64 protein-coding genes and 2 tRNA genes (2 of these 66 cut by a window edge) are annotated in these 54,544 nt (G+C 65.0%); 20 read left to right on the forward strand and 46 right to left on the reverse strand.

Annotation, left to right across the window (positions count from 1 at the left end):
- Positions 1–240 carry the beginning of an alpha/beta fold hydrolase gene (locus SCLO_RS10450; protein WP_066517347.1) on the reverse strand. It extends 597 nt beyond the left edge of the window, so 240 of the gene's 837 nt are visible here — the first part of the coding sequence; its start codon is at positions 238–240; its stop codon lies beyond the left edge, outside the window.
- A gap of 172 nt (positions 241–412) precedes the next feature.
- Between SCLO_RS10450 and SCLO_RS10455 the strand changes: the two genes are divergently transcribed.
- From SCLO_RS10455 to SCLO_RS10470, 4 genes are all read left to right on the forward strand, one after another.
- Positions 413–1,561, forward strand: coding sequence for a serine hydrolase (locus tag SCLO_RS10455; protein WP_066517349.1), 1,149 nt, complete (start codon positions 413–415; stop codon positions 1,559–1,561).
- Positions 1,562–1,716: 155 nt separating this feature from the next.
- Positions 1,717–3,246: a cysteine--tRNA ligase gene (gene cysS, locus SCLO_RS10460; protein WP_066517351.1), complete on the forward strand. Its 1,530-nt coding sequence runs from the start codon at positions 1,717–1,719 to the stop codon at positions 3,244–3,246.
- A 129-nt stretch (positions 3,247–3,375) separates the two neighbouring features.
- Positions 3,376–3,732 carry a Rap1a/Tai family immunity protein gene (locus tag SCLO_RS10465; RefSeq protein WP_066517398.1) on the forward strand — a complete coding sequence of 119 codons (357 nt, stop codon included), beginning with the start codon at positions 3,376–3,378 and terminating at the stop codon, positions 3,730–3,732.
- 122 nt (positions 3,733–3,854) lie between these two features.
- Positions 3,855–5,225, forward strand: coding sequence for a class II 3-deoxy-7-phosphoheptulonate synthase (locus tag SCLO_RS10470; protein WP_066517353.1), 1,371 nt, complete (start codon positions 3,855–3,857; stop codon positions 5,223–5,225).
- 60 nt (positions 5,226–5,285) lie between these two features.
- On the opposite strand, the gene SCLO_RS10475 is transcribed toward SCLO_RS10470, so the two are convergent.
- From SCLO_RS10475 to SCLO_RS10485, 3 genes are all read right to left on the reverse strand, one after another.
- The gene (locus SCLO_RS10475; RefSeq protein WP_066517355.1) at positions 5,286–5,522 is read right to left on the reverse strand and encodes a hypothetical protein; all 237 of its coding nucleotides are present in this window, start codon (positions 5,520–5,522) and stop codon (positions 5,286–5,288) included.
- Entirely contained in the window at positions 5,512–5,727 is a 216-nt protein-coding gene (locus SCLO_RS10480) for a hypothetical protein (protein WP_066517359.1), read from the reverse strand. Before SCLO_RS10480 ends, SCLO_RS10475 begins: the two co-directional genes overlap by 11 nt.
- A 64-nt stretch (positions 5,728–5,791) precedes the next feature.
- Positions 5,792–6,685 carry an N-formylglutamate amidohydrolase gene (locus SCLO_RS10485; protein ID WP_066517362.1) on the reverse strand — a complete coding sequence of 298 codons (894 nt, stop codon included), beginning with the start codon at positions 6,683–6,685 and terminating at the stop codon, positions 5,792–5,794.
- 137 nt (positions 6,686–6,822) lie between these two features.
- Between SCLO_RS10485 and cpdR the strand changes: the two genes are divergently transcribed.
- A complete protein-coding gene (cpdR, locus tag SCLO_RS10490; protein WP_066517364.1) occupies positions 6,823–7,203 on the forward strand; it encodes a cell cycle two-component system response regulator CpdR in 381 nt (126 codons plus the stop codon).
- Positions 7,204–7,209: 6 nt separating this feature from the next.
- Here the strand turns inward: cpdR and SCLO_RS10495 are convergent, their stop codons facing one another.
- Complete coding sequence (locus SCLO_RS10495) at positions 7,210–8,589, reverse strand: dicarboxylate/amino acid:cation symporter (RefSeq protein ID WP_083949081.1); 1,380 nt, start codon at positions 8,587–8,589, stop codon at positions 7,210–7,212.
- 84 nt (positions 8,590–8,673) lie between these two features.
- Between SCLO_RS10495 and SCLO_RS10500 the strand changes: the two genes are divergently transcribed.
- The 4 genes from SCLO_RS10500 (at position 8,674) to SCLO_RS10515 (ending at position 13,339) form a co-directional block, all read left to right on the forward strand.
- Positions 8,674–8,748: transfer RNA gene (locus tag SCLO_RS10500), tRNA-Val, on the forward strand.
- 210 nt (positions 8,749–8,958) lie between these two features.
- Complete coding sequence (locus tag SCLO_RS10505; RefSeq protein ID WP_066517365.1) at positions 8,959–11,076, forward strand: TonB-dependent receptor domain-containing protein; 2,118 nt, start codon at positions 8,959–8,961, stop codon at positions 11,074–11,076.
- Positions 11,077–11,194: 118 nt separating this feature from the next.
- Positions 11,195–12,310, forward strand: coding sequence for a DUF47 family protein (locus tag SCLO_RS10510; protein WP_066517367.1), 1,116 nt, complete (start codon positions 11,195–11,197; stop codon positions 12,308–12,310).
- A 27-nt stretch (positions 12,311–12,337) separates the two neighbouring features.
- The gene (locus SCLO_RS10515; protein ID WP_066517368.1) at positions 12,338–13,339 is read left to right on the forward strand and encodes an inorganic phosphate transporter; all 1,002 of its coding nucleotides are present in this window, start codon (positions 12,338–12,340) and stop codon (positions 13,337–13,339) included.
- A 58-nt stretch (positions 13,340–13,397) separates the two neighbouring features.
- On the opposite strand, the gene SCLO_RS23345 is transcribed toward SCLO_RS10515, so the two are convergent.
- On the reverse strand, positions 13,398–13,568 hold the full coding sequence (locus SCLO_RS23345; RefSeq protein WP_169800556.1) for a hypothetical protein: 171 nt from the start codon (positions 13,566–13,568) through the stop codon (positions 13,398–13,400).
- 130 nt (positions 13,569–13,698) lie between these two features.
- Between SCLO_RS23345 and SCLO_RS10520 the strand changes: the two genes are divergently transcribed.
- Complete coding sequence (locus SCLO_RS10520; protein WP_066517370.1) at positions 13,699–15,111, forward strand: helix-turn-helix domain-containing protein; 1,413 nt, start codon at positions 13,699–13,701, stop codon at positions 15,109–15,111.
- Positions 15,112–15,376: 265 nt separating this feature from the next.
- On the opposite strand, the gene SCLO_RS10525 is transcribed toward SCLO_RS10520, so the two are convergent.
- The 4 genes from SCLO_RS10525 to hisS form a co-directional block, all read right to left on the reverse strand.
- Positions 15,377–16,144, reverse strand: coding sequence for a DUF4167 domain-containing protein (locus SCLO_RS10525; protein ID WP_066517372.1), 768 nt, complete (start codon positions 16,142–16,144; stop codon positions 15,377–15,379).
- A 286-nt stretch (positions 16,145–16,430) separates the two neighbouring features.
- A complete protein-coding gene (prmC, locus tag SCLO_RS10535; RefSeq protein WP_066517376.1) occupies positions 16,431–17,273 on the reverse strand; it encodes a peptide chain release factor N(5)-glutamine methyltransferase in 843 nt (280 codons plus the stop codon).
- Positions 17,274–17,276: 3 nt separating this feature from the next.
- A complete protein-coding gene (prfA, locus tag SCLO_RS10540) occupies positions 17,277–18,365 on the reverse strand; it encodes a peptide chain release factor 1 (RefSeq protein WP_066517378.1) in 1,089 nt (362 codons plus the stop codon).
- Entirely contained in the window at positions 18,365–19,627 is a 1,263-nt protein-coding gene (gene hisS, locus SCLO_RS10545; protein WP_066517381.1) for a histidine--tRNA ligase, read from the reverse strand. Before hisS ends, prfA begins: the two co-directional genes overlap by 1 nt.
- Before the next feature lie 153 nt (positions 19,628–19,780).
- Between hisS and SCLO_RS10550 the strand changes: the two genes are divergently transcribed.
- Together SCLO_RS10550 and ppa are read left to right on the forward strand one after the other, a co-directional pair.
- Positions 19,781–21,712, forward strand: a complete 1,932-nt coding sequence (locus SCLO_RS10550) for a M61 family metallopeptidase (RefSeq protein WP_066517404.1) — start codon at positions 19,781–19,783, stop codon at positions 21,710–21,712.
- Between the two features lie 37 nt (positions 21,713–21,749).
- Positions 21,750–22,289 carry an inorganic diphosphatase gene (gene ppa / locus SCLO_RS10555; RefSeq protein WP_066517383.1) on the forward strand — a complete coding sequence of 180 codons (540 nt, stop codon included), beginning with the start codon at positions 21,750–21,752 and terminating at the stop codon, positions 22,287–22,289.
- A 206-nt stretch (positions 22,290–22,495) separates the two neighbouring features.
- Here the strand turns inward: ppa and SCLO_RS10560 are convergent, their stop codons facing one another.
- Positions 22,496–23,536 carry an acyltransferase family protein gene (locus tag SCLO_RS10560; RefSeq protein ID WP_066517384.1) on the reverse strand — a complete coding sequence of 347 codons (1,041 nt, stop codon included), beginning with the start codon at positions 23,534–23,536 and terminating at the stop codon, positions 22,496–22,498.
- A gap of 138 nt (positions 23,537–23,674) precedes the next feature.
- On the opposite strand from SCLO_RS10560, the gene SCLO_RS10565 reads away from it, so the two are divergent.
- The 3 genes from SCLO_RS10565 to tnpC all read left to right on the forward strand — a co-directional run bounded on the left by SCLO_RS10565 (position 23,675) and on the right by tnpC (position 26,250).
- Positions 23,675–24,094, forward strand: a complete 420-nt coding sequence (locus tag SCLO_RS10565) for a transposase (RefSeq protein WP_082734689.1) — start codon at positions 23,675–23,677, stop codon at positions 24,092–24,094.
- Positions 24,091–24,462 (forward strand): IS66 family insertion sequence element accessory protein TnpB, encoded by a 372-nt coding sequence (gene tnpB / locus SCLO_RS10570; protein WP_062346440.1) that lies wholly within the window; start codon positions 24,091–24,093, stop codon positions 24,460–24,462. Before SCLO_RS10565 ends, tnpB begins: the two co-directional genes overlap by 4 nt.
- A 294-nt stretch (positions 24,463–24,756) precedes the next feature.
- The gene (gene tnpC, locus SCLO_RS10575; RefSeq protein WP_066522435.1) at positions 24,757–26,250 is read left to right on the forward strand and encodes an IS66 family transposase; all 1,494 of its coding nucleotides are present in this window, start codon (positions 24,757–24,759) and stop codon (positions 26,248–26,250) included.
- Between the two features lie 211 nt (positions 26,251–26,461).
- Here tnpC and SCLO_RS10580 read toward each other — a convergent pair whose 3' ends face one another.
- From SCLO_RS10580 to rpsL, 27 genes are all read right to left on the reverse strand, one after another.
- Positions 26,462–27,118 (reverse strand): adenylate kinase, encoded by a 657-nt coding sequence (locus tag SCLO_RS10580; RefSeq protein WP_066520497.1) that lies wholly within the window; start codon positions 27,116–27,118, stop codon positions 26,462–26,464.
- 42 nt (positions 27,119–27,160) lie between these two features.
- The gene (gene secY, locus SCLO_RS10585) at positions 27,161–28,525 is read right to left on the reverse strand and encodes a preprotein translocase subunit SecY (protein ID WP_066520407.1); all 1,365 of its coding nucleotides are present in this window, start codon (positions 28,523–28,525) and stop codon (positions 27,161–27,163) included.
- Between the two features lie 189 nt (positions 28,526–28,714).
- The gene (rplO, locus tag SCLO_RS10590; protein WP_066520410.1) at positions 28,715–29,239 is read right to left on the reverse strand and encodes a 50S ribosomal protein L15; all 525 of its coding nucleotides are present in this window, start codon (positions 29,237–29,239) and stop codon (positions 28,715–28,717) included.
- Between the two features lie 131 nt (positions 29,240–29,370).
- Positions 29,371–29,562, reverse strand: coding sequence for a 50S ribosomal protein L30 (gene rpmD, locus SCLO_RS10595; RefSeq protein WP_066520415.1), 192 nt, complete (start codon positions 29,560–29,562; stop codon positions 29,371–29,373).
- A gap of 5 nt (positions 29,563–29,567) precedes the next feature.
- On the reverse strand, positions 29,568–30,284 hold the full coding sequence (gene rpsE / locus SCLO_RS10600; RefSeq protein ID WP_083949167.1) for a 30S ribosomal protein S5: 717 nt from the start codon (positions 30,282–30,284) through the stop codon (positions 29,568–29,570).
- Between the two features lie 2 nt (positions 30,285–30,286).
- Positions 30,287–30,640, reverse strand: coding sequence for a 50S ribosomal protein L18 (rplR, locus tag SCLO_RS10605; protein WP_066520418.1), 354 nt, complete (start codon positions 30,638–30,640; stop codon positions 30,287–30,289).
- A gap of 1 nt (position 30,641) precedes the next feature.
- Positions 30,642–31,175, reverse strand: coding sequence for a 50S ribosomal protein L6 (gene rplF, locus SCLO_RS10610; protein ID WP_066520420.1), 534 nt, complete (start codon positions 31,173–31,175; stop codon positions 30,642–30,644).
- Positions 31,175–31,570, reverse strand: coding sequence for a 30S ribosomal protein S8 (gene rpsH, locus SCLO_RS10615; RefSeq protein ID WP_062061165.1), 396 nt, complete (start codon positions 31,568–31,570; stop codon positions 31,175–31,177). The genes rplF and rpsH overlap by 1 nt, the downstream gene beginning before the upstream one ends.
- Before the next feature lie 12 nt (positions 31,571–31,582).
- Positions 31,583–31,888 (reverse strand): 30S ribosomal protein S14, encoded by a 306-nt coding sequence (gene rpsN / locus SCLO_RS10620; protein ID WP_007686564.1) that lies wholly within the window; start codon positions 31,886–31,888, stop codon positions 31,583–31,585.
- 51 nt (positions 31,889–31,939) lie between these two features.
- Positions 31,940–32,515 (reverse strand): 50S ribosomal protein L5, encoded by a 576-nt coding sequence (rplE, locus tag SCLO_RS10625; RefSeq protein WP_066520424.1) that lies wholly within the window; start codon positions 32,513–32,515, stop codon positions 31,940–31,942.
- The gene (gene rplX / locus SCLO_RS10630; RefSeq protein WP_066520425.1) at positions 32,515–32,826 is read right to left on the reverse strand and encodes a 50S ribosomal protein L24; all 312 of its coding nucleotides are present in this window, start codon (positions 32,824–32,826) and stop codon (positions 32,515–32,517) included. The genes rplE and rplX overlap by 1 nt, the downstream gene beginning before the upstream one ends.
- Positions 32,826–33,194: a 50S ribosomal protein L14 gene (gene rplN, locus SCLO_RS10635; RefSeq protein WP_066520431.1), complete on the reverse strand. Its 369-nt coding sequence runs from the start codon at positions 33,192–33,194 to the stop codon at positions 32,826–32,828. Before rplN ends, rplX begins: the two co-directional genes overlap by 1 nt.
- A gap of 168 nt (positions 33,195–33,362) precedes the next feature.
- Positions 33,363–33,626, reverse strand: coding sequence for a 30S ribosomal protein S17 (gene rpsQ, locus SCLO_RS10640; protein WP_021244953.1), 264 nt, complete (start codon positions 33,624–33,626; stop codon positions 33,363–33,365).
- A gap of 15 nt (positions 33,627–33,641) precedes the next feature.
- Positions 33,642–33,845 (reverse strand): 50S ribosomal protein L29, encoded by a 204-nt coding sequence (gene rpmC, locus SCLO_RS10645; RefSeq protein WP_013847759.1) that lies wholly within the window; start codon positions 33,843–33,845, stop codon positions 33,642–33,644.
- A gap of 3 nt (positions 33,846–33,848) precedes the next feature.
- Positions 33,849–34,280, reverse strand: a complete 432-nt coding sequence (gene rplP, locus SCLO_RS10650) for a 50S ribosomal protein L16 (RefSeq protein WP_007686573.1) — start codon at positions 34,278–34,280, stop codon at positions 33,849–33,851.
- A 21-nt stretch (positions 34,281–34,301) separates the two neighbouring features.
- Positions 34,302–34,997, reverse strand: a complete 696-nt coding sequence (rpsC, locus tag SCLO_RS10655) for a 30S ribosomal protein S3 (protein ID WP_066520433.1) — start codon at positions 34,995–34,997, stop codon at positions 34,302–34,304.
- A 4-nt stretch (positions 34,998–35,001) separates the two neighbouring features.
- Positions 35,002–35,388, reverse strand: a complete 387-nt coding sequence (gene rplV, locus SCLO_RS10660) for a 50S ribosomal protein L22 (protein WP_066520436.1) — start codon at positions 35,386–35,388, stop codon at positions 35,002–35,004.
- Complete coding sequence (gene rpsS / locus SCLO_RS10665; RefSeq protein WP_021244948.1) at positions 35,388–35,663, reverse strand: 30S ribosomal protein S19; 276 nt, start codon at positions 35,661–35,663, stop codon at positions 35,388–35,390. The genes rplV and rpsS overlap by 1 nt, the downstream gene beginning before the upstream one ends.
- Before the next feature lie 5 nt (positions 35,664–35,668).
- Positions 35,669–36,505: a 50S ribosomal protein L2 gene (rplB, locus tag SCLO_RS10670; RefSeq protein WP_066520438.1), complete on the reverse strand. Its 837-nt coding sequence runs from the start codon at positions 36,503–36,505 to the stop codon at positions 35,669–35,671.
- 12 nt (positions 36,506–36,517) lie between these two features.
- On the reverse strand, positions 36,518–36,832 hold the full coding sequence (locus SCLO_RS10675; RefSeq protein WP_066520440.1) for a 50S ribosomal protein L23: 315 nt from the start codon (positions 36,830–36,832) through the stop codon (positions 36,518–36,520).
- On the reverse strand, positions 36,825–37,448 hold the full coding sequence (rplD, locus tag SCLO_RS10680) for a 50S ribosomal protein L4 (RefSeq protein WP_066520443.1): 624 nt from the start codon (positions 37,446–37,448) through the stop codon (positions 36,825–36,827). Before rplD ends, SCLO_RS10675 begins: the two co-directional genes overlap by 8 nt.
- Positions 37,449–37,450: 2 nt before the next feature.
- Positions 37,451–38,206 (reverse strand): 50S ribosomal protein L3, encoded by a 756-nt coding sequence (rplC, locus tag SCLO_RS10685; RefSeq protein ID WP_083949171.1) that lies wholly within the window; start codon positions 38,204–38,206, stop codon positions 37,451–37,453.
- Positions 38,207–38,482: 276 nt separating this feature from the next.
- Entirely contained in the window at positions 38,483–38,791 is a 309-nt protein-coding gene (gene rpsJ / locus SCLO_RS10690) for a 30S ribosomal protein S10 (protein ID WP_004208724.1), read from the reverse strand.
- Between the two features lie 199 nt (positions 38,792–38,990).
- Positions 38,991–40,181 (reverse strand): elongation factor Tu, encoded by a 1,191-nt coding sequence (tuf, locus tag SCLO_RS10695; RefSeq protein WP_066520453.1) that lies wholly within the window; start codon positions 40,179–40,181, stop codon positions 38,991–38,993.
- Between the two features lie 136 nt (positions 40,182–40,317).
- Positions 40,318–42,390, reverse strand: coding sequence for an elongation factor G (gene fusA / locus SCLO_RS10700; RefSeq protein ID WP_066520456.1), 2,073 nt, complete (start codon positions 42,388–42,390; stop codon positions 40,318–40,320).
- Positions 42,391–42,554: 164 nt separating this feature from the next.
- Positions 42,555–43,025, reverse strand: a complete 471-nt coding sequence (gene rpsG / locus SCLO_RS10705) for a 30S ribosomal protein S7 (RefSeq protein WP_021244941.1) — start codon at positions 43,023–43,025, stop codon at positions 42,555–42,557.
- A gap of 18 nt (positions 43,026–43,043) precedes the next feature.
- The gene (gene rpsL, locus SCLO_RS10710; protein ID WP_026002556.1) at positions 43,044–43,415 is read right to left on the reverse strand and encodes a 30S ribosomal protein S12; all 372 of its coding nucleotides are present in this window, start codon (positions 43,413–43,415) and stop codon (positions 43,044–43,046) included.
- A gap of 455 nt (positions 43,416–43,870) precedes the next feature.
- Here rpsL and SCLO_RS10715 point away from each other — a divergent pair, with 455 nt between their 5' ends.
- Entirely contained in the window at positions 43,871–45,064 is a 1,194-nt protein-coding gene (locus SCLO_RS10715; protein ID WP_066520506.1) for a M23 family metallopeptidase, read from the forward strand.
- Positions 45,003–45,431 (forward strand): bactofilin family protein, encoded by a 429-nt coding sequence (locus SCLO_RS10720; RefSeq protein WP_066520458.1) that lies wholly within the window; start codon positions 45,003–45,005, stop codon positions 45,429–45,431. The genes SCLO_RS10715 and SCLO_RS10720 overlap by 62 nt, the downstream gene beginning before the upstream one ends.
- A 3-nt stretch (positions 45,432–45,434) precedes the next feature.
- On the opposite strand, the gene SCLO_RS10725 is transcribed toward SCLO_RS10720, so the two are convergent.
- From SCLO_RS10725 to yajC, 7 genes are all read right to left on the reverse strand, one after another.
- Positions 45,435–46,943, reverse strand: coding sequence for a YifB family Mg chelatase-like AAA ATPase (locus SCLO_RS10725; protein WP_066520465.1), 1,509 nt, complete (start codon positions 46,941–46,943; stop codon positions 45,435–45,437).
- 30 nt (positions 46,944–46,973) lie between these two features.
- On the reverse strand, positions 46,974–47,648 hold the full coding sequence (locus SCLO_RS10730) for an RlmE family RNA methyltransferase (protein WP_066520467.1): 675 nt from the start codon (positions 47,646–47,648) through the stop codon (positions 46,974–46,976).
- A complete protein-coding gene (locus SCLO_RS10735) occupies positions 47,645–48,760 on the reverse strand; it encodes a Ppx/GppA phosphatase family protein (protein WP_066520470.1) in 1,116 nt (371 codons plus the stop codon). Before SCLO_RS10735 ends, SCLO_RS10730 begins: the two co-directional genes overlap by 4 nt.
- A gap of 92 nt (positions 48,761–48,852) precedes the next feature.
- Positions 48,853–49,161 (reverse strand): MTH938/NDUFAF3 family protein, encoded by a 309-nt coding sequence (locus SCLO_RS10740; protein WP_066520508.1) that lies wholly within the window; start codon positions 49,159–49,161, stop codon positions 48,853–48,855.
- Positions 49,162–49,247: 86 nt separating this feature from the next.
- Positions 49,248–50,225, reverse strand: coding sequence for a protein translocase subunit SecF (secF, locus tag SCLO_RS10745; RefSeq protein WP_066520472.1), 978 nt, complete (start codon positions 50,223–50,225; stop codon positions 49,248–49,250).
- A gap of 19 nt (positions 50,226–50,244) precedes the next feature.
- Positions 50,245–51,843 (reverse strand): protein translocase subunit SecD, encoded by a 1,599-nt coding sequence (gene secD, locus SCLO_RS10750; RefSeq protein ID WP_066520474.1) that lies wholly within the window; start codon positions 51,841–51,843, stop codon positions 50,245–50,247.
- Between the two features lie 7 nt (positions 51,844–51,850).
- Positions 51,851–52,186 (reverse strand): preprotein translocase subunit YajC, encoded by a 336-nt coding sequence (gene yajC / locus SCLO_RS10755; RefSeq protein WP_066520476.1) that lies wholly within the window; start codon positions 52,184–52,186, stop codon positions 51,851–51,853.
- Positions 52,187–52,370: 184 nt separating this feature from the next.
- On the opposite strand from yajC, the gene SCLO_RS10760 reads away from it, so the two are divergent.
- From SCLO_RS10760 to SCLO_RS10770, 3 genes are all read left to right on the forward strand, one after another.
- A tRNA-Pro gene (locus SCLO_RS10760) sits at positions 52,371–52,447 on the forward strand.
- Between the two features lie 146 nt (positions 52,448–52,593).
- Positions 52,594–53,133, forward strand: coding sequence for a glycoside hydrolase family 108 protein (locus SCLO_RS10765; protein WP_066520477.1), 540 nt, complete (start codon positions 52,594–52,596; stop codon positions 53,131–53,133).
- 35 nt (positions 53,134–53,168) lie between these two features.
- Complete coding sequence (locus tag SCLO_RS10770) at positions 53,169–53,468, forward strand: 3TM-type holin (RefSeq protein WP_066520478.1); 300 nt, start codon at positions 53,169–53,171, stop codon at positions 53,466–53,468.
- 169 nt (positions 53,469–53,637) lie between these two features.
- On the opposite strand, the gene SCLO_RS10775 is transcribed toward SCLO_RS10770, so the two are convergent.
- Positions 53,638–54,544, reverse strand: the 3' portion of a protein-coding gene (locus tag SCLO_RS10775; RefSeq protein ID WP_231923217.1) for a GNAT family N-acetyltransferase. The gene runs 278 nt beyond the window's last position; the window shows 907 of its 1,185 coding nt (coding positions 279–1,185); its start codon lies off the right edge, out of view — the gene reads right to left on this strand; it ends in the stop codon at positions 53,638–53,640.

The following is a 54,544-nucleotide window of genomic DNA, read 5'->3' on the forward strand; positions in this document are numbered from 1 at the left end:
CGCGAAGCCCCGCACATGGACCAGGTGCCAGCGATAGCCCGGCAGCGCGCTCACGACACCGTTCCAGATGCCCGGACCGCTCGCCAGGCCGGGAATCAACAGCACGTCGCGTCCGCTGCCCCGCACCTCGACGGCGATGCGGCGCGACGCGAATGCGGCCACCTGAGCCGCGCCGCCCCATGCCCCCCATCCGGCGAGCATCGCGCCCCCGCCTAATATCCATGTCCGTCTATCGATCATGCTGTTTTCCTCTATCGCCGCATGGGCCTGAACCGCAAATGAGCGCGACGCGACGACGGGTTCCCTTCGTTCAGGCTCATTACATCGCGAATGTGGAATCATTCGTCGCATGATTCTTGCCGCCCATGGGAAGGTAGGTGCCTAAATAATGTGCTGGAGAGCGGGGACGTTGATGAATTTCAAGGATAAAGGGCCTGACAGGCGCCCTGAAGGCGGCATCATTTCCGCCAAGCTGATTTTGTTGATTACGGCATTATCCGCCTGCGTGAGCGCGCCGCAGCCGCCGCCTGCGCAAGCCCGCGCCAGCAAGCCGCAGCCCACCACCGCGACCTTTCCGATCCGGCCGGTCGCCAATCCGCCTCGGCCCTATCAGGACATCGACCAGCGCCAGACGCCGCCGCCTGCCCTCGTCAGCGTCATCCGCAATCTGGGACAGAGCTTCAACGGCCATGTCGGGATCGCCGTGCGCCGGATCGGCGCGGACTGGACCGTCGCGCATAACGGCAACCAGCTTTTCCCGCAGCAGAGCGTGTCGAAGCTCTGGGTGTCGATGGCTTTCCTCGACGCGGTCGACCGGGGCAAGATTCGCTTGTCGGATACGACGACCATCACCCGGAAGGACCTGACCCTCTTCCATCAGCCGAGCGCCGCGCTGGTCGGCAACAACGGCTGGACCACGACCTATTCCAACCTCATGAACCGCGCGATGACGCAGAGCGACAATACCTGCAACGACGCGCTGCTGCGCGCGGTCGGCGGTCCTGACGCCGTGCGCGGCTTCCTTGCCCGACGCTTCATCGGCAATATCCGTTTCGGTCCCGGAGAGCGGCTGCTGCAATCGACCACGGCGGGCCTCGACTGGCGGCAGGATTATTCGATCGGCCGCAATTTCTACGCCGCGCGCGCGAAGCTGCCCATGACGGTCCGCAAGAAAGCGCTGGACAATTATCTCGCCAATCCCCCGGACGGCGCGGCCCCGGCCTCCATCGTGCAGGCACTGGCGAAACTCAAGGAAGGGGACATGCTCTCCCCCACCTCCACCCGCATGCTGCTATCCGTCATGGGGGAGGCCAGGACCGGTCCGCAGCGGGTCAAGGGCGGCGTTCCGCCGGGCTGGCACTATCTGCACAAGACCGGCACGGGGCAGGATCTGCCGCCACGCTCGACCGGCTATAACGACATCGGCATCATGACCGCGCCGGACGGCACCAGCTATGCCGTGGCGGTGATGATCGGCAGCACCACCGAGCCGATCCCGGTCCGTTGGCAATTGATGCAGGCCGTGGCGAAGGCCGTCGCGGCCAACCACCAGAAACGCTGACCCGGCGGAGGCGGTCGCCTCCCCGGACCGGCGGTTTCACCCGATGCAGCCCTTTACCTCAGCCGCAGCGCTGAGCCCGCCCGCGATCACCCAAACCGCAGCCTCCTCCACATCTCCGTTGACGCCCGCCGCGCATCGCCGCATGGCTTTTCGCCATGTCCCAAGACCAGCACATCGTCGCGCCGCTGCGCCTGTTCAACAGTCTCACCCGCTCGATCGAGCCCTTCGCGCCCATCGAACCGGGTCATGCGCGCGTCTACAGCTGCGGTCCCACGGTCTATAATTATGCCCATCTCGGCAATCTGCGCGCTTATGTCTTTACCGACACGCTGCGCCGCACCTTGTTGTGGAAGGGCCTTTCCGTCACCCATATCGTCAACATCACCGATGTCGGCCACCTCACCAGCGATGCCGACGCGGGCGACGACAAGATGGAGGCCGCCGCCCGCGCGCAGGCGAAGAGCATCTGGGACATAGCGGCGCACTATACCGACGCCTTCAAGTCCAATATCGCCGCGCTCAACATCATCGAGCCGACCGAATGGACGGTCGCCACCGATTATGTTCCGCAGATGATCGCTTTTGCGGAGAAGATCGCGCCGCGCCATTGCTACGAACTGGAAACCGGCCTCTATTTCGACAGCGGCAGCGTGCCCGATTATGGCGCTTTGGCGGGCAGGCGGGATGATGATGCCCATAAAACGGAAATGGCCCGCATCGATCCGGTCGCGGGCAAGCGCAATCCCAGCGATTTCGCCATCTGGCGCAAGTCACCGCCGGGAGAGCAGCGCCAGATGGAATGGGATTCCCCCTGGGGCAAGGGCGCGCCAGGCTGGCATCTGGAATGTTCGGTGATGAGCGAGGCGCGGCTCGGCCATCCGTTCGACATCCATACCGGCGGCATCGACCATCGCGAAATCCATCACCCGAACGAAATCGCGCAGAATCAGGCGTTCCACGCAAGCTGCTGCGGCGCGCCCGATGCCGCCACGGCGGGCTTCACCGGCGCGCGCTGGTGGATGCACAATAATTTCCTGGTCGACCGCCAGGGGAAGATGAGCAAATCCAAGGGTGGCTTCACTACCCTCTTTTCCCTGATCGACGCGGGGGTCCATCCGCTCGCCTATCGCCTGCTCTGCCTTGGCGCTCATTATCGCAGCGAACTGGAGTTCAGCGCGGAAGGCGTCGGCGCAGCGCTCACGCGCTTGAAGCGCCTCGTCATGGGCGTGGAGAATCTGAAATCGCGGGCCGAGGGCGTCACATGGCAATCCCCGCGCCTCGACTATCTGCGCGCCAACCTGCATCCGAAGCTGACGCCGCTGCTCGAACAGTTCGATGCCGCGATCAGCGACGACCTGATGACGCCCCGCGCCCTCCCCCTGCTGGAGGAAGCCATCGCGATCAAGAAAGTGCCGGTGGATGAAAAACTCTGCCTCATCGCTGCTTTCGATCACGCGCTGGGTCTCCATCTCCTTGAACTGAGCCGCGCTGATCTGCGTCTCCGGCCGAAGGACGCAGAGATCACGCCCGAACAGATCGAAGCCGAACTCGACCGCCGCCAGAGCGCGCGCATCGAAAAGGACTTTGCCTTGTCCGACGAAATCCGTGACGCGCTCGCAACGCAGGGCGTGGACGTGATGGACGGCGATCCGCTTCGGTGGGACTGGCGGTTATCCTTAACTTAAATTAAATATTATCATAGGCTTAACGATCTATTTTCTTGCGACGAACCGTTTCCGTCGGGCATCAATCCCGCTGGACAGAGGCAGGCAAAAGTATACCTTCCGCTTATGTTCCGGCATTGGATGACAATCATGGCCGCCCTAGGCGGCGCGGCGGCGACGCCTGCCTTCGCGGCGCCGGATCCCCCGCCGGTGCAGGGACAGATCTTCATGTTCGAAACCGGCGCGACCCTGCTCGCCAAATGCCGCAACAAGGCGCCCGAATATGCGCTCGCCTGCACCGCCTATATCGTCGGCGCAGTGGACGGCATCAAGAAAGACGTGTTCATCGGCCGCGCCCGCCCCAATTGCTGGCCCGCGCAGATGAAGGCCGACGACGTGCGCCGCATCGTCGTCGCCTATCTGGAACGCTATGCCGACCAGCGGAAAGCCCCTGCCTCCGTGCTCGTCAGCGTGGCGCTCAACGAACGCTATTCTTGCGACAAATGACGCCGATCAGTCTGATCGCTCCAATCCATTAGCGAAATCCCGCCGAAAACCGCTATAACTTGCCTTGACGGCTGCATCGGCGTAGGTGCGGCCCACTTTTCATAACTGCAAGGAGACTCGTCGTGGCGGCGAAGTGGACGCCGGAAAGCTGGCGCAAGCATGAGGGTATCCAGATGCCCGAATATCGGGACGCTGCGGCATTGGCCGCGGTGGAAACCCAGCTTGGGCAGTTTCCCCCGCTCGTCTTTGCCGGCGAGGCGCGCAGCCTGAAGGCAGAGCTTGCCCGCGTCACGACGGGCGAGGCCTTTTTGTTGCAAGGCGGCGATTGCGCGGAAAGCTTCGCGGAGTTCCACCCGAACAACATCCGCGACACCTTCCGCGTGCTTCTCCAGATGGCGGTGGTGCTGACCTTCGCGTCGAAGCTGCCGATTGTGAAGGTCGGCCGCATGGCAGGCCAGTTCGCCAAGCCGCGCTCGGCCGCGACCGAGACCGTCGATGGCGTGGAACTGCCCAGCTATCGCGGCGACAATGTCAACGACATCGCCTTCACGCCCGAATCGCGCGAGCCCGATCCCCAGCGCATGATCCGCGCCTATAACCAGTCGGCTGCGACGCTCAACCTGCTGCGCGCCTTTTCCACCGGCGGCTATGCGAGCCTCGACCGTGTCCATGGCTGGATGCTGGATTTCATGGGCCGGAGCCCCCTGGCGGCGAAGTTCGACGCCGTCGCCGACCGGATCGGCGAGGCGCTCGACTTCATGCGCGCCTGCGGCCTGTCGCCGGAAACGGTGCCGCAGCTGGGCGGAACCAGCTTCTACACCAGCCACGAGGCGCTGTTGCTTCCTTTCGAGCAAGCGCTGACCCGGCAGGATTCGCTGACCGGCGACTGGTATGACACGTCCGCGCATATGCTGTGGATCGGTGACCGCACCCGCTTCGAAGGGTCGTCGCATGTCGAATATCTGCGCGGCATCGGCAATCCGATCGGCATGAAATGCGGCCCCAGCCTGGAGCCGGACGCGCTTATTCGCCTGCTCGACATCCTGAACCCCGCGCGCGAGCCGGGGCGCATCACGCTCATCACCCGCTACGGTCACGAAAAGATCGAGGCGGGCCTGCCCAAGCTGGTGCGTGCGGTGCTGCGCGAAGGGCATCCGGTCGTCTGGTCGTGCGATCCGATGCACGGCAACGTCATCAAGGCGGCGAACGGCTACAAGACCCGCCCCTTCGACCGCATCCTTGCCGAGGTGCGCGGCTTCTTCGCGGTGCATCGTGCGGAAGGCAGCTTCGGCGGCGGCATCCATTGCGAAATGACCGGGCAGAATGTGACGGAATGCACCGGCGGCGCGGTGGCGATCACCGACGAAGGGCTGGCGGACCGCTACCATACCCATTGCGACCCGCGTTTGAATGCGGCGCAAAGTCTGGAGCTGGCGTTCCTCCTCGCCGAAATGTTGAACGAGGAACTCAAGGAACGGCGCGCCGCCGCATAGGAGCCGGCAGGACAGATGGAAAAGCGGCCTTCGTCTCTCGACGGGGGCCGCTTCATTCTTCTATCCCGCGCGGCTCGTCAGCAAGGGATGCCGCAGCCGCAATTCGTCCGCGAGCGATTCCACCGCTTCGATCTCGCTGAAACTGCCGGTGGGATTCACCGACCAGTTGCAATGGGCATGGGTCTCGCGCGGATAGAGTTTCACCGCGCCGATCCTCTGCCTCCAGCGATGCTTGGCCCCGCCCCGGTCCCGCACCAGCCGCGCGACCATCAGGTCGATCATCTGGTCAGCGGTCATCTTGCGTCTCGGCTTTGCCGGCCCAACAGCCCGGCTCATCCAGATAGGCTTCCAGTTCACGCCAGTGCCGGTCCCAGCCGGGGCCGCGCCGATGAGGGGGAACCTGCGCCTCTACCACGCGGCGTGCGCGGCGCACGGGATTATCCTCCGGCGCGCGAAGGCGGTGGAGGATCTTTTTCACATTCGGATCCTTGCTGTCGTCCATTGCGCGCCTCCGCCTGCCGGTGCCGCTATAGCATCGGGATGGCGAGGGAAACCGCTTTCGGCTCTTATTCCGCGGCCAGGGCGAAATCCGCACGCGGCAGCGCATGGGCGAGCGCGTGCGCCAGCGCGCCGACCAGGGCCCGCATCCGGCCAAGTCCCGGTCCGGGACGCTCCAGCGCCATGTCGAGGTAGAAGGTCCGGTCGATCTCCACCTGCAAGGCGTGGATCGCCTGCGCCGGACGGCCATGCCGCTCGATCATATGGTCCCCGGCATAGGGATGGTTCTGCGCCGTCAGGAAGCCGTGACCCGCGGCGACATCGCCCGCCAGCGTCATCAACCGGCCCGACGCGGCCTGCCCGAAACGATCGCCGAATATGAGCGAAGGCGCCATCCCGCCGGGGCCCGCCGGCGCCAGCGGCGGCATGGAATGGAGATCGATGAGGATCGCGTGACCATGGACATCCCGCGCCGCTTTCAGCAGGCGGTCCAGCGCTGCGTGATAAGGCCGGTGAACCGCATCGATCCGCCGCTCCACCTCCGCCCAGGGAAGCGGCCCGCGCCACAATTCCGCCGCACCGGACAATCGCCGGGGGATCAGGCCAAGCCCGCCACGCAGCTTCTGGCTGGTCCGCAGCGCGATCTCGCGCGGCAGGTCCATGACCATGGCGGGATCGATTTCCCGTTCATGCCGGTTGAGGTCGATCATGGCGCGCGGCGCCCGCGCCACCACTATGCTATAGCCTTGCTCGATCAGGGGTAGCGCCAGCAGATCGGCCCAGCGATCCTCCAGCCGCCGCAGCACTTCCGGCCGCACCCGCGTCCGCGTCAGCAGATCGGCGTCGTAATTCCGTCCGGCATGCGGGATGGACAGGACGACCGGATGCGCCGGCACCAACGGTCCGTAGCGGTCGAAGGCGGGATGACTTTCCGTCGGGCGCGGTAGCGCGAATGGGTCCACAGGGTTCCTTTCGGCGCCCGGCGCCAAAAATGGTTAGCTCGCTGGAAAATATTTATAACTTGTCGCATATATGTCCACTTCACGCCACCCCGGCTGGCGGGGCGGTGAATGGTGCTTATCAGGGAAAAGTGGGGATCATGGTCCGAATCCTGCTGGCGGAAGACGATGACAGCATGCGTGCCTATCTTTCGCGCGCGCTGGAAAAATCGGGCTATGAGGTAGTGGCCGTCGCCAACGGGGTGGAGGCGATGCCGCATATCGACGCGGACAATTTCGACCTGCTGCTGACGGACATCGTCATGCCCGAGATGGACGGCATCGAACTGGCCCAGCACGCCGCATCGGCCGCTCCTGACATGCGCGTCATGTTCATCACGGGCTTTGCCGCCGTCACCCTGCGCGCGGGACAAGCGGTGCCGCAGGCCAAGGTACTCTCAAAGCCCTTTCACCTGCGCGACCTGGTGCTGGAAGTCGAACGCATGTTCGGCGCGGAAAGCCTGAGCGGCGGCCTGAGCTAAGGCGTTTCAGTCGGGCACGACTTCCTGCATGTCCGGGGTCGGATCGAGCGGGATGTTCGCCATTGCCGCATCGAACCTCTCCCGGTCCAACCCCTTTTCCCAGGCGGACACGACGATCGTGGCCACGGCATTGCCGATGAAGTTGGTAAGGCTGCGACATTCGCTCATGAAGCGGTCGACGCCCAGGATCAGCGCCATGCCCGCAACCGGCACCGACGGCACGATGGAGAGCGTCGCCGCCAGCGTGATGAAGCCCGCGCCGGTCACGCCGGCCGCGCCCTTGCTGGAAATCATCGCGACCAGCAGCAGCAATATCTGCTCCTGCAAGCTCAGATGCGTGTCGGTCGCCTGCGCGATGAACAGCGCGGCCAGCGTCATGTAGATATTCGTCCCGTCGAGGTTGAAGCTGTATCCCGTCGGCACGACCAGCCCGACCACCGACTTGCGGCATCCGGCCCGTTCCATCTTCTCGATCAGGCTGGGCAGCGCGGCTTCGGAGGAAGAGGTGCCCAGCACCAGCAGCAGTTCCGCCTTCAGATAGCGGATGAGATGCAGGATGTTGAAGCCCGCGAACCAGCCGACAGCCCCCAGCACGACCAGCACGAACAATAGCGACGTCAGATAGAAGGTGGCGACCAGCCCCGCCAGATTGGCGAGCGTCCCCATGCCATATTGACCGACAGTGAAGGCGATGGCGCCGAAAGCCCCGATCGGCGCGGCCTTCATGAGCAAGGCAACCAGACGGAAGATCGCATGGCTCGCCGAATCCAGCACCTGCATCAGGGGCGCGGCCTTCTCCCCGATCATGGTCAGGGCGATGCCGAACAAGATGGCGACGAACAGTACCTGCAATATGTCCCCATCCGCGACCGCCGATACCAGCGTCGCAGGGATGATGTTCATCAGAAAGCCGGTCATGCTCTGGTCATGGGCCTGATGGGCATAGTCCGCGACCTTGCTGCCATCGAGCGTCGCGGGATCGATATGCATGCCCGCGCCGGGCTGGATCAGATTGCCGACGATCAGGCCCAGGATCAGGGCCAGCGTGGAGAAGAGAAGGAAATAACCGAAAGCCTTGCCCGCCACGCGTCCGATGGCGCCCAGTTCCTTCATTCCGGCAATACCGGTCACGATGGTCAGGAAGATCACCGGCGCGATGACCATCTTCACCAGCTTGATGAAGGCATCGCCCAGCGGCTTGAGCCCAATCCCGGCGGAAGGCCAGACATAACCCACCAGCACGCCAAGGGCGATCGCCGCGAGCACCTGAACATAAAGCTGCCGGTAGAAGGGCAGGCGCGGCGTGGTCTGGATCGGGGAGGGAGAGGATGTCAGCATGATAATGAGCGCCCCGCGCGTGATGGCCGCGAAACATATGAGCCTCATCCGCGCTGTCCAGATGTTTGCGGCGGGAAACGCAAATTCCCGCTTGCGCCGCCAGTCGGCCGCCGCTATTGGCGCAACTCCCGTGGGCGTGTAGCTCAGTGGTAGAGCACTGTGTTGACATCGCAGGGGTCGCAAGTTCAATCCTTGCCACGCCCACCATGGAAAGCCCCGCAAGCCCCGATGGCTTGGCGGGGCTTTTCCATACCTGCGCGGCAATGATCCGACGCCCGGCAACCTCTGACGAACAATCCGCTCGAGAACAACCGGATGAACTCACCGCTTGTCTCAAAAATCTCACCACTGAGTTGATATATTATATCATCATGCTAAGGGGCCGCACCTCCTCTTCTTCGAAGGATGACAAGACGCATGTCCCTTTCCATGTCGCTGCGCACGGGTTGCGCGTTGTCCGCGAGCTGCCTTGCCCTTCCGGCCATTGCCCAATCCACGCTCGATTCGAGCGGCGGCGGCCGGGCCTATCATGACCTGCGCGCCGACATCGTCGTGACCGCGCTCATTCCCCGGCGACAGGGCGACATATTGTCGGGCACATCGGTCGTGACCGGGCAGGCGCTGACGCGGGCGCTGCGGCCGACCATCGGCGAGACACTGGCGCGCCAGCCGGGCGTTTCTGCAACCTCTTTCGGCCCCAATGCATCGCGTCCGATCCTGCGCGGCATGCAGGGAGAGCGCGTCCGCATCCTGACCGACGGCATCGGCAGCTTCGACGTGTCGAACACATCCGTGGACCATGCGGTCGCCATCAACCCGCTGACCGCCGACCGGATCGAGGTGCTGCGTGGCCCGGCTGCCCTGCTCTATGGCTCCTCGGCGATTGGCGGCGTGGTCAATGTCGTCGACAGCCGCATCCCGCGCCGCGTGCCGGACGAGCCCATCCATATCGACGGGATCGCCACCTATGGCAGCGCCGCGAATGAACGTACGGCGTCGGGCGAGATCGAAGCGCCCATCACCGACAAGCTGGTCGTCCATTTCGACGGCAGCTATTCCAAGTCCGGCAATCTCGACACCGGCAGCTATATCCTGACGCCGGCCCTGCGCGCGCGGGCGGCGGCGAGCGGCGATCCGGAGATCGAGAAACTGGCCGGCCTGCGCGGCAAGCTGCCCAACAGCGCGGCGAAGACATGGGAAGTGTCGGGCGGCGCGGCGCTTATCACCGATGGCGGCAATCTGGGCTTTTCGGTCACGCACACCGATAATTTCTATGGCGTGCCCGTGCGCTATGCGCTGGCGCCGGGCGAAGAGGCCGAGCAGGTCCGCCTCCACATGAAACAGGATCGCGCCGACCTGCGCGCCGAAGTACCTGTGAATGGCGGTTTCCTGGAAACCATCCGCCTGCGCGCGGGCTTCGCGGACTATCAGCATCAGGAGATCGAGGACACCGGCGAAGTCGGCACGACCTTCTACAATCAGTCGATCGAATCCCGGCTGGAACTGGTGCAGGCCAAGCGCGGCGGCTGGGACGGCGCGATCGGCGCGCAATTCTTCGCCCGCGATTTCCATGTGGAGGGCGAGGAGAAATTCCTGCCCAAGAACCGGACCGAGCAATTCGGCCTTTTCACCCTGCAATCGCTGGATTTCGGATCGACCCGCGTCGAACTGGGCGGGCGCTATGAGCATACCGATGTCAGCGCGGTGGCGGACGAAACCCTGTTCAACCCCGCCTATAAGCGCAGCTTCAACGCCTTTTCGGGATCGGCGGGCATCAGTCAGGAAGTCGCGGCCGGATGGCGCGTGGGCCTGAACCTGTCCCGCACCGAACGCGCGCCTTCCGCCGAAGAACTGTTCGCCCGCGGCAATCATGCGGGCACGCAGGCGTTCGAACTGGGCAATCCCGGCTTCAGCAAGGAAAAGAGCTGGGGCATCGAAGGGACGCTGCGCGGGCAGGGAACGGGCTACAACTTCTCCCTGTCGGCCTATCACAACTGGTTCGACGGCTATATCTACGATGTCCTGGTCGACGACGCGCCCTGCATGGCGGTGAATGGCGGCGAGGCACTGGAATTCCCCTGCTACCAATATTCGCAGGCCGACGCCCGCTATTGGGGCTTCGAGGCGGAAGGGTCCGTCACGCTGGGCGAGGTTGGCGGCTACAAGGTCAATCTGGACGGCGTCGCCGACTATGTCCGCGCGACCATCAAGAATAGCGGCCCCGCGCCGCGCATCCCGCCCCTGCGCCTGCTGGGCGGGCTGGAATTCCAGGGCGACCGCCTCAACCTGCGCGGCGAGGTGGAACATAGCTTCAAGCAGGACCGCATTGCCGAAACCGAAACGCCGACCAAGGGCTTCACGCTGGTCAACGCGTCCCTGTCGTGGAAGCCGCTTACGGGCAATGACCGCACGACGCTCACCTTGTCGGCGAACAACATCTTCGACGTGGAAGCGCGGCGCCATGCCAGCTTCCTCAAGGATTACGCGCCGCTGGCCGGGCGCGACATCCGCCTGACGGCGCGCCTGTCGATCTGATCCGGGGGACGGCCCCTTCGCCATCCGCGAAGGGGCCGATTGCGCTATGTGACGATTTCGTTACAAGGCGCCGCATGGCGAGCATGGGCGCAGGCACTGACAAGGGACATATCTGGACATGCGCCAGATAGCCGCGCTTCCCTATGCCACCGATCCCGACGGCTCGATGCGGGTGCTGCTCATCACCTCGCGCGATACGGGGCGCTGGGTGATTCCCAAGGGCAACCGCATCAAGGGACTGGCGGGGCACCGCGCCGCCGAGGTCGAAGCCTATGAGGAAGCGGGCATCCACGGCATCGCCTGCCCCGCGCCGCTGGGCCGATACCGCTATGACAAGCGCAAGCGGAAAGGCGGCGCGCGGGAAGCGGTGGTGGAAGTCTTTCCGCTGGCTGTCACCGATCATCTCACCCACTGGCCGGAAAAGGGACAGCGCGAATTGCGCTGGTTCCCCGTGGCCGAGGCGGCGAAGGCCGTCGAGGAACCCGACCTTCAATCCATCATAGCCGCCTTCCGCGAACCGCCCAAGGACCCGGGCGCGTTCGTGCGGATGCTGCTGTGGATCAAAGAAAAGCGAACCGAAAGGATAGCAATGCTGCGCTGGTTCCACGCGCTCATGCCCAAGCAGGGGCGATTCTTCGACCAGTTCGAGGATCACGCCGCAACCCTCGTCGCCGGAGCCGACGCGCTCGCCCGGTTGATGAAGGGGGGAGCGGACATGGACGCCCATATCCAGGAGATCGCCGCGCGCGAGCATGAAGCGGACGACATCATCCGCGACGTGCTGCTGGACGTGCGTCGCATCTTCGTCACCCCTTTCGACCGCAGCGCCATCACCGACCTGATCGGCGTAATGGACGACGCCATCGACCAGATGAACCAAACGGCCAAGGCGGTCGCGCTGTTCGAGGTTCGGGAATTTTCCTCCCAGATGCAGGACATGAGCGCGCTGATCGTCGAATGCGCCCGCATCACGGCGGAGGCGATGCCGCTGCTGCGGTCGCTCAACCTCAATGCGGCGCGGCTGCATGAACTGACCGAGCGGCTGGTGAAGCTGGAAGGCCATGCCGACACGCTGCATGAGGCGGGCCTCAAGGCGCTGTTCAACCAGGCGCGGCAGGGCAATCCGATGGACTTCATCGTCGGCAATGAGATCTACGCCCATCTGGAAAAGGTGACGGACCGCTTCGAGGACGTCGCCAACGAGATTTCCGGACTGGTCATCGACCACGCCTGACCGGACAGCGGACGAAAGCCCCTTATCATGGAAGCGCATATCGCCTTTCCGCTGCTGATCGCGCTGATCGGCATCGCGCTGGCCTTCGATTTCCTCAATGGCCTGCATGACGCGGCCAACTCCATCGCGACCATCGTGTCGACGCGGGTGCTCAAGCCCCAATATGCGGTGGCGTGGGCGGCCTTCTTCAACTTCATCGCCTTTCTCTTCTTCGGGCTGCATGTCGCGGAGACGGTGGGCAAGGGGATCGTGGAGGCGAGCATCATCGACGCGCCGGTGATCTTCGGCGCGCTGATGGGGGCGATAAGCTGGAACCTCATCACCTGGGCGCTGGGCATCCCTTCATCCTCCAGCCATGCGCTGATCGGCGGACTGCTGGGCGCGGGGACGGCCAAGGCGGGGCTGTCCGCCGTGGTGTGGAGCGGTGTGTTCAAGACCAGCGCCGCCATCGTCATGTCGCCCGCCATCGGGCTGATGCTCGCGCTGCTGCTGGTGCTCATCATAAGCTGGGTGTTCCGGCGCTTCTCGCCGCAGGGCGCGGACCGGGTGTTCCGCAAGCTGCAACTGGTTTCCGCCTCGCTCTATTCGCTGGGGCATGGCGGGAACGACGCGCAGAAGACGATGGGGATCATCGCCGTGCTGCTTTATTCGCAGGGGATGCTGGAGGGCGGATTCCACGTGCCCTTCTGGGTCGTGATCTCCTGCCAGGCGGCGATGGGCGTGGGCACGCTGCTGGGCGGGTGGAAGATCGTGCACACCATGGGGTCGAAGATCACGCGGCTATCCCCGGCGCAGGGCTTCTGCGCGGAGACGGGCGGGGCGATCACGCTGTTCATGGCGACGCATCTGGGCGTGCCGGTGTCGACCACCCACACCATCACCGGCGCCATCGTGGGCGTGGGCGCTTCGCGGCGGCTGTCGGCGGTGCGGTGGAATGTGGCGTCGAGCATCGTCGTCGCCTGGGTCATCACCCTGCCCGCCGCGGCGCTGATCGGCGGAGCCTTCTACGAAGTGACGCGCCTCTTCTGACGCGATGAGGGCGCGGTCGGTTGCCCGCCGCGCCCTTCCCTCTCCTGAAACGAGACCGTCAGGCCACGCGGCCGAGGCGGTGATAGAGATTGGCGTATTTGACCGATTCCGGCTTGTCCTGAACCTCGCGCAGATAATGGGCGATGGCGGTGCGGATCAGGCTGAAATCCTCCTGCGAGAAAACCGCGCGCGAGCGAGCGGGCTGGGGCTCTGTGGTCGTGTCGGTCATGGTCTTTTCCTTTGGCGGTGAGCGGATGCGACCCTTGAAACCATGAACGAGATGGCGAGGGAATGGCGATTTGAGACGACGTGTCATGAGACGACTTGTTCATATTGTCATTATTTGACATTATGACGGTATGGCGGATGTATCGGATCGCAAGCTCTATCTCGGCCCCAAGCTGCGCGTTCTGCGGCGGGAACTGGGGCTCAACCAAACGCGGATGGCGGAGGAACTGGGGGTGTCGCCCAGCTACCTCAACCATCTGGAGCGCAACCAGAGGCCGCTGACGGCGCAGATGCTGCTGCGGCTGGCGAACACCTATGACATCGACATCCGCGATTTCGTCGCCAGCACGCAGGAAGGCGCGGCGAACGCGCTGGGCGAGATATTGTCCGACGCGCTGGTGCGCGACATCGGCATCGCCAGGGACGAGGTGCTGGAGGTCGCGGAAAACTATCCCGGCGTCAGCGAGGCCATCGCCCGTTTCTATCGCGCCCTTTCCGACCTGCGCCGCCTGCCCGAACGGATGGAGGCGGGCGCCTCCCCTGCCCCGCTGCTGGCGCCGATCGACTGGCTGCGCGAGACGATCGCGCGGGCGGGCAATCATTTCGCGGAGATCGACGCCGCCGCCGAGACGCTGGCCGTCGAGATGAGCGACGATCCGGCGGTGATGCAGGCTGACCTTCGCGCACGGCTCAAGACGCTGCACAATATGGGCGTGCAGATAGTGCGCGCCGAGGTGCTGGCGGGAACGCTGCGCCATTATGACATGCACCGCCGCCGCCTGCTGCTGAACGAACGGCTGCCCGCGCCGGGACGGCTGTTCGCGCTGGCCTATCATCTGTGCGCGCAGGAGATGGCGGAGACCATCGCCGCGCAGGTCAACCGCGCCGCGCCGCCCGACGAGGACAGCCGCCGGATCGCCACCATCGCGCTCACCAACCATGCCGCCGCCGCGCTCATCATGCCCTATGACCGCTTCCGGCAGGCGGCGGAGCAGAGCCGCTACGACCTGCCGCTGTTGCAGACACGCTTCGGCGTGTCGGGGGAGCAGCTGGCGCATCGCCTCACCAGCCTCAACCGCACGGGGGCGCGGGGCGTGCCCTTCTTCCTGGCGAAGCTCAACCGGGCTGGGATCGTGTCGAAACGCTTCGACGGGGAGGCATGGCCGTTCGCGCGGCTGACCGGCACCTGCCCGCGCTGGGACGCGCATGGGGCCGGGCCGTCCGGGTCATGGGAGCGGCAGATGATCGAGACGGCGGACGGGCGGCGGTTCCTGACCTTCTTCCAGACGCTGAGCGTCGATGGCGCGCCCGATGCGCGGGGACAGCCGGTGATCGCGCTCGGTTGCGAGGCGAAACATGCGGGACGGCTGGCGCTGGCGGACGGGATCGACGTGGAGAAGGACGCGGCGACGGAGGTCGGCCCGGCCTGCCATTTGTGCGAGCGGCGCGGCTGCCCGGATCGCGCCCTGCCGCCGGTGACGCGGGCGCTGGACCTGCACGGCTATGAGCGGACGGTGAGCCCGTTTCCGTTTCGGCGGGTTTAGGGTTGGCCAAAGTTGGACAAGTGTTTTCCCTTTCCCCCTAAGGGAAAGGATAGGGAGCCTTGCTGGGTGGAGCGAGGCTAGGCGGAGTTGGATGAAGGGGCAGAAGGCAGGTTCTGCGCTATCGCGAAGGCGGCTCCCCCTTCACCCATGGGGCGAGGGATAAACCTATGTCCGCCCTTCCACCTCCACGAAAAAAAGGGGACAGCGGAAACCCGCCATCCCCTTCTCTCTTACCTCGATCCCACGTCAAAGCGCGAGCCGGCGGCTACTCCGCCGCCTGCGTCGCCGCGCGGGGGCGGCGGCCGCGCTTGCGGGGCGCTTCTTCCGGCGTTTCGCTGTCATTGTCGGCCCGCGCGATCGACGGGGGCAGCGCGGCGACGTCCAGGCCCTCGACCTTTTCCTCGGCCGCCTTGGCCGCATCCGCCTTGCGCGGACGGCCGCGGCGGCGCGGCGCGGGCGCTTCCTCGGCTTGCGGTTCCGCTACGGGCGCGGCGGCAGCCACCGGCGCTTCTTCCGGAGCGGCCTGTGCCGCGGCCGGACGCTCGGCCGTTTCCGCCTGAGCCTGGGCCGGACGCTCCCGGACATTCCGGTCGCGGCGCTCGCGCCCTTCGCGGTCGTCGCGCCGGTCGTCCCGGCGGCGCGGCTGGAAGGATTCGGCGCGGTCATAGGGCTGCGGCTCGCCGCGCGCGCCTTCGCCCGCTTCGTCGTCCGCATCGCCCTCGTCGCCATCGCCGTCGAAATTCTCGTCATAGCGGCGGAAGCGCTGCTGCTGTTCTTCCTGCCGGGCGCGGTTGTCGGCCAGCACGCGGAAATAATGGTCGGCGAACTGGAGATAATATTCGGCGTTCACCCGGTCGCCCGCCATCTGGGCGTCGCGCGCCATATTCTTGTATTTCTCAAGAAGCTGGGCCGCATTGCCCCGCGCGCGGTTGTCGATCCGGTTGCCGTTGTCGCCCCCGCCCCGGCTGTTGTTGTTGGGGCGTCCGTTGTTCCGGCCGCGATTGCGGCGACCGGCCTGCCTGTTGTTGATCAAGACCTGATCCTTGCGTTCGTGATGATCTTATTCACTGAAGACACTGTTTCAGTCGCCATTCCCCAGCCCGGCCCGCTCATCAGGCCGTATAGCTCCGCCGGACCGGGGTTCGCACGGAACCCTGGCCCTTCACTGCCAGAGGCGTCGGCACACCGCGCCATCATGACTTTAAGAAGCGGGAAGACGGCCATTTCCATCAGCGGCCAATCGGCCAAACCCATAAAACAGGGCCGTCCCTGACACCCATCTAGTGTCTTTGGTCCCATAAACCAAGCGATTTTCGCTTTCACCCCTGCGATTCCTGTCCCGGCGATGGACGGACGGCAAGGCACCGGTCATGCCCGGCCAGGTCGCGCCGAACCCCCGCTTCCAGCCCTTCGGCCGCGAAAATGGCGCCAACCTCCTCCCGCTGGTCATAGCCGATCTCCACCGCCGCCAGCCCGTCCGGCCGCAGCAGGCGCGGCAATTGCGGCGCGATGCGGCGATAGTCGTCAAGGCCCTGCGCCCCCGCGAACAGCGCCCCTTCCGGCTCATGCAGCACATCGCCCGACAGCGGCGCGTCCCGCGCGATATAGGGCGGGTTGACGAGGATGAGGTCGAAGCGTTCCCCGATCCCCTCCGCCCAGTCGCCGATACGGAACGCCGCCCGGTCCGCCAGCCCCAGCCGCCCGGCATTGTCCCGCGCCACCGCGAGCGCCGCCGGGGAAATATCGACGCCCAGCCCCCGCGCCCCTGGCCACTGGTCCAGCGCGGCGAGCAGCAGCGCGCCCGATCCCGTCCCCAGATCGAGGATCGTCTCCGGCGCGCGATCCCCGAAATGCTCCACCGCCGCCTCGATCAGCGTCTCGCTGTCGGGCCGGGGGATGAGCACGTCGGGCGTCACCCGCAGGCTGATGGTCCAGAAATCGCGGCTGCCGGTGATATAGGCCACCGGCTCTCCCGCCAGCCGCCGTTCGATCAGCCCGTCGAACGCCGCAGGCACCGCCAGATCGCGCTGCCGCAACAGCAGCTCATTGCGCGAAATCCCCAGGGCATGGGCCAGCAGCAATTCCGCATCCAGCCCCGGCGTCCCGCTCACCTCGCCGAGCACCGCCGCCGCCGCGCGCAGCCTGTCGGCGACCCCGGCCATGGTTCAGCCGATGCCGTCCAGCTGCGCCAGCCGCGCCGCCTCATCCTCCGCGATCAGCGCGTCGATGACTTCGGACAGGCCCGACCCCTCCAATATCTCCGGCAGGCGGTGCAGCGTCAGGTTGATGCGGTGGTCGGTCACGCGTCCCTGCGGGAAATTATAGGTGCGGATGCGCTCCGAACGGTCGCCCGATCCCACCATCGCCTTGCGCGCGCCCGCCTGTTCGCTTTGCGCGCGGTCCCGCTCCATCTCATAGATGCGCGCGCGCAGCACCTGCATCGCCTTGGCCTTGTTCTTGTGCTGGGACCGCTCGTCCTGCTGCGTCACGACGATGCCGCTCGGCAAATGGGTGATGCGCACGGCGGAATCGGTCGTGTTGACATGCTGCCCGCCCGCGCCCGACGCGCGATAGATGTCGATCTTGAGGTCGCTGTCGGCGATCTGGACATCCACCTCTTCCGGTTCCGGCAGCACCGCCACGGTCGCGGCGGAGGTGTGGATGCGCCCGCCGCTTTCGGTGACGGGCACGCGCTGCACCCGGTGGACGCCGCTCTCGAACTTGAGTCTGGCAAAGACGCCCGCGCCGGTGACGCTGGCGACCACTTCCTTGAAGCCGCCCACTTCCGCCGCATTGGCGGAGATCATCTCCATCTTCCAGCCCTGCGCGTCGGCATAGCGTTGATACATGCGGAACAGGTCGCCCGCGAACAGCGCGGCTTCATCGCCGCCCGTCCCCGCCCGGATTTCCAGCATGGCCGGGCGCGCATCGGCCGAATCGCGGGGCAGAAGCTGCAACGCCAGAGCGCGCTCCGCATCGGGAAGCCGGCCCCGGATAAGCTGCATCTCCTCCTGCGCCATTTCGCGCATGGCGGGATCGGCTTCCGCGCCGTCGCCCGCCATCTGCTCCAGCGCGGCCAGTTCCTGGCGCAGGCGCCGCACTTCATGCGCGGCCTTGGCCACCGGCTCGATCTCGGCATATTCCTTGGACAGCCGGACGAACTCCTCCGGGGGCAGGTCGGCGCGCGTCATCGACGCCTGCACCTCGTCCCGGCGCGCCTCGATTTGCGCGATGCGTTCGGCGGAAATCTGCATCAGAGCGCCGTCAGCCTGCCCACCAGCGCATCCAGCGCCACCGCCTGCTGATCGCCCGTCACCAGATTGCGCACCGATGCCTCGCCCCGCGCCAGTTCATCCTCGCCCAGGATCACGGCCCATGCGGCGCCGCTCGCATTGGCGCGCTGCATCCGCTTTTTCATATTGCCGCGATAGCCCATGTCGCAGGCGATCCCCGCCCGGCGCAGATCGGCGATAATCCCGGTCGCCTTCGCTTCCGCCGCCTCGCCCATGGGAATGACGGCCACGGTCGGTCCCGCGATCTCCGGCATCTCCACCAGCATCGCCAGCCGCTCGATCCCCGCCGCCCAGCCGACCGCCGGAGTGGCGGGACCGCCCAGATTCTCGATGAGGCCGTCATAGCGCCCGCCGCCCAGCACCGTGCCCTGCGCGCCGAGGCGATCGGTGATGAACTCGAACGCGGTATGCCGGTAATAATCGAGGCCCCGCACCAGCCGGGAATTGCGCTCCCACGCCACGCCCGCCGCATCGAGGCCGCTCGTCACCTTCTCGAAGAATCCCCGCGCCTCGTCAGTCAGATAGGCGTCGATATCCGGCGCGCTGTCCGCCACCGGCCGGTCGCGCGGGTCCTTGCTGTCGAGGATGCGCAGCGGATTGCGCGCCAGCCGGTCAAGGCTTTCCTCCGAAAGCTGATCCCGATGCGCCTCGAAATGCGCCACCAGGGCAGCGCGCCACGCCTCCCGGCTCTCCGCGTCGCCCAGCGTGTTGAGGTTCAGCGTCACGCCCTCCGACACGCCCAGTTCGCGCAGCAGCTGATCGGCGAAGACCAGCAGTTCCACGTCCGCCCCCGGCTCGCCCGCGCCGATGATCTCCGCGTCAAGCTGGTGGAATTGCCGGAAACGCCCCTTTTGCGGGCGCTCATAGCGGAACAGCGGCCCGTGCGTCGCGACCTTCAGCGGCGCATATTGCTGCCAGCCCTCGGTGATGTAGGCGCGGGAAATGCCCGCCGTGAACTCCGGGCGCAGGGTGATGCTGTCGCCGCCCCGATCCTCGAAGGTGTACATTTCCTTCGACACCACATCCGTGCTCTCGCCCAGCGAGCGCGCGAACACCGCCGTCGCCTCGAACACGGGCACCTCCACGCGCGCGAAGCCATAGAGCTTCCGCACCCGTTCGAAGGTCGCGGCCACATGCGCGAAACGCTCCTGGAACGCTTCGGGGGTGCCGCCCAGCATGTCCTGCGTGCCGCGCACCGGGCGCGGCGTTTCCATTTTCGCCATGGAACGCGCCCTTAGCGGCAAACAAGCTGCAAGGAAACGCGCTTTTTTGTCGCAATATGTCACCGCGCCTTTGCGGGGTGGACGGCGCGCCCTCGCCCGGCCATGCTGGTCCTTTCAGGCCGTCCGGCCTCGCGTCTTTGTCGGGAGATGTCCATGATCCGCAGCCTTGCTGCCGCCCTTTGCCTTTCCACCGCCGTCGCCGGCCCGCTCTGGGCGCAGGAGGCGATCCGTTCCAGGCCCACCGCCCTCCCCGTCGACGACGCCACCCCCGCGCCCAGGGACGTCCCTTATCCCGGCGGCACCATCCGGCTGGAGGTGGACGCGACCGACACGGTGCAGCGCATCTTCCGCGTCAGGGAAACCATCCCCGTCGCGTCCGGCGGCCCCATGACCCTGCTGATGCCGCAATGGCTGCCGGGCAACCACGCCCCGCGCGGCCAGATCGAGAAACTGACCGGCCTCACCTTCACCGCCGACGGCAAGCCGCTGGCGTGGAAACGCGATCCGCTCGACGTCTACGCCTTCCGGATCGACGTGCCGCAGGGCGCGAAGGAGGTCGTCGCGCAGTTCCAGTTCCTCTCCGCCACCGCTCCCAACCAGGGCCGCGTCGTCGTGACGCCCAGGATGCTCAACATCCAGTGGGAATCGGTCTCGCTCTATCCGGCGGGCTATTACACCCGGCAGATCCCGGTGCAGGCGACCGTCACCTATCCGGCGGGCTGGCAGGCCGCGACGGCCCTGCGCGGCCAACGGACCGGCAACCGCGTCGCCTATGAGACGATCGACTATGAAGCCTTGCAGGACTCGCCCGTCTTCGCGGGCACCCATTTCAAGGCGGTCGACCTTGGCAGCAACGTGACGCTCAACATCGTCGCCGACGACGCCGACGAACTGGACTTCAAGCCGGAACAGATGGCGAAGCACCGCAAGCTGGTGGCGGAGGCGAAGGCCCTGTTCGGCACATATCAGTTCGACCATTACGACTTCCTGCTCGCCATCACCGACGAGATGGGCGGCATTGGCCTGGAACATCACCGTTCCTCGGAAAACCAGGTCGAGCCGGGCTATTTCAAGAATTGGGATTCGGGCGAGGCGCTGCTCGACCGCAACCTCCTGCCCCATGAATTCACCCATAGCTGGGACGGCAAGTTCCGCCGCCCGGACCTGCTCTGGACGCCCGATTTCCGCACGCCGATGCAGGACAATCTGCTCTGGGTCTATGAAGGGCAGACGCAATTCTGGGGCTATGTGCTGGGCGCGCGGTCCGGCATGTTCTCCAAGCAGGAGACGCTGGACGCCTATGCCCAGATCGCCGCGAAGCTCGACACCGCCAAGGGCCGCGAATGGCGCCCGATGGAGGATACGACGCTCGACCCCATCATCTCCGCCCGGCGTCCCAAGGGCTGGGCAAGCTGGCAGCGGTCGGAGGATTATTATAATGAAGGGCTGATGATCTGGCTGGAGGCCGACGCCATCCTCCGCCAGCAGACGAAGGGCCGCAAGGGCCTCGACGATTTCGCCGCCGCCTTCTTCGGCATCCGTTCGGGCGACTGGGGGCAGGTCGTCTATAATCGCGACGATGTGATCCGCACATTGAACGGCATCGCGCCCTATGACTGGGCGGGCTTCTTCCGCAAATATGTGGACAGCACCACGCGGGAGACGCCCAAGGGCGGCTTCACGCTGGGCGGCTACCGCCTCGTTTATGGCGACACGCCCGGCAGCATCACCAAGGCGGTGGAAGGCGCGCAGAAGATCGTGGACCAGAGCTTCGGGCTGGGCCTCACCGTCAAGAACAGCGGCGAAATCGCCTCGGTCGTCTGGGATAGCGCGGCGTTCAGGGCGGGTCTTGCGACCGGCTCCACCATCGTCGCGGTGAACGGCGACGAATATTCGCCCGATGTCTTCAAGGCGGCGCTCAAGGCCGCTACCACGTCCGGCAAGCCGATCCAGATCATCGTCAAACAGGACAAATATTACCGCACTTTGTCTCTCGATTATTCAGGCGGCCTGCGCTATCCGCGCCTCGAAAAGACAGGAGAGGGTGAAGGCAGCCTGGACCGGCTGCTCAAACCGAAAACATAATCACCCGCAACGCCAACGCGCATCAAAAGGCCAAGCCATGAATATCGAACTGATCCCTGTGGGCGACGATCCGCCCAACAGCCTGAACGTCATCATCGAGGTTCCCGTCGGCGGCGAGCCGGTGAAATATGAGTTCGACAAGGCATCGGGGGCGCTGTTCGTGGACCGCATCCTGCACACGCCGATGCGCTATCCGGCCAATTACGGCTTCGTGCCGCACACGCTTTCGCCCGATGGCGATCCGCTGGACGCGCTGGTCATCGCCCGCTCTCCCTTCATTCCGGGCGCGGTGGTCGCGGCGCGCCCGATCGCGGTGCTCAATCTGGAGGACGAAGCGGGCGGCGACGAAAAGCTGGTCTGCGTGCCGCATGATTCGGTCTTCCCCTATTATTCGAACGTCGAGGAAAAGGACGACCTGCCCGGCATCGTCATGGAGCAGATCGAGCATTTCTTCACCCACTACAAGGATCTGGAGAAGAAGAAGTGGGTGCGCGTCGGCACCTGGGGCGGCGCCGAGGACGCCCGCAAGATCACCCTGGAAGCGATCCAGCGCTACAAGGACAGCAAGGAAGGCTGATCCTTCCCGTTCGGATAAGGGCCGCCCGGGACATGCTCGTGCGGCCCTTTTTCATGCGCGGCGGCTTTCGGCCATTGTCAGACATTTCGGGCTGTGCCCCAAGGAAAGGCTGGCCTGTAACGGCAAGCCCCACCCCAACCTGTCCCCCTGAGGGGGAGGAGCTTGTGTTCCTTGACCACCGTTGGAGGAGGGCCTGCAAGACTATGTCATGCCCGCCCGGCGGCAACGTCGGGCATCGGGGCGCTGGCGCTGCGGCGGCGCCACCAGCCCAGGATCGCTTCCCCGGCGGGCCGCTCCACCAGCCGGTTGATCGCCGTTCCCAGCAAAAGCGCCACGAGGAAGGCCGTGGCGAATCCGATCCACGGGCTATACCCCGCCTCCGCCATGCGCAGCATCACGACGAAACCGACATGCTGGTGGATGAGGTAGAAGGAATAGCTGATCCCGCCCATCCAGACGAGCGGGCGCACCGCCAAGAAGCGCAGCCGCCCGGCGATCATCGCGGCAAAGGCCAGGAGGAGGACGACCGCCACCACGGTCACGTCCCACGTCTCCATCATCGCCACCGACAGCAGCGCGAGCGCGGCATAGGGCGCCTGCTGCCGCCATGTCCGCTGCCCCGCCCAGATGCGATAGGCGAGCATGCCGATCACGAAGAAGGGCGTGTAGCGCAGCACGAACAGCATCACCACGCGTTCGGGCATGTCGGGCCAGACATGGAACAGCCAGCGCAGCGCCAGCCATGCCGCCAGCACCGGCTCCAGCCGCCGGAGACCGAACCATTTCCAGATCGAGATCATGCAGAAATAAAAGGCGATCTCCACCGCCAGCGTCCAATAGGCGCCGTCCACTTCGGGCAGGAACACGAAGCTCTGGAGCATGGTGAAGTTGGCCAGGATCGCGACCGGGCCGATCAGCAGCTGCGTCGCCTGCGCCAGATATTCGATCGACAGGGTCAGCAGCATGGCGACCAGATAGGCGGGATAGAGGCGCGCGAACCGGTTGACCACGAAGTCGGGCACGGTGCGGATGCGATCCAGCGTGAAGAAGATCGCGAAGCCCGAAATGCAGAAGAACAGCAGCACCCGGTAATTGCCGCCCGGAAAGCTGAACGGCACATGCTTCGCCTGCGGAAACAGTTCGTGGAAACGCGTGGAATAATGGAAGATGAGCACGCACAGCGCGCCGATCCCGCGCAGGGCGTCCAGTTCCGAAAGTCGGGTGCGCGGGGAAGAAGGCGGGGCCATGCCTGCCCATAGCAACGAAACAGCAACGAATCCGTTAATATCGAGGTTAACGGTATCCGTCATCCCAGACCCACGTGGCGTAGATGGCCATGAGCTTTGAGTGTCCCGCGTGCATATCGCGTAATTTGATTCGGCGGGGTGACTGTGGAGCAAGAGATCGACGGCAGTGGCGGCGTGGAGAACGGGCGCCGACGGCGCTGGACGCTGGAAGAGAAGCGCGCGGTGGTGGAGCTGTCGCTCGATCCGGCGTGCAGCATGGCGGAGGTGGCCGCGTGTTTCGATGTCCTTCCGGCCCAGATATATGCCTGGCGCCGCGAGTTGCGCGAGATGGCGGAGGACGCGGCGCGCGAGGACAGGGCGATGTTCCTGCCGGCGGTCATCGAGCCGACATCGGTGCCGGCGGTGCTGCTCGAACCGGAGGCCGCGAACGCGCGGCTGCTGCCGGACGCGGTGGTGCAGGTCGCAATGGAAGTGCGCGGCGTGCCAGTGATGGTCGCCCACGGCGCAAGTTCGACGCTGGTCGCCTCGGTAATCGCAGCGCTGCTGAGGGCGCGATGATCGGGCCGGGCAGCGACGCCAAGGTGCTGATCTACACCAAGCCGATCGATTTCCGCTGCGGCATCGACACGCTGGTGGCCAAGGTCCAGCACGAGTTGAGCCAGGATCCGTGGCGCGGAGTCGCCTATATTTTTCGTTCCAAGAGGAAGGACAGGCTGAAGATTCTGTGGTTCGACGGCACCGGCATCTGGCTGATGACCAAGCGCGCCGAGGCCGCCGAAGGATTCGCCTGGCCGCCGGCGGTCGATGGCAGTTTTTCGATCACGGCGGCGCAGATGGCAGCACTCACCTCGGGCATGGACTGGCGTCGGCACCGCGCGCCAAGGCGCGTAAATCCGCCTAAAATCGAGGGTTTCGCTGATGCGTGAGATAGTCGCGACAGGCCGAGTCAACTGCGCTGGACGCGTCGTTACGCATGTGATTCGATGCCTGCCATGGACCCGCTGACGGCCTCCTGCAAAGACCCAGTTGCGCTGCTCGCGACCATCGCGAAGCTGACCGCCGAGGCGGCCGAACGCGACCAGCAGATCGTTCGCATCAACGCCGAGAACGAGGCGCTCGCCCGCGCTGCGGCCCAAGCTGAGGCGCGCGAGATCATCGCGCTCGCCACCGCGAAAGCGGCCGAACACGCCGCCGTCATCGCCGAGGCGAAGGCCGCCGAGATGGAGGACGCGCTCGCGGCCGCCCGCGATGAGGTCAAGCGCCTCAACGACATTCTCGACCAGTTCAAGCGCCACCGTTTCGGCCAGAGCGCCGAGCGGCTCGATCCCGACCAGTACCAGCTCGTGCTCGAAGAGCTCGAAGCTGCCTTGTCGCGCGCCGAGGCCGGGCTCGAAGCGCTGATCGACCAGGCTGACGCGACCGGCGAGACAAAGCGCCGCCGCCGCAACAACCGTGGAGCGCTGCCCGCCCATCTCGAGCGTATCGAGCAGGTCGTCGACATCGAAGACAAGCAGTGTGCCTGCTGCGGCAACGATCTTCATGTCATCGGCGAGGACGTCACCGAGCGCCTCGACGTCGTGCCCACCATCTTCCGCGTGCTGGTCACCCGCCGTCCGCGCTATGGCTGCCGCGGCTGCGACGAGGGCGGCGTCACCCAGGCGCCGGCGCCAAGCTTCATCGTCGATCAGGGCCTGCCCACCGACGCGCTCGTCGCCCAGGTCATCGTCGCGCGCTACGCCGATCACCTTCCGCTTTACCGGCAAGCCCAGATCTACGCCCGCCAGGGGATCGATCTCGACCGGGCAACGCTCGCCGACTGGGTCGGGCGCGTCGGATGGTGGCTGACTCCGCTCAGGCAGCATCTGCTCGCCGAGCTGCGAAGTTCGGTGAAGCTGTTCGCCGACGAGACGCGCATGCCCGTGCTGGCGCCCGGGACCGGCAAGACCAAGAGCGGCCAGCTGTGGGCCTATGCCCGCGACGATCGGCCATGGGGCGGACTCGCGCCGCCCGCCGTCGTCTACATGTACGCCGCCGGCCGCGGCGGCATGCATCCGATCGACCATCTCGGCGACTTCGCCGGGGTGCTCCAGGTGGACGGCTATGCCGGCTACAATGAGATCAAGCGCCGCAATGGCGTCACCCTCGCATTCTGCCTGCTTCACGCGCGGCGCAAGTTCTACGATTTCCGCGAAAAGGAGCCCGTTGCCGACGAGGTGCTCCGTCGCTTCTCGGCGATCTACAAGATCGAGGCGACGCTCAGGGACACCTCGCCCGAGGCGCGGTTCGAAGGGCGGCAGCTGATACTGAAGCCGCTGTTCGATAACCTGCGCGACTATCTCTCGAAGAACCTCGGCCGGTTCAGCGCCAAGGGCAAGATGGCCGAAGCGATCAACTATATGCTCAACCACTGGCAGCAGCTCACCTATTGCCTGCTCGACGGCCGCGTCGAGCTCGATACCAACACGGTCGAAAGAAGCATCCGCCCGATTGCCCTGTCGCGCCGCAACTCGTTGTTCGCCGGCAGCGATGCCGGGGCAGACAATTGGGCGGTGCTCGCCAGCCTTCTCGAAACGTGCAAACTCTCGGACGTCGATCCGCTCGCCTGGCTCACCGCCACCCTCACCAAGCTTGCCAACGGTCATAGCAACAAGGACCTCGATTCCCTCATGCCCTGGCACTTCCCCAAGATCGCCGGGCGCAACGCCCCCTCTTAAGACGCTTGACCGGCACGTTTCCGCCACGTGGGTCTGGGATGACGGATACGGTTAACGGCGCGCGCTTAACCTTCTTTTCCGTTTCGGGATTTCAACGGGCGACGCCCCGGCCCTTCCGCCATCTGACCGAAGGCCGCGAGCGACTGCGCCAGCACCGCGCCGGCAGCTTAAGACCGTCGCCGCCCGGCGCCTTCGACCAGGGCCATGACCGTCAGGCGGCCTTGCCGTCCAGGATGGCTGCGATGGCGGCCGTCACGTCCGCCATGTCCGCCATGCCGTCCACGCGGCTGACGATGCCGCGCGCTTCGTAGATGGGGAGGATCGGCGCGGTCTTGGCGCGATATTCGGCCATGCGGGTGCGGACGGTTTCCTCATTGTCGTCCGGGCGGCGCTTGAATTCATGGCCATGGCACTTGTCGCACTCGCCCTCGACCTTCGGCGTCTTGAACAGGTCATGATAGCCTGCACCGCAGGTCGCGCAAGTGAAGCGGCCGGTGATGCGTTCCACCAGCGCGTCCTCGTCCACATCCAGTTCGATCACATGGTCAAGCGTGCGGTTGCGGTCCGCCAGGATCGTGTCGAGCGAATGAGCCTGCGCCTCCGTGCGGGGATAGCCGTCGAAGATGACGCCGGTTTCCGGCGCCAGCGCATCCAGCGCCTCGCCGATGATGCCCGACACGATCTCGTCCGACACCAGTTCGCCCGCTTCCATCACAGCCTTGGCCTTGAGGCCGATGGGCGTGCCCGCCTTGACCGCCGCGCGCAGCATGTCGCCGGTGGAAAGCTGCACCATGCCGCGATCTTCGACCAGACGGCTGGCCTGCGTACCTTTACCGGCGCCCGGAGGGCCGAGCAGAATGATATTCATTGCGCGCATTCTCCCCTTGTCTTGCGCTTATGCCCGCGCTCCTCAGCGCATGCGGCCCTTGAGCTTGGCCTTCTTGATGAGGTCGCCATATTGGTGGGCGAGCAAATGGCTCTGGATCTGGGTCACCGTGTCGACCGTCACATTGACGACGATCAGCAGGCTCGTGCCCCCCAGATAGAAGGGGATGCCCGCCCGCGCGATCGCGAATTCCGGCACCAGGCAGATGAAGGCCAGATAAGCCGCGCCGATCACCGTGATCCGCGTCAACACATAATCGAGATAATTTTCGGTGTTCTTGCCCGGACGGATGCCGGGGATGAACCCGCCATTGCGCTTGAGGTTGTCGGCGGTCTCTTCCGGATTGAACACCACGGCGGTGTAGAAGAAGCAGAAGAAGACGATGCCGAGGCCATAGAGCGCCATATAGACCGGGCTGCCGTGCGACAGATACTGGTTCAGCGTCAGCACGAAATCGCCGAGCCTGCTTTCGCCCGCCACGGTCTGTCCCGCGAATTGCGAGATGGTGAGCGGCAGCAGCAGCAGCGAGGAGGCGAAGATCGGCGGGATGACGCCCGCCGTATTGACCTTGAGCGGCAGATGGCTGCGGTCCGCTTGCATGATGCCCTGACGCGTCTGGCGCTTGGGATACTGGATCAGCACCCGGCGCTGGGCGCGCTCCATATAGCAGATGAGCAGGACGAGGCCCAGCGCCAGCACGATGATGAGCATGATGAGCAAGCCGGAGATCGAGCCTTCGCGGCCCGATTTGAACAGGTTGCCGAGCGTCACCGGAAGCTGGGCGACGATACCCGCCATGATGATGAGCGACACGCCGTTGCCGATGCCGCGCGATGTGATCTGTTCGCCCAGCCACATCAGGAACATGGTGCCGCCGATCAGCGAAACGACCGCCGCGACGCGGAACAGCATCCCCGGATCGACCACCGCCTGTACCCCGGACTGCGCACCGAAGCTTTCAAGCCCCACAGCGATGAAATAGCCCTGCACGGCGGTCAGGCCCACCGTGCCGTAACGGGTATATTGGTTGAGCTTCTTGCGCCCGCTTTCGCCTTCCTTCTTGATCGCCGCGAGCTTGGGCGAAAGGGACGCGGCCAGCTGCACCACGATGGACGCGGTGATATAGGGCATGACGCCCAGCGCGATGAGGCTCATGCGCGAAAGCGAACCGCCCGAGAAGGTGTTGAAGATGTCGAGGATGCCGCCGCTGGTCTGGCTGTAAAGCTGCGACAGCGCGGTCGGGTCGATGCCCGGCAGCGGCACGAAGCTGAGGAACCGGAAGACGATCAGCGCGCCGAGCGTGAACCACAGGCGCTTCTTGAGGTCGGTCGCCTGGCTGAACTTCGCCAGGCTGAGATTGGATGCGAGCTGGTCGGCTCTCGATGCCATCTTGGCTGCCCTTCAAATCACTCTTGCCCGAAACGGAGCCGGGCCGGAATCGCTAACCCCTTAGCGGGAGGCAAGCGCCCTGTCGAACGGGGAGTTGCCCATCCGCGACGAATGACCTTCCCCCGATACGCATAGCCCCGCCGACCCATATCGGGCAGCGGGGCCGTGCTTGCAAGTCTTGGCTTCGCCTTACGCCTTCCGGGCGGCCTTGGCGGTGCCCTTCTTGGCCTTCGCCTTTTCGGCGGCGGACACGATCTCGATCACCTCGACCTTGCCGCCGGCCTTCTCGACGGCCTCGATCGCGCCCTTCGACGCGCCCGCGACGGTGAAGCTGACCTTCGCGGTGAGTTCGCCCTTGCCCAGCAGGCGAACGCCGTCCTTGCCGCCGCGAGCGAGGGCGGCAGCCTTGAGCGCCGCATGGTCAATAACGGCCTTGGCGTCCAGCTTGCCGCTGTCGATCGCCTTCTGCACCGCGCCCAGGTTCACGATGGCGTAATCCTTGGCGAAGATGTTGTTGAAGCCGCGCTTCGGCAGACGCATGTGGAGCGGCATCTGGCCGCCCTCGAAGCCATTGATGCTGACGCCCGAACGCGCCTTGGCGCCCTTCTGGCCGCGACCGGCGGTCTTGCCCTTGCCGGAACCGATGCCACGGCCGACGCGCATCCGGCCCTTGCGGGCACCGGCATTATCGTTGAGTTCGTTGAGCTTCGTCATTTCGTGCACTCGCTTTCGCTATGTTCGCGCTGCCCTCAAAGAGAGCGATGAGGCCGCGCCGATAGCGCAGCCGCCGAAAAAGCGAAAGAGGGGTTTCCCCCTCTCCCGCCTTAATCCTCGAGTGGGAAGGCTTAGCCTTCGACCACTTCCACCATGTGCGGCAGCTTCTTGATCGCACCGCGGACTTCCGCCGTGTCCTCCAGTTCCACTACACGGTGCATCTTGCCAAGGCCCAGGCCGATCAGAATCTTCTTCTGACTTTCGGGGCGACGGATCGGCGAGCCGATCTGCTTGATCTTGATGGTCTTCTTTCCTTGGGCCATGTCGATTACTCCACAATCGCTTCGGCGTCGGCCTGCGCGACTTCGACCGAGGCCCCACCGCGACGCAGAAGATCGGCGACCTTCTTGCCACGGCGCTGCGCCACCGACTTGGGGCTGGTCTGCTCGCCCAGCGCCTCGAAGGTCGCACGGATCATGTTATAGGGGTTGGACGTGCCGTTGGACTTGGTCACGACGTCCGCGACGCCCAGGCTCTCGAACACCGCGCGCATAGGACCGCCCGCGATGATACCCGTACCGGCAGGCGCCGAACGGACCGTCACCTTGCCCGCGCCGAAATGGCCGAGGCCATCATGGTGCAGCGTGCGGCCTTCCTTCAGCGGAATGCGGACCATCGCCTTCTTGGCCGAAGCGGTCGCCTTGCTGATGGCTTCGGGCACTTCGCGCGCCTTGCCATGGCCGAAGCCGGCGCGACCCTTGCCGTCGCCCACGACGACCAGCGCCGCGAAGCCGAAGCGCTTGCCGCCCTTCACCGTCTTCGAGACGCGGTTGATGTGAACCAGCTTCTCGATCAGCTCTTCGCCCTGTTCCTCGTCGCGGTTGCCGCGCCGATCGTCGCGACGGCCACGGCCGCCGCGCTCGCCACGGTTGCGGTCGCCGCCACGGCCGCGGCCACGGCCGGGACCGCGACCTTCGGTCTGCTCGCCGCCTTCGACGGCGGCGGGTGCGCCCGGCTGGGCCTGGATTTCGTTTTCGTCAGCCATGATCAGAACTCCAGCCCGCCTTCACGGGCGGCATCGGCCAGCGCCTTGACGCGGCCATGGAACAGGAAGCCACCGCGATCGAACACGACCTTGGTGACGCCGGCAGCGGTCGCGGCAGCCGCGACGCGCTTGCCGACTTCGGCGGCGGCTTCGGCATTGGCGCCGGTCTTGCCACGCACATCCTTTTCCAGGGTCGACGCGGCAGCGACCGTGCGGCCCTGCGCATCGTCGATGACCTGCGCGTAGATGTGGCGGCCCGAACGATGGACGCTGAGGCGGGGCTTGGCACCCGATACCGCCTTGAGGGCGGTGCGAACGCGGCGGCGACGCCGCTCGAAGAGGGAAAGCTTTGCCATCTTACTTCTTCTTCCCTTCCTTGCGGAAGATGAACTCGCCGTCGTACTTGATACCCTTGCCCTTATAGGGTTCGGGCTTACGCCAGCGACGGATCTCGGCAGCCACCTGGCCGACCTGCTGCTTGTCGATACCGCTGATCTCGACCGTGGTGTTATCCGGGGTCTTGATCTCGATGCCTTCGGGCACCGGGAAATCGACGTCATGCGAATAGCCGAGCTGCAGCTTCAGGGTCTTGCCCTGCGCGTTCGCGCGATAGCCGACGCCGGTGATCAGCAGCTTCTTCGAAAAGCCTTCGGTCACCCCGGTGACGAGGTTCTGGACCAGCGTGCGCTGCATGCCCCAGAAAGCGCGGGCGCGCTTGCTGTCATTGGCAGGCTTCACCGCGATCGCGCCTTCCTCGACGCTGTAGGTCACTTCGTCGGCCAGCGGAATGGCGAGGGTGCCCTTGGGACCCTTCACCGAAAGCTGCCCGTCAGCGATGGACGCTGTCACGCCCGCCGGCACGTTGACCGGCCTTTTGCCCGTGCGGCTCATCAGAACACCTCCGCCAGCACTTCGCCGCCGACATTCTGCTCGCGCGCTTCGGCGTCGGACAGAACGCCGCGAGGCGTCGAGACAATGGTGATGCCCAGGCCATTGCGCACGATCGGCAGTTCCTTGGAACCCGAATAGACGCGGCGGCCGGGCTTGGACACGCGGGCGACATGCTTGATCGCCGGCTGGCCCTCGAAATATTTGAGCTCAATGCGCAGGCCGGGATGTTTGCCGAGCGCTTCCTCGGAATAGCCACGGATATAGCCTTCGCGCTGGAGCACGTCGAGCACGCGGGCGCGAAGCTTGGACGCGGGGGAAACCACGCTGTCCTTCTTCGCCTGCTGCCCGTTGCGGATGCGGGTGAGCATATCACCCAGGGGATCGGTCAATGCCATCTCAAATGATCCTTACCAGCTCGACTTGGTGACGCCGGGGATCAGGCCCTTGTTGGCCAGATCACGCAGCTGCACGCGGCAGAGACGGAATTTGCGGTAATAAGCCCGGGGGCGGCCCGTCAGTTCGCAGCGGTTACGCACGCGGGTCGGGTTGCCGTTGCGGGGAATCTCCGCCATCTTCAGACGCGCGATCAGCCGATCGCTGTCATCAGCGGTCGTATCATTCGCGATCGCCTTGAGCTTCGCATAGCGGCCGGCATATTTCTTCACCAGCTTCTTGCGGCGCTCGTTCTTGTTGATCGAACTCAGTTTCGCCATGACTTAAGTTCTCTTCCTTTGCTTATGCGTTGGGAGAGAAGCGGGACCTGTTCAGGCCGCCTGCTTCTCTTCTTCCTGCGGGAAGGGGAAGCCGAAGAGACGCAGCAGTTCGCGCGCTTCCTCGTCCGTCTTCGCCGTGGTGGTCACGATGATGTCCATGCCGCGCACCTTGTCGATGCGGTCATAGTTGATCTCCGGGAAGATGATCTGCTCCTTGATGCCGAAGGCATAGTTGCCACGGCCGTCGAAGCTCTTCGGATTGAGACCACGGAAATCGCGCACGCGGGGCAGGGCGATGTTGATCAGCCGGTCCAGGAATTCATACATGCGCTCGCGGCGCAGCGTGACCTTGGCGCCGATCGGCATCCCTTCACGCAGCTTGAACTGCGCGATCGACTTCTTCGCCTTGGTGATGACGGGTTTCTGACCCGCGATCAGCTCCATTTCCTCGGCGGCGGAAGTGACCTTCTTCTTGTCCTGGGTCGCTTCGCCCACGCCCATGTTGAGCGTGATCTTCTCGATCCGGGGCACTTCCATGACGTTCTTGTAACCGAACTTGGCGGTCAGAGCCTTGGCGATCTCGGCGTCATAAAGCGCCTTCGAGCGCGGAATATATTTGTCGGCCATTACAGCACCTCACCGGACTTGACGGCGACGCGAACCTTCTTGCCGTCGCGTTCCTCGAAGCGGACGCGGGTCGGCTTGCCGTCCTTGTCGGCGACCGCCACGTTCGAAATGTGGAGCGGCGCGGGCTTGCGCTCGATGCCGCCCTGCGGGTTCGACTGATCGGGCTTGCGGTGACGGGCGTGCACGTTGATGCCTTCGACGAGGACCTTGTCGTCCTTCGGAAGCACCTGGAGCACGGCGCCGGTGCGGCCCTTGTCCTTACCAGCCAGGACGACGACCTTGTCGCCCTTCTTGATCTTGGCAGCGCTCATTACAGCACCTCAGGGGCAAGCGAGATGATCTTCATGTGCTTCTTGGCGCGCAGTTCGCGAACGACCGGGCCGAAGATACGGGTGCCGATCGGCTCCTCGTTCTTGTTGATGAGCACAGCGGCATTGCCGTCGAAGCGAATCACGCTGCCGTCAGCGCGACGCACGTCCTTGGCGGTGCGGACGATGACGGCGCGGTGCACGTCGCCCTTCTTCACCTTGCCGCGCGGCTGGGCTTCCTTGACGGAGACGACGATGATGTCGCCCACGCCCGCGAAGCGCCGCTTCGACCCGCCCAGCACCTTGATGCACTGGACGCGCTTGGCGCCGCTGTTGTCCGCGACGTCAAGATTGGATTGCATCTGGATCATGGATCCGGTTCCTTCTTATTTGGCCTACCGGGACAATCCCCGGCGGTTCCGAATTTCCTGCCTCGACCCGGAAGATTCGAAAGCACGAAGCGCGGGCCTGTAGCCTTTTCTCAGGGAAAAGGCCAGCCCCGCGTTACGTTTTTCGACCCAAAGGGCCAGTGACCAGCCTCAGGCCGCCTGTTCGGGCGACTTGTGCGTGTCCACGCGCTCGATGACCTTCCAGGTCTTGAGCTTGGAAATCGGGGCGGTCTCTTCGATACGGACCGTCTCGCCTTCCTTGTAGACATTGCCCTCGTCATGGGCGTGATACTTCTTCGAACGGCGGATGATCTTGCCGTAGAGCGCATGTTTCACCTTGCGCTCCACGCGAACCACCACCGTCTTGTCGGTCTTGTCGGAAACCACCGTTCCCGTCAGCACGCGCTTGGGCATCGTGTGATTTCCTTCTTACTTCGCAGCCGAGCGCGAGCGCTCGGACTGAAGGGTCTTGATCTGCGCGATCGACCGGCGGACTTCCCGCACCCGGCTGGGCTTTTCCAGCTGGTTGGTGGCCGCCTGGAAGCGCAGGTTGAACTGCTCGCGCTTCAGGTTGTTGAGCTCGGTCGACAGTTCGTCGTCCGTCTTGGTTTTGAGGTCGGCAACGTTCGCCACGGCTTAACCCTCCAGGTGCGAGGTGTCGCCGAGGCGGGCAACGACCTTGGTCTTGATGGGCAGCTTCATCGCGGCGCGCGAGAAGGCCTCTGCCGCGAGCGGGCCGGGAACGCCGTCCAGTTCGAACAGGATACGGCCCGGCTTGACGCGGGCGGCCCAATATTCGACCGAACCCTTGCCCTTGCCCTGACGGACTTCGGCGGGCTTCTTCGACACAGGCACGTCGGGGAACACGCGGATCCACAGACGGCCCTGACGGCGCAGGTGGCGCTGGATCGCGCGGCGGGCCGCTTCGATCTGGCGTGCGGTGACGCGCTCGGGTTCCAGGGCCTTCAGACCGTAGGCGCCGAAATTCAAAGCCGAACCGCCCTTGGCGTCGCCCTTGATCCGACCCTTGAAGGTCTTGCGGAACTTCATCTTCTTCGGTTGCAGCATGACGCTATACCTACCTTATTCTCAGCGCGCCGGGCGCACGCCGGAGGTCTGAGCCTCCAGCATCAGCCGGTCGGTGGCCATCGGATCGTGACCAAGGATTTCGCCCTTGAAGATCCAGACCTTGATGCCGCACACGCCATAAGCGGTGTGGGCTTCGGCTTCGGCATAATCGACGTTCGCGCGCAGCGTGTGCAGCGGAACGCGGCCTTCGCGATACCATTCCACGCGGGCGATCTCCGCGCCGCCCAGACGGCCGCCGCAGGTGATCTTGATGCCTTCGGCGCCCAGACGGAGAGCCGACTGCACCGCGCGCTTCATCGCGCGGCGGAACGCCACGCGGCGCTCCAGCTGATCGGCGATGCCCTGTGCGACGAGCTTGGAATCGATTTCCGGCTTGCGGATTTCGACGATGTTCAGCGACACGTCCGAAGAGGTGAACTGACCCAGCTTCTTGCGCAGCTTCTCGATGTCCGCGCCCTTCTTGCCGATGATGACACCGGGACGGGCGGCGTAGATCGACACGCGGCACAGCTTGGCGGGACGCTCGATCACGACCTTGGAGATCGCGGCCTGCGGCAGGTTCTTCATGATGTACTGGCGGATCTTCAGATCCTCCAGCAGCAGGCGGCCATAGTCGGCGCCTTCCGCGAACCAGCGGCTGTCCCAGGTGCGGTTGATCTGCAGGCGCAGACCGATCGGATTGCTCTTGTGACCCATAGTCTTACGCCTCCGCTTCTTCAGCTGCTTCGCGAACGACGATGCGCACGCGGCTGAAGGGCTTCAGGATCCGGGTCGACTTGCCGCGGCCGCGAGCGTGGAAGCGCTTCATGGTGAAGCTCTTGCCCACCGATGCTTCCGCGACGACCAGCGAGTCGACGTCCAGATTGTGATTGTTTTCCGCATTGGCGATGGCCGAAGCCAGCACCTTGCGCACGTCGACGGCCATCGCCTTCTTCGAGAAGGTCAGTACGTTGAGCGCATCCTCGACCTTGCGGCCACGGATCAGCGCCGCGACGAGGTTCAGCTTCTGGGCCGAACCGCGAATCTGCGTGCCGACGGCCAGCGCCTCATTGTCGGCGACGCGACGGGGAGCCTTTTCCTTGCTCATCAGCGCTTGCCCTTCTTGTCGGCGGCGTGGCCGGGGAAATAGCGGGTCGGGGCGAATTCGCCCAGCTTGTGACCCACCATGTCCTCGTTGACGGACACCGGAACATGCTTGCGGCCGTTATAGACGTTGAACGTCAGGCCGACGAACTGCGGCAGGATGGTGGAACGGCGCGACCAGGTCTTGATCGGCGCGCGGCCACCCGCGTCCTGCGCGGCTTCCGCCTTCTTCAGAAGGCTGAGGTCCACGAACGGACCTTTCCAGACGGAACGAGCCATCTCGCTTACCTCTTCTTCTTCGCGTGGCGGCTACGGATGATGAACTTGTCCGTCGCCTTGTTGTGGCGGGTGCGCGCACCCTTGGTCGGCTTGCCCCACGGGGTCACCGGATGACGACCGCCCGAGGTCCGGCCTTCACCACCGCCATGCGGGTGGTCGACCGGGTTCTTCGCCACACCGCGCGTCAGCGGACGCTTGCCCAGCCAGCGGTTGCGGCCGGCCTTGGCGAGGTTGGTGTTGGCATTGTCCGGGTTCGACACGGCACCGACGGTGCCCATGCAGTCCGAACGGATATAGCGCTGCTCGCCCGAGGACAGGCGAACCATCACCATGCCGCGATCACGGCCGACGAGTTGGGCATAGGTCCCCGCCGAACGGCAGAGCTGACCGCCCTTGCCCGGCTTCATCTCGATATTGTGGATGATGGTGCCGACCGGCATCTGGCCAAGCTCCATCGCGTTGCCCGGCTTCACGTCGGTCTTCTTGCCCGCGACAACCTTGTCGCCGGCAGCCAGACGCTGCGGCGCCAGGATATAGGCCTGGGTGCCGTCGGGATAGTTGACCAGTGCGATGAAGGCCGTGCGGTTGGGGTCATATTCCAGACGCTCGACCGTGCCTTCCACGTCCCACAGGCGACGCTTGAAGTCGATGATGCGGTAACGCTGCTTGTGACCGCCCGCGATGCCGCGCGAGGTCACATGGCCCTTGTTGTTGCGGCCGCCGGTCTTGCGCTTGCCTTCGGTCAGCGCCTTGACGGGCTTGCCCTTGTGCAGACCACTGCGGTCGACGAGGATCAGGCCACGCTGGGCCGGGCTCGTCGGGTTATAATGCTTGAGTGCCATTTATCTCGCGCCTCAAATACCGGTGGTGACGTCGATGGACTGACCTTCGGCCAGCGTCACGATCGCCTTCTTCACGTCCGTGCGCTTGTAGGGCTTGCCCTTCCAGCGCTTGACCTTGCCCTTCTGCACCAGCGTGTTGACCGCCTTCACGGTCACGCCGAACAGGGCCTCGACGGCAGCCTTGATCTCCGGCTTGGACGCATCGTTGGCGACCTTGAAGACCACCGCGTTGTTTTCGGAGAGAAGGGTCGACTTCTCGGTGATGACCGGGGCGACAACCACGTCATAATGACGGTTGTCGACGGTTGCGGCCTGCTTCTTAGCCATTGAAACGCGCCTCCAGCTTTTCGACCGCGGCGCGCGTCAGCACCAGCGAGTCGGCTTTCAGGATGTCGTAGACATTGGCGCCGACGGCCGGCAGCAGATCCACGCCGATGATGTTCGCCGAAGCCTTCGCGAAGCTGACGTTCACCGCGTCGCCGTCGATGAACAGGGCCTTGCTGAGGTTCAGCTTGGCGAGGTGGGCGACCAGAGCCTTGGTCTTGCCTTCCGCCACATCGAGATTGTCGAGAACGATCAGCGAGCCGTTCTTCGCCTTCGTCGACAGGGCCATTTTCAGGCCGAGCGCACGAACCTTCTTGTTGAGGTCGTGGCCGAAGGTGCGGGCGCGGGCGCCGTGCGCCTTACCGCCGCCGATGAACACCGGCGCGCGCCGATCGCCGTGACGGGCCGTGCCGCCACCCTTCTGGCGACCGAACTTCTTGCCCGTGCGAGCAACGTCCGAACGCTCGCGGGTGGCGCGGGCCGGGGCGCGGCGCTTTTCGAGCTGCCAGGTGACGACGCGATGCAGGATGTCGGTGCGGGGCTCGATGCCGAACACGGCATCGTTCAGCTCCACATCGCCAGCAGCCTGCGCGTCGAGGGTCTGTACCTTGACCTTCATGATTAGCCCTCCTGGCCTTCGGTCGCTTCGGGAGCAGCCGCTTCTTCAGCAGGCGTCTCGGCCGGAGCGGAGTTGCTGTTGGCAGCCTGCTTGAGGCTGGCCGGATAGGGAGCATCCGCCGGGCGAGCGACCTTGACGGCATCGCTGACGGTCAGCCAGGTGCCCTTGGCGCCCGGCACGCTGCCCTTGACGAACAGCAGGCCGCGCTCAACGTCCGTGCGGACGATTTCCAGGTTCTGCTGGGTCCGCTCGCGGTCGCCCATGTGACCTGCCATCTTCTTGTTCTTGAAGACGCGGCCCGGATCCTGGCGGTTACCCGTCGAACCATGGGCACGGTGGCTGATGGACACGCCGTGGGTTGCGCGCATGCCGCCGAAGCCCCAGCGCTTCATCGCACCGGCGAAACCCTTGCCCTGGGTGTGGCCGGCCACGTCGACGAGCTGACCGGCGATGAAATGATCGGCCGCGATCTCGGCGCCGACATCGAGGAGCGCATCCTCGGCGACACGGAATTCGACCAGACGCTGCTTGGGCTCCACTTCCGCCTTGGCGAAGTGGCCGCGCTGCGGCTTGGCGACATTCTTGACCTTCGCGACGCCCGCGCCGAGCTGAACCGCGACATAACCGTCACGATCGACTTCCTTGCGGGCCACGACCTGATTGCCCTCAAGGGCCAGAACCGTAACCGGAACGTGACGTCCGTCCTCCTGGAACAGACGGGTCATCCCGACTTTCTTAGCGATCACGCCTGTGCGCACCACCGTTACTCCCATAGAGGCCCGCCTTAGCAGCGGGCGTATCCAACGAAAAAACCGCTCCGGATCTCTCCTTCGCGGCCCAACCCCAATAATAGATCACCCCGTCCGGGTTGGATGCCGACCCCTGCCCGGGGAAGGCGACGGGGGACCAGGACCACGAGCCTTTTCCGGTTCACCGGAAGGGCCGTGCGGTATCCCTTGTGTCGTTTGAGCCTCCGCCTCGGCGGAATGCCCGATACCCTGCCCTTCTCACGAAAGGCGGGGACTTGCCAGCTTTCAGGCCAGCTTGATCTCTACGTTCACGCCGGCAGCCAGATCCAGCTTCATCAGCGCGTCGACCGTCTGCGGCGTCGGCTGCACAATGTCAAGCATACGCTTGTAGGTGCGGACCTCGAACTGCTCACGCGACTTCTTGTCGATGTGCGGGCCACGGTTGACCGTGAACTTTTCGATACGCGTCGGAAGGGGAATCGGACCGCGAATGAGGGCGCCGGTGCGACGGGCGGTTTCGGCGATGTCGCCGGTCGCCTGATCGAGCACGCGATGATCGAACGCCTTGAGGCGGATGCGGATGTTGCTGTCCATATTCCTGTACCGATGCGAAAGAGCCAAACCAAAGCATTTTCCAGTCGGGCGAAGCCTGACGATTCAGAAAATGCGGCAATCCAAAAATATACCGCCCCGCTATTGCCCTTCTAGCTCCTTCGAGCCGGAGAAAGGCGATCCGAGGCGGCAGAAATCCGAGCGGCGCGAATCAGACGATTCGCGCCGCTGCGGTCCTATATTACTTCGAGATCGTGCCGACAACCCCTGCACCGACGGTGCGACCGCCTTCGCGGATCGCGAAGCGGAGACCCGCGTCCATCGCGATCGGGGCGATCAGCTTGACGCCGAGCTTCACGTTATCGCCAGGCATGACCATCTCGGTGCCTTCGGGCAGGATCACTTCGCCGGTCACGTCGGTGGTGCGGAAGTAGAACTGCGGACGATAGTTCGCGAAGAACGGGGTGTGACGACCGCCTTCTTCCTTCGACAGGACATAGACTTCCGCGTCGAACTCGGTGTGCGGGGTGATGCTGCCGGGCTTGGCCAGAACCTGACCGCGCTCGACTTCTTCACGGCCCACGCCACGGATCAGCGCGCCGATGTTGTCGCCTGCGCGACCTTCATCGAGCAGCTTGCGGAACATTTCGACGCCGGTGACGGTGGTCTTGCGGGTATCCTTGATGCCGACGATCTCGACTTCCTCGCCCACCTTGACGATGCCGGTTTCGACGCGGCCCGTGACGACGGTGCCGCGGCCCGAGATCGAGAACACATCTTCGATCGGCATCAGGAAGGGCTTGTCGATCGGACGCTCCGGCTGCGGAATGAAGCTGTCAACAGCTTCCATCAGCTTCAGAACGGCGTTCTTGCCGATCTCGTCGTTGGAACCGTCCAGAGCCTTCACAGCCGAACCGGCGATGATCGGAATATTGTCGCCGTCGAAGTCGTAGGACGACAGCAGCTCGCGGATTTCCAGCTCGACCAGTTCCAGGATTTCCGGATCGTCGACGAGGTCAACCTTGTTCATGAACACGACGAGCTGGGGAACGCCGACCTGACGGGCAAGCAGGATGTGCTCGCGGGTCTGGGGCATCGGGCCGTCGGTGGCCGAAACGACGAGGATCGCGCCGTCCATCTGCGCCGCGCCGGTGATCATGTTCTTCACATAGTCGGCGTGGCCGGGGCAGTCGACGTGCGCATAGTGGCGCGCTTCGGTTTCATATTCGACGTGAGCGGTCGAAATGGTGATGCCGCGCTCGCGCTCTTCGGGGGCCTTGTCGATATTGGCGTAGTCGACGAAGGTCGCGCCGCCGGTTTCGGCGAGCACCTTGGTGATCGCCGCGGTCAGCGAGGTCTTGCCATGGTCGACGTGACCGATGGTGCCGATGTTGCAGTGCGGCTTGTTCCGCTCAAACTTAGCCTTAGCCATTTTATCCTACCTTCTAATCAAATCAGCTTTGGTCTGACCGCTCGGCCGCGCCTCGCGAAGGCGCGTCCATAGCAGCAAATTCACAGATTACCAGCCCCAAAACCGACCCGCTCACGCGGACCGGTCCGGGAAATCGTCAGGCCATCTTCGCCTTGACTTCGTCCGCCACATTCTGCGGCACTTCGTCATAGTGCGAGAAGATCATCGAATAGTTCGCGCGCCCCTGGGTGAACGAACGCAGCTGGTTCACATAACCGAACATGTTGGCCAGCGGAACCATCGCCTCGACGACCTGGGCGTTACCGCGGCTGTCGGTGCCCTGGATCTGGCCGCGACGGCTGTTCATGTCGCCGATGACGTCGCCCAGATATTCCTCCGGGGTCACGACCTCGACCTTCATGATCGGTTCGAGCAGCTTGATGCCCGACTTGGCCGCCGCCTCGCGCATCGCGCCACGGGCACAGATTTCGAAGGCCAGGGCCGACGAGTCGACGTCATGGTACGCGCCGTCCGTCAGATGGACTTCGAAGTCGATGATCGGGAAGCCGATGAGATGGCCCGTCTCGGCCGTCTCACGGAAGCCCTTTTCCACCGACGGGATATATTCGCGGGGGATGTTGCCGCCCTTGATCTCGTCGAAGAACTGGTAGCCCGAACCGCGCTCGCCGGGGATGACGGTGACCTTGACGCGGCCGAACTGGCCGGAACCGCCCGACTGCTTCTTGTGAGTGTAGTCGATGTCGACCTTCTTCGCGAGATATTCGCGATAGGCGACCTGCGGCGCGCCCACATTCGCCTCGACCTTGAACTCGCGCTTCATGCGGTCGACCAGGATTTCGAGGTGAAGCTCGCCCATGCCCTTGATGATGGTCTGGCCCGATTCGTGATCGGTCGAGACGCGGAAGGACGGGTCTTCGGCAGCCAGGCGATTGAGCGCGATACCCATCTTTTCCTGGTCGGCCTTGGTCTTGGGCTCGACCGACAGCTCGATGACCGGCTCAGGGAACTCCATCCGCTCCAGGATGATCGGCTGGCGCTCAGAACATAGCGTATCGCCGGTGGTGGTTTCCTTGAGACCCGCCAGAGCGACGATGTCGCCCGCATAAGCGGTGTCGATGTCCTCACGCGAATTGGCGTGCATGAGGAGCATGCGGCCGATCTTTTCCTTCTTGTCCTTGACCGAGTTCAGATAGCTGCCCTTGGTCAAAGTGCCCGAATAGACGCGCAGGAAGGTGAGCGAACCGACGAACGGGTCGTTCATGATCTTGAAGGCGAGGCCCGCGAAGGGCGCATCGTCGCTGGTCGGGCGGCTGTCGGGCGTTTCGCCGTCCAGCTTGACGCCCTGCACGTCCTCGATGTCCAGCGGGCTGGGCAGATAGTCGACCACCGCGTCGAGCAGCGCCTGCACGCCCTTGTTCTTGAACGAGGAGCCGCACAGCACAGGCACGAAGGCGTGACCGAGCGTACCCTTGCGGATCAGCTTCTTGAGGGTCGCGACGTCCGGCTCATTGCCTTCGAGATAGGCTTCCATCGCCTCGTCGTCCTGCTCGACGGCCAGTTCGATCAGCTTCTCGCGATATTCGGCGGTCTTGTCGGCGAGGTCGGCTGGAACGTCCTGATATTCGAACTCGGCGCCCAGGCTCTCATCCTTCCAGATGATCGCACGGTTCTCAACGAGGTCGACGAGGCCGACGAAATCCGATTCCGCACCGATGGGGAGATAGAGGACGGCCGGGGTCGCGCCCAGGCGGTCGATGATCGTCTGCACGCAATAGTAGAAATTCGCGCCGGTGCGGTCGAGCTTGTTGATATAGCACATCCGCGGAACTTTATACTTGTCCGCCTGACGCCACACGGTTTCCGACTGCGGCTCCACGCCCGCGACGCCATCGAACGCGGCGACCGCGCCATCGAGCACGCGCAGCGAACGCTCGACCTCGATGGTGAAGTCGACGTGGCCGGGCGTGTCGATGATGTTGAGGCGGTGATCCTTCCAGAAGCAAGTAGTCGCCGCAGAGGTGATGGTGATACCACGCTCCTGCTCCTGCTCCATCCAGTCCATGGTGGCGGCGCCCTCATGGACTTCGCCGATCTTGTAGGACTTGCCGGTATAGTAAAGGATGCGTTCGGTCGTGGTGGTCTTGCCGGCGTCGATATGCGCCATGATACCGAAATTGCGATAGCGTTCGAGCGGATGGCTGCGGGCCATGATGCTTCTCCGTTGCCGGTGCGCCGGCGGTTGGAATGACGAGTCTTGCGCGTGGCCCCTAAACCAATCCGTCCGCCATGGGTAGAGACCCCGGCGAACGGACCGAATTTTTGAGCGGATAACGAAGAACGGGCATCCGCCGACACCCGCCCTTTTCGCCTTGCTTACCAGCGATAGTGCGAGAAGGCGCGGTTCGCTTCCGCCATGCGGTGCGTGTCTTCGCGCTTCTTGACCGCATTGCCGCGGTTGTTGGCGGCGTCCAGCAACTCACCCGACAGACGGGCCGCCATGGTGGTTTCGCTGCGGTTGCGCGAAGCGGTGATCAGCCAGCGGATGGCCAGCGCCTGCGCGCGCTCGGGACGCACTTCGACGGGAACCTGATAGGTCGCACCGCCGACGCGGCGGCTGCGAACCTCGATGCCCGGCTTCACATTGTTGAGGGCGTCATGGAACATCTGAATCGGGTCCTTCTTGGCCTTCGCTTCGACAGTGTCGAGCGCGCCATAGACGATGGACTCGGCGACGGCCTTCTTGCCGTCCTGCATGATGCTGTTCATGAACTTGGAAAGGACGACATCACCGAACTTCGGATCGGGCAGGATGACGCGCTTTTCGGGGCGACGACGACGTGACATGTTTCTGGTCTCCCCTTCTTACTTCGGACGCTTCGCGCCGTACTTCGAACGGCTCTGCTTGCGGTCCTTGACGCCCTGGGTATCCAGAACGCCGCGCAGCACGTGATAGCGCACACCGGGAAGGTCGCGTACGCGGCCGCCGCGGATCAGCACCACCGAGTGCTCCTGAAGGTTGTGGCCTTCACCCGGGATATAGGTGATGACTTCGCGCTGGTTGACCAGACGCACCTTCGCCACCTTGCGAAGAGCCGAGTTCGGCTTCTTCGGGGTCGTCGTGTAGACGCGGGTGCAGACGCCGCGCTTCTGCGGGTTCGCATCCATTGCAGGGACCTTCGATTTGGCCTTCTGCGGTTCGCGGCCCTTGCGGACCAGCTGGTTGATCGTTGGCATGAAGCCCTTCACCTTTTTCAGTTACTTTACCGCGCGCACTCCCGTGTTCCCGCCGAAAGGAGAGCATTTCTCCAAACGGCAAAGGCCCCGGTGGGCAAATGCCCCCCCTGGAGCCGCAAGAGCACCCGGCAATGTTCAGCTCTGTGTCACCCTGCGAACGGCGATGAAAAGACGAGTCCCTGTCACTGCATCCCGCTGGGCTGGCGGGCCTATAGCGGCGGCGTCCCTGCCGGTCAAGCACGAGCCGCCTGTCCGCCAGCCATGCGAATCGATCCGTGGACCCTCGCTGGAAACCGTGAGGAATTTCTCCTTGGCGAAGGAACCGAAACGGCCTGCCTTCGTTTCACCGCGTTCAGACCTCGACTCGTCACGAGTCCGTAATGATGGATTCGTGCATGGGGGATTCTTTTTGCTAGCGGCCCCGATACCAAAATGAGAGTCGGATGGGGTCGCATTTGTCGCAACGAAGCAAGAAGGGGAAACTCTCCTTCCGGGAAAGGCTGGCCGCCTTCTGCCCGGAGCGGGAAATTTTCCTGCGCTCGGGCGGCCGGGTGAAGTTCATCCGCATTTCCCGGCGCGCCCAGCTTGGCGCTGCCGGAATATTGTCCGCCCTGTTCGTGGGATGGGGCGCGCTGACCATCGCCATGGTGGCCGACAACAGCACGGTCGCCCATGATCGCGCCCTGCTGGCGGAGCGAGGCAAGGCTGTCGCGAGCGAGGCCGGCAAGGTCGAACATTATCGCAAATCCGTGGAAGAACTGACGCGGGATCTGGAAGAGCGCCAGGATTTCATGGACGACCTCTACCGGACGCATTTCGGAGCGGAGGACAAGGCACTTTCAGATCGGGTGGTCGGCTCCCCGGATGCGGAGACCGGCAAGGGCGCATCGCAGGGCCGCAGTGGCGCAAAGATCGGCATGGCCCCGGAAACCGCGCCCCTGATGAAGATCGATGCGCGGCAACGGCGCTTCGCCCTGCTGCTCGCCACGGCGGTGGAACGGCGCGCGGACAAGGCAGCGGCGGCCATCCGTAGCTTCGGCCTCAATCCCGATTCGCTGAGCCGCAGCGCCGCGCGGGCGCAGGGCGGTCCCTTCGTGCCATGGCCGGGGGAACGGGACGATATGCCGCAGGAACTGGCGCGGCTGGCCAGCGCGCTGTCCCGCATGGAGTTTCTCGAAAGCAGCCTGATAGCGATCCCTTCGGGCAAGCCGACGGCGGCGCCGATGGAAACAAGCTCCTACGGCTATCGCCGCGACCCGTTCAACGGGCATGCCGCTTTCCATGCGGGCATCGATTTCCCCGGCCGCCACGGCCAGCCTGTATTGGCGGCGGCCAAGGGCAAGGTGGTCTATGTCGGCCAGCGGCAGGGCTATGGCAATGTGATCGAGGTCGAGCATGGCAATGGCCTGATGACCCGCTATGCCCATTTGTCAGGCTTTTCGAGTCGCGTGGGGCAGGCCGTCGCGCGCGGCGACACCATCGGGCGCATGGGATCGACGGGCCGTTCGACCGGCACCCATCTGCATTTCGAGGTGCGGCTCGACGGCCAGCCCATCAACCCCCGCCGCTTCCTGGAGGCCCGGCAAGATGTTCTCCAAGTCCAGCAAACCGCAAAGGCCCGCTTCGCCGGTATCGGCGACCGGGGCTAGGAACACGCCCTTCTCGCTGATCGGCGGCGATGTCAGCATCACCGGCGACCTCAGTGCATCGGTCGACCTGCATATCGACGGCACGGTCCGGGGCGACATCCGTTGCGCCGCGCTGGTGCAGGGACCCGACAGCCGCATCATCGGCCATGTCACCGCCAGCAGCGCGCGCCTTGCCGGACTGGTGGACGGCTCGATCACGGCGGAGGAACTGACCGTGGAGAACAGCGCCCGGATCACCGGCGACGTCACCTACAAGCGGATTTCCATCGAAGCGGGGAGCCGGATCGACGGGCGGCTGACGCACCGGGACGGCGAGGAAAGCCCGGCCGCCGACCTGAAGCTGATTGCCAGCGACAGCGCGGCCTGACCTTCAGTTCACCGGCGGGCGGCGGCGATAGCTGAGCGCCTCGGCCACATGCGTCCGGCCCACCCGATCCGCTCCGGCAAGGTCGGCGATGGTGCGGGCCACGCGCAGGACGCGGGTGTAGCCGCGCGCAGACAGCTTCATGGCGGCCGCGGCCTGCGCCAGCAATTCCCGTCCCGGCTGATCCGGCCCGGCCACCTCCTCCAGCCTTTCTCCATCCACTTCGGCATTGGTGCGCGTGGCCGTTCCGGCATAGCGTCCGGTCTGGATCAGGCGCGCGGCGGCGACGCGGGCCGCGACTTCGGCCGACCCTTCGCCGGGAGGAGGCAGGACGAGGTCGGCCGCCGTCACCGCCTGCACCTCGACATGCAGGTCGATGCGGTCGAGCAGCGGTCCCGACACCTTCGCCTGATAGTCCGCCGCGCAGCGCGGCGCGCGCGAGCAGGCCAGCGCCGGATCGCCCAGATGCCCGCAGCGGCACGGATTCATCGCCGCGACAAGCTGGACCCGCGCCGGGAAAGTGACGTGGGCATTGGCGCGCGCCACCGTGACCTCTCCGGTTTCAAGGGGCTGGCGCAGCGAATCCAGCACCGCGCGCTGAAATTCGGGCAGTTCATCGAGGAACAGGATACCCAGATGCGCCATGCTGACTTCGCCCGGCCGGGCGCGCAGGCCACCGCCGACCAGCGCCGCCATGGACGCGCTGTGATGGGGAGAGCGAAAGGGACGGGCGCGGCTGATCCTGCCGCCTTCCAGCGTACCGGCGACGCTCGCCACCATGGAGGTTTCGAGCGCCTCGCCGGGCGTCAGTTCGGGAAGGATGCCGGGCAGGCAACTCGCCATCAGCGACTTTCCGGCGCCGGGCGGGCCGATCATGAGCAGATTATGGCCGCCCGCCGCCGCGATCTCCAAAGCGCGCTTGGCGGTTTCCTGTCCCTTCACCTGCTTGAGATCGGCGACGCGGGCCGGCGGTTCCACCGCGCCCGGCTGGGGCGGCGATAACGCGGCTGTCCCCTTGAAATGGTTGAGAAGGCTGAGGAGGTCCGGCGCGGCGACGACTTCGACCTGCCCCGCCCAAGCCGCTTCCGATCCCTGCGCGACCGGACAGACAAGGCCCATCTCCCGCTCCCCGGCATGGAGCGCGGCGAGCAATACGCCCGGCGTCGGCGCGATCCGGCCGTCGAGCCCCAGTTCGCCGACCACGACATAGCCCGCCAGTGTCTCAGCATCGATCACGCCCATCGCACCCAGCAGGGCCAGCGCGATGGGGAGGTCGAAATGCGATCCTTCCTTGGGGAGGGCGGCGGGGGAAAGATTGACGGTGATCCGCTTGGGCGGAAGCGAGAGGCCGATGGCGGCAATGGCGTTGCGGACGCGCTCACGGCTTTCTGCCACCGCCTTGTCTGGCAGGCCGACGAGGATGAAATTCGGCAGGCCCGCGACAAGCTGACACTGCACCTCGACGCCGCGCGCCTCCAGCCCGAGATAGGCCACTGTCGATACCGTGGAAACCAAGAGCCCCCCTGCCCTTCCTTGGATGATGTTTCAGCCCTGATCCTCGGGCTGGCCCTTGAACCCCTGCGCAACGACATACCATTCGACGCTGCCCTTGCGGCTGGCCGGGGGCTTGGCGTGCTTGACGGTGGTGAAATGCTTCTTGAGCACGGCCAGCAGGTCGGCATCCGTGCCGCCCGCGAACACCTTCGCCACGAAGGCGCCGCCCTTGCGGAGATTTTCGACCGCGAACCATGCCGCCGCCTCGACCAGCCCCATGGTCCGCAGATGGTCGGTCTGGGCATGGCCGACCGTGTTCGCCGCCATGTCGGAAATCACCAGATCAGGCGCTTCGCCCAATGCCTCGCGCAGCAGGTCCGGCGCCTTGTCGTCCATGAAGTCTATTTCGAACAGGGTGACGCCCGGAATGGGGTCGGTCGGCAGCAGGTCGATGCCCACGACCTTCGCCTTGGGACTGAGCTTGCGCACCACCTGCGCCCAGCCGCCGGGCGCGACGCCCAGATCCACGACCGCGCGCGAGCCCTTCACGAAATGGAACTTCTCATCCAGCTCGATCAGCTTGAAGGCGGCGCGGCTGCGCCATCCTTCCGCCTTGGCGCGGCGGACATAAGGATCATTGAGATGCCGCTCCAGCCAGCGCGTCGACTGGGCCGTGCGCCCCTTCGCCGACTTCACCCGGATTCTTCCAGCGCCCGCGCCCCTCACATCGTACCTCCCTTCCGTTCCATCAGGCTGCGCAAAATGCCTTCGCGGATGCCCCGGTCCGCGACGCCCAGCCGCTCGGCGGGCCAGATGTCGAGGATCGCTTCCAGGATCGCGCATCCCGCCACCACCAGATCGGCGCGCTCGGTGCCGATGCAGGGCAGTTCCTGCCTCTCGACAAGGCTCATCGCGGAGAGACGGGAGGAAATGGCGCGCATGGACTGGGAAGGAACGATCAGCCCGTCGATCACATGCCGGTCATAGCGCTGGAGGTTGAGGTGGAGGCTGGCCAGCGTCGTCACCGTTCCCGACGTGCCCAAAAGGCGGATGCCGGCCTGTCCGCGCGGCAGGCGGCCCGCAATGGGGGAGAAAGCGTCCGCCACCCGCTCCCGCATCCGTCGATAAGCGGCCAGGCGTTCGGCAGAATCGGCATGGTCGAAAGCCTCGCTCTCGGTCAGGGACACCACACCCCAGGGCGCGCTGACCCAATCCACGATCTGCGGCGCGCCCTTCGCATGCGCGTCCACCAGCACCAGTTCGGTCGAGCCGCCGCCGATGTCGAAGATAAGCGCGGGGCCATCGCCCGGCTCCAGCAGCGCGTGGCAGCCCAGCACCGCCAGTCGCGCCTCCTCCTGCGCGCTGATGATGTCGAGCGCGATGCCGGTCTCGCGATAGACCCGATGGATGAACTCCTGTCCGTTGGCGGCGCGGCGGCAAGCCTCCGTCGCAACGGAGCGGGCCAGCGTGACATGACGACGACGGAGCTTTTCCGCGCAGACCGACAGGGCGACGATGGCGCGGTCGATCGCCGCGTCGCTGATCCGGCCAGTGGCGGCCAGCCCCTCGCCCAGCCGCACGATCCGCGAAAAAGCATCCACGACGATAAAGCCGTCCGACGAGGGCTTGGCGATCAGCAGGCGGCAATTGTTGGTGCCGAGGTCGATGGCGGCATAGGCATGGCGGTGAGGGGATGGATAAGCGGAGGAACCCCGCTTGGTCGGGGGAGGAATGACCGCAGCCTTGCTCCCATTGTCCGGACCGCTGCGGGCGCGCTTGCCCGAAAAACGGCCGGCCGGGCCGGAACTCTGCGGCGATGGGCGGCTGTGCTGCACCATGGCCGTATCTCACTTCATCAACGCCGGGCCGGGAGGCTCCGGTACTTGATCATGAAACTAGGCAGATGCGGACCAAAGCGCAAGACGCGTGGTCAAAGGGGCAGGAGCGCCGCGGCGATCCAGCGCTCCTCCGCTCGCAGCACGCCCCAGGCGCGGGCGGCGGCGCGGCTGTCCATCGCTTCGACGCCGATGCCGCGCGCCTCCAGATCGCGGACGAAGCTGCGGGACGGCTGACGCAGGCCAGATCCGGTCCCGAGCAGGAGAAATTCCGGAAGGGGATCGAGGTCGAACAGATCGCCCAGAGCCGCGACCGTCAGCGCCTCCATGTCCGGCGCGTCTTTCCATGCGAGCGCCCGCGCCGGACTGAGGAGCAGACCGCCGGGGAAAACATCATCCTTCACGCGAAAACCACGGCCGGAAAAGCCCGTCACGATGGGCCCCTGCCCGGCATCGTCGCGGCGCAGTTCCATCCCGGCACGCTTCTGGTTCAGGGCACGGCTCCATCGCCCGGAGCCGTACGCTCCGCCTGCGCCGGGAGGCCGCCGCCCTTGCGCTCGCCATGCTGGGGCGTCAGCCCGAGCGTGACGAGCAGCGATGCAGACACATAGACCGATGAATAAGTACCGACGAACACGCCCAACAGCATCGCCGCCGCGAAACCGCGCAGCACATGACCGCCGAACAGGAGCAGCGCACCCAACGCAAGGACCATCGTCACCGATGTCATGATCGTGCGCGGCAGCGTTTCGTTGACCGACAGATCGATCAGCGCCTTCATGTCCATCTTGCGGTATTTCCGCATATTCTCGCGGATGCGGTCGTCGATCACCATCTTGTCATTGATCGAATAGCCGACGATCGTCAGCACGGCCGCCACGATATTGAGGTCGAATTCCAGCTGGGTGATAGCGAAGAAGCCGATGGTCATCACCACGTCGTGCAGGATCGCCACGAAGGTCGAGACGCCGAACTGCCATTCGTAGCGGAACCAGGAAAAGATCGCGATGCCGATCATCGCCAGCAGCACGGCGAGGATGCCGTCGCGGATGAGTTCGCCCGACACCTTGCCCGACACCGTGTCGTAGCGGGAGAAGGTGACGCCGGGGAACTCCGCCATCATCGACTGCCGCGTCCGCTCCACCACCGCGTTGGCGGCGCCGGCGCCGCCCTGCTCGGGAAGGGGCAGGCGAATCTGGACGGTGCGGGGGTCGCCGAATTGCTGGAGCGAGCTTTCCCCCACGCCCAGCCGCGCGATGTTCGACCGCACCCTGTCGATCTGCGGCGGCTGTTCGAAACGCGCCTCGATCATCAGGCCGCCCACGAAATCGACGCCCAGGTTCAATCCCTTGTACAGCGTCGCCCCGACCGCCAGCGCGGTGAGCAGCATCGTGACCGCGAAGCACCAGTGGCGCAGCTTGACAAAGCCGATATTGGTATTGTCGGGGACGAGCTTCAGCAGTTTCATAATTGTCTCTCCCGCCCCGTCAGATGTTGATTTCGGTCGGGCGCTGGGTGCGCAGCCAGTGCGCCGCCAGCACGCGCGTGAAGGTCACGGCCGTATAGACGCTGGTGGCGATGCCGATCAGCAGCACGATGGCGAAACCCTTGATCGGTCCCGAACCGAGCGCCAGCATGATGCCGCCCGCGATGGCGTGAGTCACATTCGCTTCGAAAATGGTACGGCTGGCTTCCTTATAGCCATATTCGATGGCTTGCACCACGCCCCGGCCCCGGCGGCGCTCTTCGCGGATGCGTTCGTAGATGAGGACGTTGGCATCCACCGCCGTGCCGATGGTCAGCACGAAACCGGCGATGCCCGGCAAGGTGAGCGTCGCGCCCAATATGCCCATCACGCCCAGGATGACCAGCACGTTGATGGTGACGGCGATGTTCGCATAGATGCCGAAGCGGCCATAGCTCAGGAACATGAAGGCCGCGACCGCGACCACCGCGATGATCGATGCGATCAGGCCCGCGCGAATCGAATCCGCGCCCAGCTGCGGACCGACGGTGCGTTCCTCCACCACCGTGAGCGCGACAGGCAGCTTGCCCGAACGCAGCGCGATGGCGAGCTGGTTGGCGCTTTCCACCGTGAAGTTGCCGCTGATCTGCGCGCTGCCGCCCAGGATCGGTTCGTTGATGTTCGGCGCCGACAGCACCCTGCCGTCGAGGATGATGGCGAAGGGACGGTTGACGTTCTGCGAAGTCACCTGCCCGAACTTGCGGCCGCCCGACCCGTTGAAGCGGATGTTGACGATGGCCTGATTATTCTGGTCATAGCCCTGCGTCGCGTCGGTCAGGTCCTCGCCCGACACCATCACCTGCCGCTTGACCGCGATCACGGGGACGCGGGACGGGTTGTCGGGATAAGGCAGGACCTCGCTGCCCACCGGCGCGCGGCCTTGCGCCACTTCGGTGGGATCGGCGGTCGTGTCGACCAGCTTGAATTCGAGCTTCGCGGTCTGGCCCAGCAAATCCTTCAGCGCCTTGGGATTCTGGAGTCCGGGCACCTGCACGACGATGCGGTTGTCGCCCTGCTGCTGGATGGTGGGCTCGCGGGTGCCCATTTCGTCGATGCGCTTGCGGATGACTTCGGTCGCGACCTCCATCGCGCTCTTCACCGCATTGTTGATGCCCGCGCTGGTGGGCGTGATGACGATGGTGGAGCTGTTCACCACCTCGACATTGAAGTCGCGCTGGCCGGTGAGTCCCGCCCCCTGCGTCAGCGGGCGGATGCGCTCGACGGCGGCATCGACCTGCGACGGGTCGCGGATCATGAAGCTCAATTTCCCGTCGCGGCTGGAGATGTCCCCGATCGCGATCTTCGGGTCGCCCCGGCGCAGTTCCGTGCGGACCTGCTCCTCCATATTGGTGAGCCGTTGCTTCGCGACATCCTGGGTGGAGGCTTCGAGCAGCAGGTGGCTGCCGCCCGACAGGTCGAGCCCCAGGTTCACGCGGGTCTGCATGAATTTGGGCAGCTTCTCCACGGTGGCGTCCGGCAGGAAACTGGGCACGGCGCACAATATGCCGATGAGCAGCGGCAGCACGATCGCGATGACCGCCGAGCGCGAGAAGTTCAGCATGGAGCGCTCAGTCGTTCGCGGGCTTGGCGGTCATGGGATCGACCACGTCGGACAGCGTCCCCCTGACAGCCTTCACCTTCATGCCCGGCGCCAGTTCCACGTCGACATAGACGTCGTCGACGCGGACGACCTTGCCGACGAGACCGCCGCCGGTGACGATCTGATCGCCCTTCTTCACCGCGTCGATCTTGGCCTTGTGATCCTTCATCCGCTTTTGCTGCGGGCGGATCAGCAGGAACCAGAAGATCACGAAGATCAGGACCAGCGGCAGCATCTGCACCAGCATGGAAGCGCCGGATGCCTGCCCGCCAGCGGCCTGGGCAAAAGCTGGAGTTATGAGCATGATGGGACTTTCGCCTTGTTCTCTTGTCCAGCCGCGGGCGCGTCGGGCACCCACGGATCAAGGGCGGGCGGCTAACACAGCGGGACGGGCGAGGCAATATGATTAGGATATGGGGCGGATGGCAAAAAGCGGTGTGCGGGCCTTGCATGTTATCGCACATGCTTCTATGTGCCGCGGCTCCGGTCGGGACGTAGCGCAGCCTGGTAGCGCATCACACTGGGGGTGTGGGGGTCGGAGGTTCGAATCCTCTCGTCCCGACCAAAATAGCGAAGGAGATGGCGAAGTGTCGCCGTTTTCGCGCTTCTCCTATTTTTCCTATTTCCAGGGGGCCCCTGCGGTTTTTGCTGTCCTACAGCGAACCATATGGGATAAATGATTCGCCTTTCCGAAGAGAGGGGCGGGCGGACATGGATATTGCGGGGCTGATCGACGAGCTGATCGAGCGGGAGGGGGGTTACAGCCATCATCCGGCCGATCGCGGAGGGCCGACGAACTGGGGCATCACGCAGGCGGTGGCGCGGGAGAACGGCTATGCCGGGGACATGCGGAAGATGCCCCGGAGCGTGGCGGAAAGCATCTATCGCCGGCTTTACTGGGAACGCCCCGGCTATGCCTTCGCGGCGGAGGTCGCGCCGGAGGTGGCGGCGGAACTGTTCGACACCGGGGTCAATATGGGCCCGGCGGTGGCGACGGCCTTCCTCCAGCGGGCGCTCAACGCGCTCAACCGCAACCAGAAGGATTATCCCGACCTGGCCGTCGACCGGAAGATCGGCGCGAAGACGCTGGCGGCGCTGGGCGCGTTCATGGCGCTGCGCGGGCGCGCGGGCGAACGCGTGCTGCTGAAGGCGGTCGAGGCGTTGCAGGGAGAGCGCTATATCGCGCTCGCGGAAAGCAGGCCCGCCAACGAAGCTTTTCTCTATGGATGGCTGGCGAACCGGATCGGTTAGGTTAGGTTAGGTTAGGTTAGGTTAGGGAGAGCGGCATGGAGAAGAGACAGGAAGCGGCCGCGACCGCCGCCGCCGAGGCGACGAGGGAAGAGGACGACGCATGGGTCCGGCGGGCGCGGCCCGCCTTTCTCTACGTCATGTACGGGCTGCTGCTGTGGTCGATCCCGATGGGCCTGATCGCGGGCGTCCGGCCGCAGATGGCGGCGGCCATCGTCGAGGGAATGCGCGCCTATCTGGAGGCGCTGCCCGAGCCGCTCTATGCGCTCTTCGGCACGGGCTATCTGGGCTATACCGCCGCGCGGGCGTGGGGGAAGGCGAAGGGCGTGGAGCGGTAGAGCGGCCCCGCTCCGGTCCCGCTCCGGCCCCGGCCCCGGCCCCAGCCCCGGCCATGCGGCGACCGGACCGCCCGATCCGCAACCTGTCGTGTTCGGCCGGCGCTTCCCCGGCCCGCGTCGCGGAAACCGCAGCCGGTCGGCGGCGCGGGCATGACGACCGTTTACCCCCTTATGCCGCCGGCGGCCCGGAAAAACGGGTCTTGACCGCCGCATAGGCCGACCGCGCCCTTATGAGGGCATCGAAACGAAAACGCCGCCACGGCGAACCGATCGCGACGGCGCCGTCGATGATCGTCCGCTGGCTTCGCCACAGCCGATGGCAATGGATCGCGTCGCGCGGGACGCAGGTGTCGAAAGACATGCCGGGCCGGTGTCCGATCCTTTCGCGAACGTCCCGCATCAACAGCTGGCCCGGCGCATAGGCGCGATAATCCTCGTCATAGGTCATCTTGAAGCCATGGCCCCAGGTGGCGGATTCGAACCAGCTCGACATGGCGATCACCCGGCCGCCGGCCGACAGGCTGGCGAGGCGCGCGCTGCCGTTCGCATGGCCGCGTTCGATCACGGCGCGGAACAGCGCCTCGGTGGCCGGATGGCTGCCAAGCGCGCTCCCGGCGCGGCCCTTCCAGCCAGCGGCCTCCATCTCCAGAAAGGCATCGATCCAGGGAAGGCAGGACCGGGCGGGATCGGCCATGGCGATCGCGACGGGACCATGATCGCGTTCGAGCCGACGCCACAGGCTGCGCAGCCGCCCTTGCGTCTTGGCGTCGGCGCGGCCTTCGGCATCGTCGCCCGCGCGGTGCGCCGGGCGGTCGACGCCATGGAGGATGTGGAGCGCGCGTCCTTCCCGCTCACAACGATCCCGCAGCGCGATGCTGACCGGATCGTCGGCGTCGAACCTCTCGAAATGCAGCATGATCCCGCCACCGGCGCGCGCATCGAGATAGGCGAGCAGGCTGGCCCAGAACATATCGGCGGATGGCGCGGCCACCAGCGGCGTGCCCAGAAACTGGTTGGTCGCCGACCAGTTGCGCCAGATGCGCGTGGGCCAACGCCCGAAACGGGAACCGGCGACC

This window comes from Sphingobium cloacae (genome assembly GCF_002355855.1).
Taxonomy (GTDB): Bacteria; Pseudomonadota; Alphaproteobacteria; order Sphingomonadales; family Sphingomonadaceae; genus Sphingobium; species Sphingobium cloacae.

Coding starts and splice junctions, on each gene's coding strand:
- SCLO_RS10455 (WP_066517349.1), top strand. CDS start 413: ATGAATTTCAAGGATAAAGGGCCTGACAGGCGCCCTGAAGGCGGCATC.
- cysS (WP_066517351.1), top strand. CDS start 1,717: ATGTCCCAAGACCAGCACATCGTCGCGCCGCTGCGCCTGTTCAACAGT.
- SCLO_RS10465 (WP_066517398.1), top strand. CDS start 3,376: ATGGCCGCCCTAGGCGGCGCGGCGGCGACGCCTGCCTTCGCGGCGCCG.
- SCLO_RS10475 (WP_066517355.1), bottom strand. CDS start 5,522: ATGACCGCTGACCAGATGATCGACCTGATGGTCGCGCGGCTGGTGCGG.
- SCLO_RS10480 (WP_066517359.1), bottom strand. CDS start 5,727: ATGGACGACAGCAAGGATCCGAATGTGAAAAAGATCCTCCACCGCCTT.
- cpdR (WP_066517364.1), top strand. CDS start 6,823: ATGGTCCGAATCCTGCTGGCGGAAGACGATGACAGCATGCGTGCCTAT.
- SCLO_RS10495 (WP_083949081.1), bottom strand. CDS start 8,589: ATGAGGCTCATATGTTTCGCGGCCATCACGCGCGGGGCGCTCATTATC.
- SCLO_RS10505 (WP_066517365.1), top strand. CDS start 8,959: ATGTCCCTTTCCATGTCGCTGCGCACGGGTTGCGCGTTGTCCGCGAGC.
- SCLO_RS10510 (WP_066517367.1), top strand. CDS start 11,195: ATGCGCCAGATAGCCGCGCTTCCCTATGCCACCGATCCCGACGGCTCG.
- SCLO_RS10515 (WP_066517368.1), top strand. CDS start 12,338: ATGGAAGCGCATATCGCCTTTCCGCTGCTGATCGCGCTGATCGGCATC.
- SCLO_RS23345 (WP_169800556.1), bottom strand. CDS start 13,568: ATGACCGACACGACCACAGAGCCCCAGCCCGCTCGCTCGCGCGCGGTT.
- SCLO_RS10520 (WP_066517370.1), top strand. CDS start 13,699: ATGGCGGATGTATCGGATCGCAAGCTCTATCTCGGCCCCAAGCTGCGC.
- prmC (WP_066517376.1), bottom strand. CDS start 17,273: ATGGCCGGGGTCGCCGACAGGCTGCGCGCGGCGGCGGCGGTGCTCGGC.
- prfA (WP_066517378.1), bottom strand. CDS start 18,365: ATGCAGATTTCCGCCGAACGCATCGCGCAAATCGAGGCGCGCCGGGAC.
- hisS (WP_066517381.1), bottom strand. CDS start 19,627: ATGGCGAAAATGGAAACGCCGCGCCCGGTGCGCGGCACGCAGGACATG.
- SCLO_RS10550 (WP_066517404.1), top strand. CDS start 19,781: ATGATCCGCAGCCTTGCTGCCGCCCTTTGCCTTTCCACCGCCGTCGCC.
- ppa (WP_066517383.1), top strand. CDS start 21,750: ATGAATATCGAACTGATCCCTGTGGGCGACGATCCGCCCAACAGCCTG.
- SCLO_RS10560 (WP_066517384.1), bottom strand. CDS start 23,536: ATGGCCCCGCCTTCTTCCCCGCGCACCCGACTTTCGGAACTGGACGCC.
- tnpB (WP_062346440.1), top strand. CDS start 24,091: ATGATCGGGCCGGGCAGCGACGCCAAGGTGCTGATCTACACCAAGCCG.
- tnpC (WP_066522435.1), top strand. CDS start 24,757: ATGGAGGACGCGCTCGCGGCCGCCCGCGATGAGGTCAAGCGCCTCAAC.
- SCLO_RS10580 (WP_066520497.1), bottom strand. CDS start 27,118: ATGAATATCATTCTGCTCGGCCCTCCGGGCGCCGGTAAAGGTACGCAG.
- secY (WP_066520407.1), bottom strand. CDS start 28,525: ATGGCATCGAGAGCCGACCAGCTCGCATCCAATCTCAGCCTGGCGAAG.
- rplO (WP_066520410.1), bottom strand. CDS start 29,239: ATGACGAAGCTCAACGAACTCAACGATAATGCCGGTGCCCGCAAGGGC.
- rpmD (WP_066520415.1), bottom strand. CDS start 29,562: ATGGCCCAAGGAAAGAAGACCATCAAGATCAAGCAGATCGGCTCGCCG.
- rpsE (WP_083949167.1), bottom strand. CDS start 30,284: ATGGCTGACGAAAACGAAATCCAGGCCCAGCCGGGCGCACCCGCCGCC.
- rplR (WP_066520418.1), bottom strand. CDS start 30,640: ATGGCAAAGCTTTCCCTCTTCGAGCGGCGTCGCCGCCGCGTTCGCACC.
- rplF (WP_066520420.1), bottom strand. CDS start 31,175: ATGAGCCGCACGGGCAAAAGGCCGGTCAACGTGCCGGCGGGCGTGACA.
- rpsH (WP_062061165.1), bottom strand. CDS start 31,570: ATGGCATTGACCGATCCCCTGGGTGATATGCTCACCCGCATCCGCAAC.
- rpsN (WP_007686564.1), bottom strand. CDS start 31,888: ATGGCGAAACTGAGTTCGATCAACAAGAACGAGCGCCGCAAGAAGCTG.
- rplE (WP_066520424.1), bottom strand. CDS start 32,515: ATGGCCGACAAATATATTCCGCGCTCGAAGGCGCTTTATGACGCCGAG.
- rplX (WP_066520425.1), bottom strand. CDS start 32,826: ATGAGCGCTGCCAAGATCAAGAAGGGCGACAAGGTCGTCGTCCTGGCT.
- rplN (WP_066520431.1), bottom strand. CDS start 33,194: ATGATCCAGATGCAATCCAATCTTGACGTCGCGGACAACAGCGGCGCC.
- rpsQ (WP_021244953.1), bottom strand. CDS start 33,626: ATGCCCAAGCGCGTGCTGACGGGAACGGTGGTTTCCGACAAGACCGAC.
- rplP (WP_007686573.1), bottom strand. CDS start 34,280: ATGCTGCAACCGAAGAAGATGAAGTTCCGCAAGACCTTCAAGGGTCGG.
- rpsC (WP_066520433.1), bottom strand. CDS start 34,997: ATGGGTCACAAGAGCAATCCGATCGGTCTGCGCCTGCAGATCAACCGC.
- rplV (WP_066520436.1), bottom strand. CDS start 35,388: ATGAGCAAGGAAAAGGCTCCCCGTCGCGTCGCCGACAATGAGGCGCTG.
- rpsS (WP_021244948.1), bottom strand. CDS start 35,663: ATGGCTCGTTCCGTCTGGAAAGGTCCGTTCGTGGACCTCAGCCTTCTG.
- rplB (WP_066520438.1), bottom strand. CDS start 36,505: ATGGCACTCAAGCATTATAACCCGACGAGCCCGGCCCAGCGTGGCCTG.
- SCLO_RS10675 (WP_066520440.1), bottom strand. CDS start 36,832: ATGGCTAAGAAGCAGGCCGCAACCGTCGACAACCGTCATTATGACGTG.
- rplD (WP_066520443.1), bottom strand. CDS start 37,448: ATGAAGGTCAAGGTACAGACCCTCGACGCGCAGGCTGCTGGCGATGTG.
- rpsJ (WP_004208724.1), bottom strand. CDS start 38,791: ATGGACAGCAACATCCGCATCCGCCTCAAGGCGTTCGATCATCGCGTG.
- tuf (WP_066520453.1), bottom strand. CDS start 40,181: ATGGCTAAGGCTAAGTTTGAGCGGAACAAGCCGCACTGCAACATCGGC.
- fusA (WP_066520456.1), bottom strand. CDS start 42,390: ATGGCCCGCAGCCATCCGCTCGAACGCTATCGCAATTTCGGTATCATG.
- rpsG (WP_021244941.1), bottom strand. CDS start 43,025: ATGTCACGTCGTCGTCGCCCCGAAAAGCGCGTCATCCTGCCCGATCCG.
- rpsL (WP_026002556.1), bottom strand. CDS start 43,415: ATGCCAACGATCAACCAGCTGGTCCGCAAGGGCCGCGAACCGCAGAAG.
- SCLO_RS10720 (WP_066520458.1), top strand. CDS start 45,003: ATGTTCTCCAAGTCCAGCAAACCGCAAAGGCCCGCTTCGCCGGTATCG.
- SCLO_RS10735 (WP_066520470.1), bottom strand. CDS start 48,760: ATGGTGCAGCACAGCCGCCCATCGCCGCAGAGTTCCGGCCCGGCCGGC.
- secF (WP_066520472.1), bottom strand. CDS start 50,225: ATGAAACTGCTGAAGCTCGTCCCCGACAATACCAATATCGGCTTTGTC.
- secD (WP_066520474.1), bottom strand. CDS start 51,843: ATGCTGAACTTCTCGCGCTCGGCGGTCATCGCGATCGTGCTGCCGCTG.
- yajC (WP_066520476.1), bottom strand. CDS start 52,186: ATGCTCATAACTCCAGCTTTTGCCCAGGCCGCTGGCGGGCAGGCATCC.
- SCLO_RS10765 (WP_066520477.1), top strand. CDS start 52,594: ATGGATATTGCGGGGCTGATCGACGAGCTGATCGAGCGGGAGGGGGGT.
- SCLO_RS10770 (WP_066520478.1), top strand. CDS start 53,169: ATGGAGAAGAGACAGGAAGCGGCCGCGACCGCCGCCGCCGAGGCGACG.